Source organism: Pseudomonas sp. NFACC42-2, from assembly GCF_900116055.1.
Classification (GTDB): domain Bacteria; phylum Pseudomonadota; class Gammaproteobacteria; order Pseudomonadales; family Pseudomonadaceae; genus Aquipseudomonas; species Aquipseudomonas marginalis.
The window spans coordinates 57,112-114,782 of the sequence record NZ_FOZO01000005.1 but is presented as its reverse complement, the minus strand read 5'-3'; the positions used below and the strand labels follow the sequence as shown (position 1 = coordinate 114,782).

47 protein-coding genes and 1 pseudogene (2 of these 48 only partly in view) are annotated in these 57,671 nt (G+C 62.4%); 16 read left to right on the top strand and 32 right to left on the bottom strand.

Annotation, left to right across the window (positions count from 1 at the left end; translation table 11 throughout):
* The 3 genes in view from BM416_RS12935 to BM416_RS12925 are tightly spaced (at most 16 nt apart) and all read right to left on the bottom strand, a layout consistent with a single transcriptional unit that may run on beyond the window.
* A protein-coding gene (locus BM416_RS12935; protein WP_092488309.1) for a c-type cytochrome crosses the window boundary here: on the bottom strand, positions 1–128 show its beginning. 1,213 nt of this gene lie to the left of the window's left edge; the window shows 128 of its 1,341 coding nt (coding positions 1–128); the start codon lies at positions 126–128; the stop codon falls past the left edge of the window.
* 16 nt (positions 129–144) lie between these two features.
* On the bottom strand, positions 145–2,376 hold the full coding sequence (locus BM416_RS12930; RefSeq protein ID WP_092488308.1) for a xanthine dehydrogenase family protein molybdopterin-binding subunit: 2,232 nt from the start codon (positions 2,374–2,376) through the stop codon (positions 145–147).
* On the bottom strand, positions 2,376–2,834 hold the full coding sequence (locus tag BM416_RS12925; protein WP_092488307.1) for a (2Fe-2S)-binding protein: 459 nt from the start codon (positions 2,832–2,834) through the stop codon (positions 2,376–2,378). Before BM416_RS12925 ends, BM416_RS12930 begins: the two co-directional genes overlap by 1 nt.
* 357 nt (positions 2,835–3,191) lie before the next feature.
* On the opposite strand from BM416_RS12925, the gene BM416_RS12920 reads away from it, so the two are divergent.
* Positions 3,192–5,153 (top strand): methyl-accepting chemotaxis protein, encoded by a 1,962-nt coding sequence (locus tag BM416_RS12920; RefSeq protein WP_092488306.1) that lies wholly within the window; start codon positions 3,192–3,194, stop codon positions 5,151–5,153.
* 56 nt (positions 5,154–5,209) lie between these two features.
* On the opposite strand, the gene BM416_RS12915 is transcribed toward BM416_RS12920, so the two are convergent.
* The 4 genes from BM416_RS12915 to BM416_RS12900 all read right to left on the bottom strand — a co-directional run bounded on the left by BM416_RS12915 (position 5,210) and on the right by BM416_RS12900 (position 9,142).
* The gene (locus BM416_RS12915; RefSeq protein ID WP_092488305.1) at positions 5,210–6,166 is read right to left on the bottom strand and encodes a 2-hydroxyacid dehydrogenase; all 957 of its coding nucleotides are present in this window, start codon (positions 6,164–6,166) and stop codon (positions 5,210–5,212) included.
* Between the two features lie 34 nt (positions 6,167–6,200).
* Positions 6,201–6,959 (bottom strand): SDR family oxidoreductase, encoded by a 759-nt coding sequence (locus BM416_RS12910; protein ID WP_092488304.1) that lies wholly within the window; start codon positions 6,957–6,959, stop codon positions 6,201–6,203.
* A 42-nt stretch (positions 6,960–7,001) separates the two neighbouring features.
* On the bottom strand, positions 7,002–7,694 hold the full coding sequence (locus BM416_RS12905; RefSeq protein WP_092488303.1) for a fumarylacetoacetate hydrolase family protein: 693 nt from the start codon (positions 7,692–7,694) through the stop codon (positions 7,002–7,004).
* A 98-nt stretch (positions 7,695–7,792) separates the two neighbouring features.
* Entirely contained in the window at positions 7,793–9,142 is a 1,350-nt protein-coding gene (locus BM416_RS12900; protein WP_092488302.1) for an MFS transporter, read from the bottom strand.
* A 550-nt stretch (positions 9,143–9,692) separates the two neighbouring features.
* Between BM416_RS12900 and BM416_RS12895 the strand changes: the two genes are divergently transcribed.
* On the top strand, positions 9,693–10,625 hold the full coding sequence (locus BM416_RS12895; RefSeq protein ID WP_092488301.1) for a helix-turn-helix transcriptional regulator: 933 nt from the start codon (positions 9,693–9,695) through the stop codon (positions 10,623–10,625).
* A gap of 14 nt (positions 10,626–10,639) precedes the next feature.
* On the opposite strand, the gene BM416_RS12890 is transcribed toward BM416_RS12895, so the two are convergent.
* A complete protein-coding gene (locus BM416_RS12890) occupies positions 10,640–11,542 on the bottom strand; it encodes a LysR family transcriptional regulator (RefSeq protein WP_092488300.1) in 903 nt (300 codons plus the stop codon).
* A 107-nt stretch (positions 11,543–11,649) separates the two neighbouring features.
* Between BM416_RS12890 and BM416_RS12885 the strand changes: the two genes are divergently transcribed.
* Complete coding sequence (locus tag BM416_RS12885) at positions 11,650–13,014, top strand: MFS transporter (RefSeq protein WP_092488437.1); 1,365 nt, start codon at positions 11,650–11,652, stop codon at positions 13,012–13,014.
* Entirely contained in the window at positions 13,011–14,285 is a 1,275-nt protein-coding gene (locus BM416_RS12880; RefSeq protein WP_065939682.1) for a glucarate dehydratase family protein, read from the top strand. Before BM416_RS12885 ends, BM416_RS12880 begins: the two co-directional genes overlap by 4 nt.
* A gap of 54 nt (positions 14,286–14,339) precedes the next feature.
* Here the strand turns inward: BM416_RS12880 and BM416_RS12875 are convergent, their stop codons facing one another.
* Positions 14,340–16,022: an AMP-binding protein gene (locus BM416_RS12875; protein WP_092488299.1), complete on the bottom strand. Its 1,683-nt coding sequence runs from the start codon at positions 16,020–16,022 to the stop codon at positions 14,340–14,342.
* Between the two features lie 265 nt (positions 16,023–16,287).
* Between BM416_RS12875 and BM416_RS12870 the strand changes: the two genes are divergently transcribed.
* Positions 16,288–17,064, top strand: a complete 777-nt coding sequence (locus BM416_RS12870) for an ABC transporter substrate-binding protein (protein WP_092488298.1) — start codon at positions 16,288–16,290, stop codon at positions 17,062–17,064.
* A 54-nt stretch (positions 17,065–17,118) separates the two neighbouring features.
* Here the strand turns inward: BM416_RS12870 and BM416_RS12865 are convergent, their stop codons facing one another.
* The 4 genes from BM416_RS12865 to BM416_RS12850 all read right to left on the bottom strand — a co-directional run bounded on the left by BM416_RS12865 (position 17,119) and on the right by BM416_RS12850 (position 20,817).
* A complete protein-coding gene (locus BM416_RS12865) occupies positions 17,119–17,745 on the bottom strand; it encodes a helix-turn-helix transcriptional regulator (protein ID WP_027603534.1) in 627 nt (208 codons plus the stop codon).
* Complete coding sequence (locus BM416_RS12860) at positions 17,745–18,878, bottom strand: NAD(P)/FAD-dependent oxidoreductase (protein WP_092488297.1); 1,134 nt, start codon at positions 18,876–18,878, stop codon at positions 17,745–17,747. The genes BM416_RS12865 and BM416_RS12860 overlap by 1 nt, the downstream gene beginning before the upstream one ends.
* Positions 18,875–19,810 carry an ornithine cyclodeaminase family protein gene (locus BM416_RS12855; protein WP_092488296.1) on the bottom strand — a complete coding sequence of 312 codons (936 nt, stop codon included), beginning with the start codon at positions 19,808–19,810 and terminating at the stop codon, positions 18,875–18,877. The genes BM416_RS12860 and BM416_RS12855 overlap by 4 nt, the downstream gene beginning before the upstream one ends.
* A gap of 68 nt (positions 19,811–19,878) precedes the next feature.
* On the bottom strand, positions 19,879–20,817 hold the full coding sequence (locus BM416_RS12850; protein WP_092488295.1) for a LysR family transcriptional regulator: 939 nt from the start codon (positions 20,815–20,817) through the stop codon (positions 19,879–19,881).
* 109 nt (positions 20,818–20,926) lie between these two features.
* Here BM416_RS12850 and BM416_RS12845 point away from each other — a divergent pair, with 109 nt between their 5' ends.
* The 6 genes and pseudogenes from BM416_RS12845 (at position 20,927) to BM416_RS12825 (ending at position 28,470) form a co-directional block, all read left to right on the top strand.
* Positions 20,927–22,426: a CoA-acylating methylmalonate-semialdehyde dehydrogenase gene (locus tag BM416_RS12845; protein ID WP_092488294.1), complete on the top strand. Its 1,500-nt coding sequence runs from the start codon at positions 20,927–20,929 to the stop codon at positions 22,424–22,426.
* 467 nt (positions 22,427–22,893) lie between these two features.
* Positions 22,894–23,832, top strand: coding sequence for a pectate lyase family protein (locus tag BM416_RS12840; RefSeq protein ID WP_092488293.1), 939 nt, complete (start codon positions 22,894–22,896; stop codon positions 23,830–23,832).
* Between the two features lie 251 nt (positions 23,833–24,083).
* Positions 24,084–25,334 (top strand): glycoside hydrolase family 68 protein, encoded by a 1,251-nt coding sequence (locus tag BM416_RS12835; protein WP_065926252.1) that lies wholly within the window; start codon positions 24,084–24,086, stop codon positions 25,332–25,334.
* Between the two features lie 212 nt (positions 25,335–25,546).
* Positions 25,547–26,674: pseudogene (locus BM416_RS31165) on the top strand (HAMP domain-containing protein); the annotation flags it as partial.
* Positions 26,675–26,818: 144 nt separating this feature from the next.
* The gene (locus BM416_RS31160) at positions 26,819–27,532 is read left to right on the top strand and encodes a methyl-accepting chemotaxis protein (protein WP_370737670.1); all 714 of its coding nucleotides are present in this window, start codon (positions 26,819–26,821) and stop codon (positions 27,530–27,532) included.
* 17 nt (positions 27,533–27,549) lie between these two features.
* Complete coding sequence (locus BM416_RS12825; RefSeq protein ID WP_027603555.1) at positions 27,550–28,470, top strand: substrate-binding domain-containing protein; 921 nt, start codon at positions 27,550–27,552, stop codon at positions 28,468–28,470.
* A gap of 73 nt (positions 28,471–28,543) precedes the next feature.
* Here BM416_RS12825 and BM416_RS12820 read toward each other — a convergent pair whose 3' ends face one another.
* Positions 28,544–29,962, bottom strand: a complete 1,419-nt coding sequence (locus tag BM416_RS12820; protein WP_092488291.1) for an MFS transporter — start codon at positions 29,960–29,962, stop codon at positions 28,544–28,546.
* An 88-nt stretch (positions 29,963–30,050) separates the two neighbouring features.
* Between BM416_RS12820 and soxR the strand changes: the two genes are divergently transcribed.
* Positions 30,051–30,503: a redox-sensitive transcriptional activator SoxR gene (soxR, locus tag BM416_RS12815; RefSeq protein WP_092488290.1), complete on the top strand. Its 453-nt coding sequence runs from the start codon at positions 30,051–30,053 to the stop codon at positions 30,501–30,503.
* Between the two features lie 5 nt (positions 30,504–30,508).
* On the opposite strand, the gene BM416_RS12810 is transcribed toward soxR, so the two are convergent.
* The 4 genes from BM416_RS12810 to xylA all read right to left on the bottom strand — a co-directional run bounded on the left by BM416_RS12810 (position 30,509) and on the right by xylA (position 35,896).
* Positions 30,509–31,645, bottom strand: coding sequence for a sugar ABC transporter permease (locus BM416_RS12810; RefSeq protein ID WP_092488289.1), 1,137 nt, complete (start codon positions 31,643–31,645; stop codon positions 30,509–30,511).
* A complete protein-coding gene (gene xylG, locus BM416_RS12805) occupies positions 31,646–33,190 on the bottom strand; it encodes a D-xylose ABC transporter ATP-binding protein (RefSeq protein ID WP_175539058.1) in 1,545 nt (514 codons plus the stop codon).
* 5 nt (positions 33,191–33,195) lie between these two features.
* Positions 33,196–34,197 carry a D-xylose ABC transporter substrate-binding protein gene (xylF, locus tag BM416_RS12800; protein ID WP_092488287.1) on the bottom strand — a complete coding sequence of 334 codons (1,002 nt, stop codon included), beginning with the start codon at positions 34,195–34,197 and terminating at the stop codon, positions 33,196–33,198.
* A 382-nt stretch (positions 34,198–34,579) separates the two neighbouring features.
* Entirely contained in the window at positions 34,580–35,896 is a 1,317-nt protein-coding gene (xylA, locus tag BM416_RS12795; protein ID WP_092488286.1) for a xylose isomerase, read from the bottom strand.
* Between the two features lie 139 nt (positions 35,897–36,035).
* Here xylA and BM416_RS12790 point away from each other — a divergent pair, with 139 nt between their 5' ends.
* Positions 36,036–37,205 carry a XylR family transcriptional regulator gene (locus tag BM416_RS12790; RefSeq protein ID WP_092488285.1) on the top strand — a complete coding sequence of 390 codons (1,170 nt, stop codon included), beginning with the start codon at positions 36,036–36,038 and terminating at the stop codon, positions 37,203–37,205.
* Between the two features lie 75 nt (positions 37,206–37,280).
* On the opposite strand, the gene BM416_RS12785 is transcribed toward BM416_RS12790, so the two are convergent.
* The 5 genes from BM416_RS12785 to BM416_RS12765 form a co-directional block, all read right to left on the bottom strand.
* The gene (locus BM416_RS12785; protein WP_092488284.1) at positions 37,281–38,546 is read right to left on the bottom strand and encodes a carbohydrate porin; all 1,266 of its coding nucleotides are present in this window, start codon (positions 38,544–38,546) and stop codon (positions 37,281–37,283) included.
* Between the two features lie 54 nt (positions 38,547–38,600).
* The gene (locus tag BM416_RS12780; protein WP_092488283.1) at positions 38,601–41,009 is read right to left on the bottom strand and encodes a glucose/quinate/shikimate family membrane-bound PQQ-dependent dehydrogenase; all 2,409 of its coding nucleotides are present in this window, start codon (positions 41,007–41,009) and stop codon (positions 38,601–38,603) included.
* A 209-nt stretch (positions 41,010–41,218) separates the two neighbouring features.
* Positions 41,219–41,965 carry an IclR family transcriptional regulator gene (locus BM416_RS12775; protein ID WP_027603563.1) on the bottom strand — a complete coding sequence of 249 codons (747 nt, stop codon included), beginning with the start codon at positions 41,963–41,965 and terminating at the stop codon, positions 41,219–41,221.
* Between the two features lie 98 nt (positions 41,966–42,063).
* A complete protein-coding gene (locus tag BM416_RS12770) occupies positions 42,064–43,389 on the bottom strand; it encodes an MFS transporter (protein WP_027603564.1) in 1,326 nt (441 codons plus the stop codon).
* Between the two features lie 78 nt (positions 43,390–43,467).
* Positions 43,468–44,445, bottom strand: coding sequence for a hydroxyacid dehydrogenase (locus tag BM416_RS12765; RefSeq protein WP_027603565.1), 978 nt, complete (start codon positions 44,443–44,445; stop codon positions 43,468–43,470).
* A 313-nt stretch (positions 44,446–44,758) separates the two neighbouring features.
* Between BM416_RS12765 and BM416_RS12760 the strand changes: the two genes are divergently transcribed.
* Together BM416_RS12760 and BM416_RS12755 are read left to right on the top strand one after the other, a co-directional pair.
* Entirely contained in the window at positions 44,759–45,433 is a 675-nt protein-coding gene (locus BM416_RS12760; RefSeq protein ID WP_092488282.1) for an RraA family protein, read from the top strand.
* Entirely contained in the window at positions 45,430–46,650 is a 1,221-nt protein-coding gene (locus BM416_RS12755; protein ID WP_092488281.1) for an MFS transporter, read from the top strand. The genes BM416_RS12760 and BM416_RS12755 overlap by 4 nt, the downstream gene beginning before the upstream one ends.
* A gap of 28 nt (positions 46,651–46,678) precedes the next feature.
* On the opposite strand, the gene BM416_RS12750 is transcribed toward BM416_RS12755, so the two are convergent.
* Together BM416_RS12750 and BM416_RS12745 are read right to left on the bottom strand one after the other, a co-directional pair.
* On the bottom strand, positions 46,679–47,722 hold the full coding sequence (locus tag BM416_RS12750; protein ID WP_092488280.1) for an LLM class flavin-dependent oxidoreductase: 1,044 nt from the start codon (positions 47,720–47,722) through the stop codon (positions 46,679–46,681).
* 280 nt (positions 47,723–48,002) lie between these two features.
* Complete coding sequence (locus BM416_RS12745) at positions 48,003–48,488, bottom strand: flavin reductase family protein (protein ID WP_092359108.1); 486 nt, start codon at positions 48,486–48,488, stop codon at positions 48,003–48,005.
* A 322-nt stretch (positions 48,489–48,810) separates the two neighbouring features.
* On the opposite strand from BM416_RS12745, the gene BM416_RS12740 reads away from it, so the two are divergent.
* Complete coding sequence (locus tag BM416_RS12740) at positions 48,811–50,217, top strand: purine-cytosine permease family protein (RefSeq protein WP_092488279.1); 1,407 nt, start codon at positions 48,811–48,813, stop codon at positions 50,215–50,217.
* Here BM416_RS12740 and BM416_RS12735 read toward each other — a convergent pair.
* The 7 genes from BM416_RS12735 to BM416_RS12705 all read right to left on the bottom strand — a co-directional run.
* Positions 50,205–50,771: a sarcosine oxidase subunit gamma gene (locus BM416_RS12735; RefSeq protein WP_139237743.1), complete on the bottom strand. Its 567-nt coding sequence runs from the start codon at positions 50,769–50,771 to the stop codon at positions 50,205–50,207. The two genes, BM416_RS12740 and BM416_RS12735, sit on opposite strands and share 13 nt — an antisense overlap.
* 3 nt (positions 50,772–50,774) lie before the next feature.
* Complete coding sequence (locus BM416_RS12730) at positions 50,775–53,672, bottom strand: 2Fe-2S iron-sulfur cluster-binding protein (protein ID WP_092488278.1); 2,898 nt, start codon at positions 53,670–53,672, stop codon at positions 50,775–50,777.
* Positions 53,669–53,968, bottom strand: a complete 300-nt coding sequence (locus BM416_RS12725; protein ID WP_092488277.1) for a sarcosine oxidase subunit delta — start codon at positions 53,966–53,968, stop codon at positions 53,669–53,671. The genes BM416_RS12730 and BM416_RS12725 overlap by 4 nt, the downstream gene beginning before the upstream one ends.
* 13 nt (positions 53,969–53,981) lie before the next feature.
* On the bottom strand, positions 53,982–55,223 hold the full coding sequence (locus tag BM416_RS12720) for an FAD-dependent oxidoreductase (RefSeq protein WP_065925511.1): 1,242 nt from the start codon (positions 55,221–55,223) through the stop codon (positions 53,982–53,984).
* Entirely contained in the window at positions 55,205–56,110 is a 906-nt protein-coding gene (gene folD / locus BM416_RS12715) for a bifunctional methylenetetrahydrofolate dehydrogenase/methenyltetrahydrofolate cyclohydrolase FolD (protein ID WP_092488276.1), read from the bottom strand. Before folD ends, BM416_RS12720 begins: the two co-directional genes overlap by 19 nt.
* Complete coding sequence (gene purU / locus BM416_RS12710) at positions 56,107–56,973, bottom strand: formyltetrahydrofolate deformylase (protein WP_092488275.1); 867 nt, start codon at positions 56,971–56,973, stop codon at positions 56,107–56,109. The genes folD and purU overlap by 4 nt, the downstream gene beginning before the upstream one ends.
* 343 nt (positions 56,974–57,316) lie before the next feature.
* A protein-coding gene (locus BM416_RS12705) for a helix-turn-helix domain-containing protein (protein WP_027603577.1) crosses the window boundary here: on the bottom strand, positions 57,317–57,671 show its 3' portion. It continues 245 nt past the right edge of the window; 355 of the gene's 600 nt are visible here — the last part of the coding sequence; its start codon lies beyond the right edge, outside the window; the stop codon is at positions 57,317–57,319.

Sequence of the window (57,671 nt, the reverse complement as noted above, 5' to 3'; positions counted from 1 at the left end):
CGGGTGGCCTGTTCCTGTTCGAACGGTGACGCGGGCTGGCGGGTGACATACCAGGCCAGCAGGGCTGCCGCGAGCAGGCAGGGCAGCGCCAGCCAGCCTGCGGTTCTTACGAATCGACGGTTGTTCATGGGCGTTCCCTGTGAGTCAGCTGAAGGTGTATCGGCTTAGTGGCAGGCTGCGAATTCGCTGCCCCGTCAATTGCGCGACCGCATTGGCCACGGCCGGTGCCACGGCGGGCAGCGGCGGTTCGCCGATGCCGCCCATCTTCTCGCCACTCTCGACAATCTTCACGTGCACCTGCGCCATCCGTGAGGGCGGCAGGATCGGGTAGAGGTCGTAATTGCGCGCCCGTGGCTTGCCGTCCACGTACACCGCTTCTTCCAGCAAGGTTTGCGAGAGCCCCAGGGCCACCGCGCCATTGACCTGAGCTTGCACAATCGCCGGGTTGACGATGCTGCCGGGGTCGATGGCTTCCCAGATGTGGTGCACCTTGACCTGGCCGTTTTCAATCGACACTTCGGCGATCACTGCCGCGTGGGAGCCGAACGGCGAGGCCATGGCCACGCCGCGTGCGCGCCGGGTGCCGTCTTCGGCGGTGTAGGGGCCACGCTTCCAGCCACCGGACAACTCGCCCACGGCCTTGAGCAGGGTGGTCAGCCGTGGGTTGTCACGCAGCAGGTGCAGGCGCAGCTCATAGGGATCGCGACTGCCTTTGTCCGCCAGCTCATCAAGGAACGCTTCGTAGAAGAAGTCATTCAGCGAATTGCCCACCGAACGCCAGTAGCCGAGCATGGCCGGGCCCTTGACGTAGATCTGCGCGATGCGTTTGTTGGGGATGGCGTAGCTCTTGCCCGACAACCCTTCAAGGGCGGTGGGGTCGAGTTTTTCGCCCTGCTTGCCGGCGATGGCCTCGGTAGGGCCTTCGGTGGCGCTCACCGCTTCGATCGCCACCGGCAGGCCGTCGGCGTCCAGCGCGGCGCGGAACTTGACCACCGCCACCGGGCGCAACACGTCGCGCAGGAACTCTTCCTCACGGCTCCAGATCAGCTTGACCGGACGGCCCACCGCCTTGGCCAATGCAATCGCCTGGGGGTAGGGGCTGGCCGAGTCATACAGGAAGTGTCGGCCGAAAAAACCGCCCAGCAGCGGCGAATGCAGGGTCACCTGCGCAGGGTCGAGCCCGGCGCGCTTGGCGATGTCGGCGCGGAACAGATCGGGTGCCTGGTTGGGCAGCCAGATCTCCAGCGAACCGTCGGGGTTGAAGCGCGCCAGGGCTGACGGTGGCTCCAGTTGCCCATGGTTGAGGTACTGGTTGTGGTAGGTGGCTTCGACCTGGGTCTTGGCGTTCTTCAACGCGCCGGCCACATCGCCTTCGTTCTCGTCGTCACGCGCCGGGCCTTGTTGGGCCGCAAGGAAATCGCGAAAGCCGTCGCTGGAAAAATCAGCGGGCATGCCGCGCACCTTTGAGTCGGCCGTCGGTTCCTGCCAGTCGACCTGAATTGCCTCCACCGCACGCTTGGCATGCCACCAGCGTTCGGCCACCACGGCCACCGCGCCGGGCAGCACATGCACCGAGTGCACGCCTTTCATGGCTTCGACCTGGGATTGGTTGCGCAGGCTGCCCACGGTCATGCCCAGGCGCGGCGCGTGCTGCACGGCGGCGTGGAGCATGCCGTCGACCTTGATGTCGATGCTGTATTGCGCCTTGCCGGTGGATTTGTCGTAGGCATCCAGGCGCTTGACCGGTTTGCCGATCCAGCGGAACTGGCTCGGGTCGCGCAGGGTGATGCCGGCCGGGTCGGGCACCGGCATGTCCAGGGCACGGCCGGCCAACTCGCCGTAGCCCAGGGAGCGCCCGGAGGCGGCGTGCACCACGCGGCCGGGCTGGGTGGTCAGTTGGGCCACCGGCACACCAAGCTGCTCGGCACCGGCCTGCAACAGCATGGCGCGGGCGAGGGCGCCCAGGCGGCGCATGACCGGGTAGCTCATGCGCACAGACATGCTGCCGCCGGTGATGCGCATGCCGTTCTCCATCACCACGTAGGCCTCACCGGGTGGCGCGGCTTCGACGATAAAGGTGGCGGGGTCGGCATCCAGCTCTTCGCCGACGATCTGCGCCATGGCGGTGTGGGTACCTTGGCCGCCTTCCATAAAGGGGCTGAGCAGGCGCACCGTACCGTCCGGGCGAATCTCCAGGAATGCCGGTACCTGGGTGCCGCGTTCTGTGGCGGCAGCGGCCTGGACTCGGGCCGAGCCCAGCGGCAGGCCAAAACCGATGACCAGCGCACCCACGGCCGTGCTGGCCAGGAAGCGTCGACGCGACAGGTTGATCGGCTCGCCCAGGGAGAGGCCGGGGATGACGTCAGGCGTGTTCATCAGGCGCTCTCCTTCCCGGCGGCCAGGTCATGCATGGCGGCATGGATGGCGTTGTAGGTGCCGCAGCGGCACAGGTTGACCATGGCCGCGTCGATTTGCGCAGTGGTCGGCGCGGGGGTGTGCTTGAGCAGCGCGGTGGCTGCCACCACCTGCCCGGACTGGCAGTAACCGCATTGCGCCACCTGATGTTCGACCCAGGCACTGACCACCCGCTTGCCGACTGCATCGGCTTCGATGGCCTCGATGGTGGTGATCTCACGCCCGACCACCCCGGCCACCGGCGTGACGCACGAGCGCACGACATTGCCGTCCACCAGCACCGAGCAGGCGCCGCATTGGGCCAGGCCGCAGCCGTACTTGGTGCCGGTCAGCCCGAGGTCATCGCGGATCACCCACAGCAGCGGCGTGTCCGCGTCGGCGTCGACCTGATAGGTTTTTTGGTTGATGCGTAATTCCATGGCTGGCTCACCTGCTGATCATCGGTCGGGATGGCGTGTTTCTTATAAGAAAGGCGATGGGCGCCCATTGTCGAACTCTAGATCAGGGCACAAGGGCCATCTACGAAAAAACCGAATATTCGGAGGATCAGGCAAGTATTCGAGAGGATTGAGTCAGTCAATCAAGGTGGTTGATCAACACGGGGACCAGCAGCCGATTGGTTTGTGAGGGTTTATTGATCTGGGTCAGTACAACCCCCTATTGGCTCCAGATGGCCGTCCGAGAGCGGTAGCGCTGTTTTCATGGGTGATATTATGGCGCCACTATCTTGGCGTGACAGGCGCCAGTCTGACCCATGGACATGAGGCTTTAGGGAAATGCTTAAGAACGCTCCGCTGCGTCTGAAACTGTTGTTGATTCTGCTGCTGCCCATGCTCGGGTTCCTGACCCTGGCCGGCGTGTTTGTGGTGGACAATTACAAAACGCTGCGCGACATGAACACCACGGTGATGGCCAGCGCCACCGCCCAGAAGTTGAGCCAGTTGATTACCACCTTGCAGCGTGAGCGTGGTGCCAGTGGCGTGTTCCTCGGCAGTGGCGGCAAGTCCATGGGCGAGCGGATGGTGCAGATGCGCAGGGATTCCAGCGCGGCCGTCGAGGTGGTGCGCGGTTTGTCCACCTCCGGCGGTGCGAACCTGGACAACGTCCTGCGGGCCCTGGACCAGTTGCCGGCGATGCGTGGGCAGGTCGATAAACTGAGCATCAACAGCACCGAATCCGGCGCGCGTTATACCGAGATCATTCAAGTGCTGACCGGTTACACCCATTCCCTGGAAGCGAGCGTCAACAACGCGACCATCGTCTACGCCCTGGGCGCCTTGAATCAATTTATCGAAATGAAGGAGCGGGCCGGGCGCGAGCGCGTGGTGTTGGGCCTGGTCTTCGCCCAGGGGCATTTCGATGAAGCGCTGTTGTCGCGCTTCAGCCGTAACCTGGGCGAGTTCGGCGCCTATTACGATGCATTCCGGCGCAAGGCACCCGCGGCCTCGCTGGCGCAGTTCGATACGCAAATGCAGCAACCTGCCGCCGTCGAAGTCGCCAAGTTGCAGCGCCTGGCGTTTGAGGTGCCGATGGGGCAGGCGCTGGGGATCAAACCCGAAGCCTGGTTTGAAACCTCTACCCAACGCATTGACCTGATGAGCCAAGTGGAGGAAGCCCTGGGCCAAAGTGTCAGCAGCCTGGCGATGCACGAGCGGGATGACGCCCGCCGCGCCCTGTGGCTGACCGTTGGCGCGGTGATCGTGTCCCTGCTGGCGGTGGCGGTGTTGTCCTGGCTGATCATCCGCATGATCGATTCGGCGGTGCGCGACCTCAACCGCGTGCTCAATGACCTGGCACAGCGCGATCTCACCGCGCGGGCGACTTATGACAGCAAAGACGAATTCGGTCAGATCTCGCGCAACCTCAACCGCATGGCGCAAGAGATCAGTGGCGTGGTGCAGGAAATCGGCAACGCCACCGCACAGGTTGCAACGGCGGCGGAGGAGTCTTCCACGGTGACGATGCAGACCAGCCAGAGCGTCGAGCAACAGCGCCAAAGCACCGAGCTGGTGGCCACGGCGATCAACCAGATGAGCGCCACCGTGCGCGAGGTGGCCCACAGCACCAACGATGCGGCGCAGCTGTCGCAGCGGGTCAATACCAGCACCACCCAAGGGCGCACCGAGATCGAAGGCACCATCACCCTGATCCGCCAGCTCTCCGGGCAGGCCGAGGACACCGCGCTGATCATTGGCGAACTCAAGCAGGAAAGCGATGGGATCTCCTCCGTGCTCGACGTCATTCGCGGCATTGCCGAGCAAACCAACCTGCTGGCCTTGAACGCGGCCATCGAAGCGGCGCGGGCGGGGGATCATGGGCGCGGATTTGCCGTGGTGGCGTCCGAGGTGCGGGTACTTGCGCAAAAGACCCAGGAGTCCACGGGGAATATTCGGCAGATGATCAGCAACCTGCAAAGTGGTTCCGATCGGGCGAGTTCGTCCATGCAGGAGACCTTGGGCAAGGCCCAGGACGGTGCGCGCAAGGTCGAGCGTGCGGGTGAATTGTTGTTGGAGATCGCCGAAGGCGTGGCCAGTATCAGTGATCGCAACCTGCAGATCGCCTCGGCGGCCGAAGAGCAGAGTGCGGTTTCAGAAGACATCAACCGTAACGTCAACGAGATCAACGACCTGGTCATCCAGGTCAGTGCCGGCGCCGAGCAAACCGCAATCACCAGCCAGGAATTGGCGCGTCTGGCCGAGCACCAGCAGCAGTTGGTCAATCGTTTCAAGGTGGCGTGAGGCGGTGGTGAGGGGGCTTTGATCGTTCCCACGCGCAGGTGGGAACGATCAAACGCTCAATCCGTCACACAACCCTGGGGTTTTTTCCCGGCGAAACTGTCCAGCAGGCTCGCCACCACCATGTCCCCCATGCGCGTGCGGGTTTGCAGCGTCGCGCTGGCGCGGTGGGGTTGCAGCACCACTTGCTCATTGGCGAAGAGCGCCTCGGGAACATTCGGCTCGTCGACAAACACGTCCAGGGCCGCCCCCGCGATCTCACCGGCGGCCAGCGCGGCTACCAGGTCCGCCTCGTTGACCAGCTTGCCGCGCGCCACGTTGATCAAGTAGCCGTCCTTGCCCAATGCCTGCAACACCTGAGCGTTGATAATGGCTTCAGCCTGGTCGGCGGCAGCGGCCAGGATCAGCGCGTCGCTTTGGCTGGCCAACTGTTTCAGGTCGGCGATGAAGGTATGGCTCACATCGCTCATAGGCTGCAGGTCGGTGTAGCTGATCGGGCAACCGAAGGCCGCCGCTCGGGTGGCGACTGCCCGCCCGACCCGACCCATGCCGACGATGCCGATGCGCATGCCGGACACTTGGCGCGCCAACGGCAAGGGCGCCAGCGGTGTCGGACTCTGTGGCCACTGGCCCGAACGCACATAGCGATCACTGCTGCACAGCCCGCGGCACACGGCGATCAGCAAGCCGATGGCCAGGTCGGCGACGTCCTCGGTCAGCGCGCCGATCGTTGCGGTCACGCGGATCCCGCGATCCCGGGCATACGCCAGGTCCACCGCATCGGTGCCCACGCCATTGACCGCCACCACTTCCAATCTCGGCAGTTGCGCCATCAGCGCCTGGCTGATGCCGGTATGCCCGCCGGTGATCACCCCGCGAATGTTCGCCCCGTGCTCCTGTAAATAAGCCTGCTTGTCGGCCTGCTGGAAGTAACGTCTGACGGTAAACAGCTCATCGAGCCGCGCGTTGATTTCAGGGATCAGGATCGGGCTGAGCTGCAAGATTTCTGGTTTCATTGGGAACCTCGTGTCACGGAATAAAAAGGCCGGTTTAACCGCGACCGGCAAACGGCATGGCGCTGGCCATGACGGTCATGTTCAGGACGTTCGCTTCCAGGGGCAGCGCGGCGATGTAGCGCACGGCATCGGCCACGTGCTTGACGTCGACCATCGGCTCCACGGCGATGGTGCCGTTGGCCTGGCGTACGCCTTTGGTCATGCGCACCGACATGTCGGTCAAGGCGTTACCGATGTCGATCTGGCTGCAGGCAATGTTGAATTCGCGCCCGTCCAGGGCCAGGGATTTGGTCAGCCCCAACACCGCATGTTTGCTGGCGGTGTAGGCGCTGCTGAAAGGCCGTGGGGTATGCGCCGAAATCGAGCCGTTATTGATGATGCGTCCACCCTGAGGCTGTTGACGGCGCATCTGCCCGAAGGCACCACGGGCGCAGAGGAAAACCCCGTTGAGGTTGGTATCGATCACGTTGCGCCACTGCTCGAACGTCAGTTCATCCAACGGCACGGCAGGGGCGTTGACCCCGGCGTTGTTGAACACCACATCGAGACGTCCGTACACCTCGGCAATGGTTGCAAACAGCGCGTCGACACTGGCCGGGTCGCGCACATCAGTGGGGACGGCCAAGGCTTCGTGGCCCTCGCTGGCCGCCAACTCGGCCAAGGCCTGCAACGGCTCCGGCCGGCGCCCGGCCAGTACCAGGGTGAAACCGTCCGCCATCAAGCCCAGGGCCACGGCGCGGCCGATTCCGCTGCCGGCGCCGGTGACCAGGGCCACCTTCAAAAGATTCGACATGGTGTTATCTCCTTTTTCCATTCACGGGTAGGTGTGCCGGGTTCAAGCGCGCTGGCCAACGCGCATTTCGAGTTGGCCGATGCCGTCGATCCCGGCGTTGATGAGATCGCCCGGTTGCAGCACATCCACGCCCGCCGGGCTGCCGGTCATGATCAGGTCACCGGCCCGCAGCGATACCGACTGGGAGATCCGGCTGATGATCTCGCTGACCGACCAGATCTGGCTGTCGAGGCTGTCACGCTGGCGCTCCTGGCCATTGACGTTGAGCCACAACTCGCCGCTCGGGTGCCCGGCGTGAGTTACCGGCACAATGGCGGTCATGGGCGCGGCGCCGTCGAACACCTTGGCGCCTTCCCAGGGCAGGCCCTGGCTTTTGGCTGCGCGCTGCACATCGCGGCGGGTCAGGTCCAGGCCGGCGGCATAGCCCCACACATAGGCCAGCGCCTGGCTCTCAGGAATATGAGCGCCACCCTCACCGATGGCCACGACCAATTCGATTTCGTGGGCAAACTCTTCGGTCAACGGCGGGAACGTCACTTCACCGGTCGCGTCCACCACGCTGCTCGCGGGCTTCATGAAGAACACCGGCGGCTGGCGGGACTGGCCTTGGGAATCCGGCCACGGGTAGTTGCGGCCGACGCAAAATACCCGGCCGACGGGAAAGCGCTGCAGGCTGCCGGCAACCGGCAAGGTCACGGGCAGATCGGGGGTAAACACATACTCGGTCATGGTCATTTTTATCAGTGTCCTGTTGGAAGCCGCAGCCTACGGCGGCATTCATGGGTGAAGTTGGACGATTGCGGCCTGGTGTTGGAGAAAAACATGTTGTTGACTCAGCGCGCCTTGAGTTCGATGCGGTACAAGCGGCCGAGCAACAACGAGTAAGACAAGGTGCCAATCAGCGCGACACCGCCGATAAACCAGAACGCGTAGGCAAACGAGCCTGTCGCGTGAACGATGCCGCCGATCACGATCGGGGTGACGATCCCGCCGATATTGGCGGCCAGGCTGGTGATCCCACCGGTCAGGCCGATCAGCTCTTTCGGTGCCACTTCCGATACGGCGGCCCACGACGACGACGCGATGCCCTGGGCAAAGAAGGCAATGGTCAGTACCGCGATGCAGATCACGTTCGAGTCGGTGAAATTGACCAGCACAATCGACATGCCCAGCATCGAGCCGACCACCAGGGGCAACTTGCGCGCGAAGGACATTGAGTAACCACGGCGTATCAGCAAGTCGGAGACGATGCCGGCCAATAGAATGCCGACGGTAGCGCCCACGAACGGCAGCACCGCGAAGATCCCGGCCTTGATCATGGTCAGCTTGCGCTCTTCGATCAGGTACGTCGGGAACCAGGTCAGGAAGAAGTACAGCGCCGAGGTACTGGCGAACTTGCCGATGCAAATGGCCCATATCTGCCGGTAGCCGAACAGCTCGGTGATCTGCCGCCAATTGAAGCGGGTGCGCTCCTGGCTGCTCTTGACCAGTCCACCGCCGCCTTCGATGTACTTCAATTCTTCCTGGCTGACGCGCTTGCAGCTCAACGGGTCGCGGTACAGGTACAGCCAGGCCACGCCGAACACGATGCCGAGCAACCCTGTGCTGTAGAACACATGGCGCCAGTCATAAGTGGTGGCCAGCCATAGCAGCACGCCGGTAAACAGGGCCGTGCCCAGGTACTGGCCGCACACATAGATGCTGCTGGCCATGCCGCGTTCGCGGGCCGGGAACCACACCGTCACTGCGCGGCTGTTGGCCGGAAACGCCGGTGCTTCCATGGCACCGACGGCCAGGCGCAAGCCGAATAACGATGCAAACCCTGTGGCGAAGCCCTGGCATACGGTCACGGTTGACCAACTGATCAGCGACACGCCGTAGGTGAGCCGGGAGCCGAAGCGGTCGGCCACAAAGCCTGCAGGCACCAGGGCGAGGGCATAAGTCCAGGCAAACGCGGAGAAAATCAGGCCCATTTCGATCTTGTCCAGGCCCAGGTCCTTGGCCATGAAGGGTGCCGCAATCGAGATGTTCACGCGGTCGATGTAATTGATGATGGTTGCAATCAGCAGCAACGACAGCATGAACCAGCGACGCCGGGTCGGCAGCCGCTGGGGCAGGACGGCGTCCCGTACGCCGGCACTCACCGACGGCGCGGTGGACGGGGAGAGGTGCGAGTTCGACATGGGTAGACCTTTTTATTGTCAGGTGAATCGTGAAGTTCGCGCGCAGCCGAAGCCGATGCCCCCAGTACCGGGGCAGAGCAATCGCTGCATTAATGGGAGGCGCGGACAGCCGCTGTCAGGCGCTCAGAGATGCCTTCGCACGGGCCGGATCGGGGGAGGGGGGATATGGCAAAAAAGCAGGTTCATGGGGTGCGCACCTTTTGATTGTTTTTGGAAGGTTCGGGCTGCATGGGTGATTACAGTGGTCGTACAACATCCCAAAATCAACGCGTGCGTTAGATCGTTTTTTCTTTATGAAAAGGCCTTGAATGCAGGAGTCCAAGAAAAAACGCATCAACCGGTTCCGCTAAAAACTCTGTATTTTTTCGATAATTCATTGTTTTTTAAGGATTAATTATTTTATGGTGCGCACGGTTTTTTTGGACAGAGAAAATCGCCAACGCAGGTGAAAATAATGCGTCACACCCGGCTGTCATCAGATGACATGTTGAAGCCGCGCCGGTCCGCCTGCACAATCACCCCGATCCTGTACCTGTCGAGGAGCCTGGCAATGTCATCACCCAGTCGAGTCCCCACTTACGTCATGCAGCAACGCAGCGAGTTGACCGACTTTTACATCCGCGACAAAAAAGGTCGTCGCGCAGAAACCAGCCCCCACCGCCATGAGTATTTCCAGATCCAGGTCAACCTGGGTGGCGACACTGTGCAGCACATCGGCAATGCCGAACGGCCGTTTCCGCGCAATGCGCTGGCTTTCATCCTGCCGCATCGGGTGCATGTGATTCCCCATCCGGCAGACAGCAACTTCATTGTGATCAATTTCTCCCAGACCTTCCTGCTGCCGCATTTGCAGTGCGACCCGATGGATCTGGAAGAGGTCTCGATCCTGCTGGCGCCCGAGTTGTCACCGTTCCGCTTCCAGGAACATCTGGATTTCATCCTCGGCGATGAGGACTTCGGCATCGTCTGTGGCTTGATCGAACAGATGCGCGCCCTGGATGAAAACCGCCAGTTTGGTACTCGCGAGATGCTTAAGGGATTGTTGCTGCAATTGGTAGGACGCGTGTGCGCGTTGTATGCCGAACCGCTCAAGCACTTGGCCGAAGAGAATGCCGCCGAACTCAGTCGGCGCGATGCACTGGGCAGAATGTCTGAATACCTGCGCAAGAATATTGCAGACCCCGATCTGAACCTGATCAAGGTGGCGGCGGCGACTTACCTGTCACCGACCTACCTGACGCATTGGTTGCGCAAGGAAATCGGCAAGACCTTTACGGAGTTGGTGCTTGAGCGCCGGATGCACGCGGCGCGCAATTATTTGCTCAATGGCACACGACCGGTGGGTGAGGTGGCCAGGTTGTGCGGTTTCGCCGACGAGGCGTATTTCTCCCGACGTTTTCGCCAGATACACGGCCAGCCACCCGGGCAATTCAGGCGCCAGCAGCTCAACCCCGACACGCCGCAATCACCCGCGGGCACCTGAGTCGGCATGCGTCGTCAGTCCGCCCACCCGTCACGCACCGCACTGCGAATCCCCTCCAGCAACATCGCGAACGCCGGGTTGTCATTGTTCTCGCGCCAGATCAGGTGCAGTTCACTCTGGGCGCCTTCGCCCAGGTCGATATCGCGAAACACCACGTTCTTGAACACCACGCTGCTGGCGCAACGCGGTACCAGCGCCAGCCCCATGCCGGCGTTGACCAGGGCCAGGATGGTCAGGGACGAGCCCAGCCACTGCACATATTCGGGGGCGACACGGGCCGAGCGCAGCAGCCCGGTGAGCAGTTCGTTGAACGGCGGGTAGGCCGAATGGGCGTACATCAGGAAGGGCTGGGCGTCGAGGTCGTGGACGCTGACGCTGTCGGCGCTGGCCAGTCGATGGCTGCTCGGCACCGCCAGCACAAAGGGCTCGCGCACCAGGCATTCGGTGGCATAACCGGGTTCCAGCAGGGGCGCGCGGACGATGCCCAGGTCGATGCGGCGCGCACGCAGGGCTTCATATTGCTGGTAGGTGTTCATCTCCGAGAGGTCGATCCTGACCTGGGGCTGCTTGAGCCGTGCCTCGGCAATGACCCTGGGCAAGAACTCATACACCGCGCTGCCGACGAAGCTGATATTCACCGTGCCGATATCGCCCTCGGCAAAGCGCCGTGCGGTCACGGCTGCCTGCTGGGCGCGCTCCAGCAGGTTCTGCGCCTCGATGAAAAACGCGCGCCCGGCGGCGGTGAGGGCGACGCTGCGGGTGGTGCGGGTAAACAGCTCCACGCCGAGGTGATGCTCCAGTAATTGGATCTGCCGGCTGAGGGGCGGCTGGGTCATGTTCAGGCGTTCGGCGGCGCGGCGAAAATTCAGCTCGGTGGCCACGGTGGTGAAGCAGCGCAGTTGCGTCAGTTCGAACATTGATCTAATCCAGGTATCAATCGAATGCCAAGTTAGATTAGACGGGAACAATCCCCGGCGTCCATCATCGGTGCGTCCCTAAAAAAAACAATGAGTGGGAGTTGCCCTTGGATACCGTCCAGAATCCGCCCGACCCGAGCGTGCTCGCCCGCGCAGCCGCCAAGGTCAAGCGCCATGTACTGCCGTTGTTCGTGGTGATGTTCATCGTCAATTACATCGACCGGGTCAATATCGGCTTTGTGCGCAGCCATATGGAGACCGACCTGGGCATTGGCGCCGCCGCCTATGGTTTGGGCGCCGGGCTGTTCTTCATCGGTTACGCGATCTTCGAAGTGCCGTCCAACCTGCTGCTGCAGCGTTACGGCGCACGGGCCTGGTTGACGCGCATCATGTTCACCTGGGGCGCGGCCGCGATGGCCATGGCCTTTGTCAAAGGCGAAACCAGTTTCTATATCCTGCGCTTCGTGCTCGGCGCGGCCGAAGCCGGTTTTTTCCCCGGCATCATCTACTACTTCACCCAATGGCTGCCGGCCGCCGAGCGCGGCAAGGCGATGGCGATTTTTCTCAGCGGTTCGGCCATCGCCTCGGTGATTTCCGGGCCGGTGTCGGGGGCGTTGCTCAATGTCAGCGGCTTGAGCCTGCATGGCTGGCAGTGGATGTTCCTGATCGAGGGTTTTGCCTCCATCCTGTTGTGCGGGTTTGTGTGGTTCTGGTTGCAGTCCCACCCCCATCAAGCCAGGTGGCTCAGCGACGAAGAAAAATACGCGCTGGTGACCGCCATCGCGCTTGAGCAAACGGCCCGCGAAGCTACCCGGAGCGTGCGGCCGTCGATGTTCAAGCTGCTGGCCGACAAGCAGATCGCGCTGTTCTGCTTTATCTACTTTTCCATCGCCCTGACCATCTACGGCGCCACGTTCTGGCTGCCGAGCATGATCAAGAAAATGGGCAACCTGGGCGACTTCCAGGTGGGGTTGTTCAACTCGATTCCGTGGTTGATTTCCATCGTCGCCATGTATGGGTTCGCCGCCTTGGCCAGCAAGTGGAAACACCAGCAGGCGTGGGTGGCGCTGATGCTGGTGATCGCCGCCGTCGGCATGTTCATGTCCACCACTGGCGGGCCGGTGTTTGCATTTGTCGCCATCTGTTTTGCCGCGATTGGCTTCAAGGCCGCCTCGGCGCTGTTCTGGCCGATCCCCCAGGGTTACCTGGATGCGCGCATCGCCGCGGCGGTGATCGCCTTGATCAATTCGGTCGGCAACCTCGGCGGTTTTGTTGCACCCACCACCTTCGGCCTGCTGGAGCAGACCACCGGTTCGATTGAAGGCGGCCTCTACGGCCTTGCCGCGACCTCGCTGGTGGCCGCGGTGGTGGTGTTCTTTGCGCGCACCGCACCACGGCCCGGTGTGCCGCCCACCTCCAAACCGACTCATCATCACGCCTTGCGTCCAGGCCCACAGGGAGCCGCCTCTTGAAAATCGTCCGCGTCACCGTCACCCCCATCGCGTTTCGCGACCCGCCGCTGCTCAACGCCAGCGGTATCCACGAAGCCTTTGCGCTGCGCTCGATCATCGAAATCGAGAGCGACACCGGCTACATCGGCCTTGGCGAGAGCTACGGCGATGCCCCGGCGCTGGCGATCCAGCAACAGGTCAAGGATCAACTGATCGGCCTCGATCCGTTCAACCTCAACCACCTGCGCGCCATCGTGCAGGCCACCGTGGCGGCGCACAAACCCGCGAGCATTGCCGGCGCCGAACTGGCCCCCGGTTCCCATGCGAGCAAGGCAGTGAGCAATGCCTATTCGGCGTTTGAGGTGGCGTTTCTCGACCTGCAGGCGCACTCATTGAATGTGCCGCTGGTGGACCTGCTGGGCGGCGCGATCCGCGACCGGATCCCGTTCAGCGCCTACCTGTTCTTCAAGTACGCCGAGCATATCGACTCGCCCTATAAACCCGACAGCTGGGGCGAAGCCCTCAACGAAGTACAGATCGTCGCCCAGGCGCGGCGGATGATCGACACCTATGGCTTCAAAAGCATCAAGCTCAAGGCCGGTGCGCTGGACCCTGAGCATGAAGTGGCGTGCATCAAGGCCTTGAAAAAGGCTTTCCCCGGCGTGCCGCTGCGCATTGACCCGAATGGCAACTGGTCCCTGGAAACCTCGATCCGCATGGCCGAACTGCTCGGCGATGACCTGCAGTACTACGAAGACCCGACCCCCGGCCTGGAAGGCATGGCCGAGTTGCACACACGCACCGGCTTGCCCCTGGCGACCAACATGGTGGTCACCGATTTCGACGAGTTCCGCCGCAGCGTGGCCCTGAACAGCGTGCAGATCGTGCTCGCCGACCATCATTACTGGGGCGGCCTGCGCGACACCCAGGTATTGGCGAAGATGTGCCAGACCTTTGGCCTGGGCGTGTCGATGCACTCCAACTCACACCTGGGCATCAGCCTGATGGCCATGGCCCACGTGGCCGCGTCGGTGCCCAACCTCGACTATGCCTGCGACACCCACTACCCCTGGCAAGAACCGGACGAAGAGGTGATCAAGGGCGGCAAACTGCCGATTGTCGACGGCTGCGTGAAGATCACCCGCGCACCGGGGCTGGGCCTGGAACTGGACCCTGACCAACTGGGCAAGCTGCATGACCAATACCTCAGCTGCGGCATTCGCCAGCGCGACGACGTGAAGCAGATGCAGCGCTATCAACCGGATTGGAAGACTGTCAAACCGCGTTTCTGAAGCTGGTCGCTTCGTTTTGCCCGGTGGAGCCTTTAGCGGCCCCCGGGCTTTTTTTCAGCTGAAATCTTCCTCGAAGTGTTCCTGTTCACCCCGTGTATCACTCTGGCGTCGCACCACCTCCATCTGCCGCAACTCCACGCGGCGGATTTTGCCGGAAATGGTCTTGGGCAATTCGCTGACAAACTCGATCCGCCGCACCCGCTTGTAGGGCGCCAGATGCTCGCGGGCGAACTCAAGGATGTGGCGTGCCAGCTCGGCACTGCCCGGGGCGTCATGGGCCAGGATCAGGAACGCCTTGGGCACCGCCAGGCGCAACGGATCGGGGCTGGGCACCACGGCCACTTCCATCACTGCCGGGTGTTCGATCAGCGCGCTTTCCAGCTCGAAGGGGCTGATGCGGTAGTCGGAGGCCTTGAACACATCGTCGGCGCGCCCGACAAAGGTGATGTAGCCGTCGGCGTCGATCTGCGCGGTGTCGCCGGTGCGGTAGTAACCGTCGCGCATCACCTCGGCGGTTTTCTCCGGGCTGTCTTCGTAGCAGAGCATCAGGCCCAGTGGGCGTATATCCAGGGGCAGGGCGACTTCACCCTCGGTGCCCGGCACACCGTCGGCGTCCAGCAGGGCCACCTGGTAGCCCGGCAACGGGCGGCCCATGGAGCCTGGCTTGAGCACCTGGCCCGGCGTATTGCCCACCAGCGCGGTGGTTTCCGACTGGCCGAAGCCGTCGCGCAGCGGCAGGCCCCAGGCCTGTTGGATCTGCTCGATGATCTCCGGGTTCAGCGGTTCACCCGCACCCACCAGTTCGCGCAGGTTCAGGCGCGATTTGTAGCTCGCCAGGTCTTCCTGGATCAGCATGCGCCACACCGTGGGCGGGGCGCACAGGCTGGTCACCCGGTACTTCTCCAGCGTGCCGAGCAATGCCTGGGCACTGAACCGCGCGACGTTATGGATAAAGATGCAGGCGCCGGCATTCCACGGCGCGAACAGGCAGCTCCAGGCATGCTTGGCCCAGCCCGGCGAGGAGATGTTCAGGTGCAGGTCGCCGGGTTGCAGGCCGATCCAGTACATGGTCGACAGATGGCCGACCGGGTAGCTCTGGTGGCTGTGCAGCACCATCTTCGGTTTTGAAGTGGTGCCGGAGGTGAAATACAGCAGCATTGGGTCGGTGGCCAAGGTACGACCCTCTACCTCGAATCGCTCGGGGTATTCGAAGGCGGCGCTGTGCGCGAACCAGCCAGTCGGCGCCGCCCCCACACAGATGCGGCTGCAACCCTCGCCCAGGCCCTCGAACTTGCCGACATGCGCCGCGCCGACCACCAGGTGGCGTACCTGGCCCCGCTCGATGCGGTCGTGCAGGTCAACCGGATTGAGCAGGGCGGTGGCGGGGATCACCACGGCGCCGAGCTTGAAGGCCGCCAGCATGGTTTCCCACAGTGCCACATCGTTGCCGAGCATCAGCAGCACGCGCTCGCCACGCCGCACACCGAGGGCGCGCAGGTGGTTGGCGACTTGGTTGGAACGCGCGGCCAGTTGCTGGAAGCTGTAGCGCTGCTCGCTGCCGTCCTCTTCGACGATCCACAGCGCGTCGGCGGCATTGCCCTCGGCCATGGCATCGAAGTAGTCCAGAGCCCAATTGAATTCGCTCAGCTGTGGCCAACGAAAATCCCGGGCGGCGGTGGCGTAGTCGGTGCGGTGCGCGAGCAGGAAATCCCGGGCAGCCAGGAAGGACTGGGTCATGGTCGGTGTCCTTAATTATTGTTGTGGGGACTGACCCCCTCGGGTGCACCGAGAGGCTGGACCGAGTATAGGCACGCATAAATAAGAGCAAAACGCTCAAAAACACCGGAGCGTTGTGCAAAAAAGTCATGGGCGATAAGGGCTGGCGAGTGGTGATTGACGGGTGATACGTAAAAGTCCAGTATGGAATTATAAGTACAAAAAATCCCGTTCCAGCTTTTTCTTCACGCTTGCCAAAACCAATAACAACTCGCGAGACACGACCATGAGGAAACTCCCTCTCATCACCGCCCTGGCCTTGGGCCTGATCGCCTCCAGCCCCCTGCTGGCCGCCGAGAAAACCCTGCGCATCGGCATCGAAGCGGCTTACCCACCGTTTGCGTCCAAGACCGAAGAGGGCAAGATCGTCGGCTTCGACTACGACATCGGCAATGCGCTGTGTGCGCAGATGAAGGTCAAGTGTGTGTGGGTCGAAGGTGAATTCGACGGCCTGATTCCTTCCCTCAAGGTGAAGAAAATCGACATGGCGTTGTCGTCCATGACCATCAATGACGATCGCAGGAAGTCGGTGGATTTCTCCCACAAGTACTACTTCACCTCGTCGCGCCTGGTGATGAAGGACGGTGCCGTGGTGGATGACCAGTACGCCAGCCTCAAGGGCAAGACCGTGGGTGTGCAGCGCGCCACCACCACCGACCGTTACGCCACCGAGGTGTTCGAACCCAAGGGCATCAACGTCAAGCGCTACAGCAATAACGAAGAGATCTACATGGACCTGGCGGCAGGCCGGCTGGACGCGATCTTTGCCGACACCATTCCCTTGAATGACTTTTTGCAGATGCCTCGGGGCAAGGGCTACGGGTTTGTCGGCCCGGAACTCAAGGACCCGAAATACGTGGGCGAGGGTGCCGGGATCGCGGTGCGCAAGGGCGATACCGCGCTGGTCAGCGAACTGAACAGCGCTATCGACGGCATTCGTGCCAGTGGGGAATACCAGAAGATTTCACAGCAGTACTTCAAGGCCGATATCTACGGCGATTGAGCGTCCTGCGCGGGCAAAATGTGGTGGGAGAGGGCAAGCCCCTCCCACATTTGATCAGCCCTTGAGCTCCTTCAAATGCTTGTAGACCGTGGCCCGCCCCATGCCCAGCACATTGGCCACATAGTTCGAGGCGCTCTTGCCCTTGAACGCGCCTTCGGCATGCAGCGCCAGTACCAGCTCACGCTTGTGGTCACGGGTGAGCAGGTTCAGGCTCAGCTGGCGCTCGCGCATCCAGGCATGCAGGAACGTGTTGATGCGCTCCTGCCAGTCATCGCGAAACAGCGAGTCCGGTTGCGGGATCAGCTTGCTCGGCGACAGGAACAGGTCCAGGGCGGCCTTGGCGTTTTCGAACAGTGAGATATTCAGGTTGATGCACAGCACCGCCAGCCGGCGACCTGTGTGGTCATGCAACACGGTGCTCAGGCTGCGGATTTTCTGGCCATCCCAATTGAGCTTTTCGTAGGGGCCGATATTCACGTCGCTGACGTCGGCGCTGAGCATGTCCTCCAGCGCCGAGTCGTCGCCAATGCCCCGTTTGGACAGGTTATTGGCAATGTAATCGACTTTTTGCGTGCGCAGGTCATGCAGCACCACTTCGGCGTGGGGGAAGAACAGCGTGGCGATTGCATCGGCAATCGCGCGGAAATTCTGCAGGACTTTTTCGTGTTCGGCGCTGTTCATCAATGGGGCTCCAGGCGGGCGAGGGAGAGCATACCAGCGTCCAGGCCGAACCGCGTCAGTGGCTCCGGCAAGGCTTCACCGCGCACCAGCGCCGCACTGGCCTGGCCCATGGCGGGGGAGGTCTGGATCCCATAACCGCCTTGCGCCGCGACCCAGAACAGGCCGGGCACCTGCGGGTCGAAGCCGCTGAGCAAATCACCATCATGTACAAAGCTGCGCAGGCCGGCCCAGGTGCGCGTCGGGCGGCGGATAGTCAGGGTGGTGGCTTCTTCGATCTGGTAGATGCCCATGGCGATGTCCAGCTCTTCGGGCTGTATATCCTGGGGCTCCACCGGGTCGGCATTCGCCGGCGAGCCGAGGAACATGCCGGCGTCGGGCTTCATGTAGAAGGCTTCGTCGAGGGCCACCAGCATCGGCCAGGCATGGCTGTCCACGCCTTCGGGGCCGGCGAAGATAAATGCCGAGCGCCGCTTGGGTTGCAGGCCGATGGACGCGGCGCCCGCCAGCCCGCCGATATGATCGGCCCAGGCGCCGGCGGCGTTGATAATGATCGGCGCGGTGTAGGTCCCGTCCTGGGTGTTTACGTGCCAGAGGCCCGCGCTGTCACGGCTCAAGCCCAGTACATGGCTGTCGGTACGCACTTCGCCCTGATTGCGCCGGATACCGCGCAGGTAGCCCTGGTGCAGGGCGTCGGTGTCGATGTCGCTGGCGGTCGGGTCATACAGCGCGCCATGGACTTTTTCCCGGCGCAGGATCGGCAGGCGCGCGCAGGCTTCATCCGCCGTGAGCCGTTCGACCTGGGGCACCGTGGCCTTGGCACTCTGGTACTGGGCCTGCAATTCGGCAGCGTCGCCGTTGAAGTCCACGGTCATTTCGCCGCGCGGCGTCAGCAGCGGGTGCTCGCAGAAACCTGGCGGCGGGTTATCGAAAAACGCGCGGCTGGCCTGGGTCAACGCCCGCACCTGCGGGGTGCCATACGCCGCCGTGTAGAGCGCCGCCGAGCGTCCGGTGGAGTGATAGGCCGGGTGGGATTCACGCTCCAGCACCAGCACCTTGCCATGGGGCGACAACCAGAAACCCGTGGACGCGCCGGCAATGCCGCCGCCGATGATGATGAAGTCGGCATGGCTCATAACAGTCTCCAGAGGGCATTGGCCAGGGCGATGTCTTCCAGGCCCAGGCCGATGGAACGGAAAAATACGTGGCGGTCATAGGCCGGGCGCTGTACCTGCTCACTGAGCAGTTCGGGCAGGTCGCCGACGATGGCGTTTTTGTCCCAGCCGTGCTGTTCAGCGGCGATCAGCATCTCGCCGGCCGAGCCGGGGGTGGTCTGGCGATAGTCGCAGAACACCTGCATGGCGTTGAGGCTCTGGGGCGGCACTTCATGGGCACGCGGGGCGTTGGTGCTGATCGAGGTGATCAGCGCCGGCTTGCTCAAGCGCGACGGGTCGATCACCGGGCCGGCCGATGAGGTGCACAGCAGGATCACATCGGCGTCGGCCACCGCCGCATCGCAGCTGTCGGCGACGCTCAAGCGTGGATCCAGGCGTTTGATGGCGTCGGTATTGGCAGTGGCCAGGCTGGGCGAAAACACACTGATGCTCTGCCAGTCCCGCAGGTTTTTCACGTAGTGCAGATGCGCCTGGGCCACCTTGCCGCTGCCGATGATCGCCAGGCGCCGCGCCGTTTGCGGGGCCAATGCCTCCACCGCCAGCGCAGTGGTCGCGGCGGTACGCGCGGTGGTCAGTTCGGCGGCATCGCACAGCAACAGGGGCTCCCCGGTTTGCATCGACATCAACAGCGTCCAGGCCGTTACCAGCGGCCCTTGCTCGCGCACGATATACGGCGAGGTCTTGACCCCGTACACCCCCTCTTCAGCCAGCACGCCCAGGTAATTGATGAAGTCCCCGGCGCCGTGGGGGAACGCCACTAACTGCTGCGCCGGTTGCACCGCGTGCCCGGCGGCCAGGGCGCGGAACAGCGTGCGCAGGATCTGTGGCACATCGACTTGGGCGAGCAATTCACGGGCCTGGGCTTGGTTGATCACTTGGGGGGTGATGGACATATGCGCCTCTGGGTAAGAACTATTTTGTCTATTATGGACTTTTAGTTCTGTTGTTCAAGCGCTAAACCTCAGCCGTTGAACCGAAACCCACCCGACAACTTGCCCTTCAAATACCCCACCAACGCACTCACCGACTTCGGCACATGGGGCGAATATGGCCGAATCAGGTAGATCTCATCGGCAAACGCGCCCTTGAGTGTCCAGCCCTTGAGCACCTGTACCAGCTTGCCGCTGGCCAGCGCAGCGTGGGCGCTGAAGTCCGGGAGCAGGGCGATGCCCAAGTGGTTGAGCGCCGAATCACGCAGGGCTTCGCTGTTGTTGGTGGCGAAGCTGCCGGCGATGGGCACGGTGAGGCGTTCGACCTTTTTGCCGCCGCGTTCGAAGGTCCATGCGGGCTGGTCGGTGCCGCGCGGGTAGAACAGGCAGTTGTGCGCCGACAGGTCGCCGGGTTCGCGGGGTTCGCCGTGGCGTTGCAGGTAATCGCGGCTGGCGACCAGCGCCGAACCGGTGTCGCACAGTTTCCACGCCACATGGGTTTCCGGCACCTGGAAGCCGTGGCGCACAGCGAGGTCGTAGCCTTCGGCCGCCAGCGAACTCAGGGCATCCGACACATCCAGCTGGATACGCACCTGCGGGTACTGCTGCAGGAATTCCGCCAAGTGCGGCACCAGCTGTTGTCGGGCGAATGCCACGGGAGCGGTCAAGCGCACCAGGCCACGAATCTCCCCGGCGGAATCGCGCACCGACGAGAAGCTGCGCGCGATTTGCTCATAGGCACCGCGCACTTCACGGGTCAGCGACAACCCGGCATCGGTCAAGCGCACGCTGCGCGTGGTGCGGGTCACCAGCCGTGTGCCGGTGGCTTTCTCGAGGTCGGAAATGCGCTGGCTGACCGCGGATTTACTCACCCCCAGGCGCGCGGCGGCGGCGGTGTAGGTGCCGTGTTCCTCCAGCACTGAGAGCCAGTGAATGTGGGTCCACAGCCCTTCGATCTCGGATTTTTCCATGGGTTTATTGTTCGCTTGTGAGGACAATCAGTTCTTGATTCTGCTCTGGTTTGGAACAAACCGAAAGCCTATCGTGTGTCCCAACGCAACCCACCTGGGATCTACTGCCATGACTGCAACCATCGAGCACTACATCAACGACCAGCGCGTCAGCCGCGATGATCGCTATCAGGACGTCTACAACCCGGCCACCGGCGAAATCACCGGCCGCGTTGCCCTGGCCAGCAGCCAGACCGTGTCGGAAGCCGTCGCCGCTGCCCAGGCCGCTTTTGCCGGTTGGGCCGACACCCCGCCTATCCGTCGCGCCCGCGTGCTGTTCGAATACCTGCACCTGCTGCGTGAGCGCAAGGACGACCTGGCGCGCATCATTGTCGCCGAACACGGCAAGGTCTTCACCGATGCCCAGGGGGAAGTCGACCGTGGCATCGATATCCTCGAATTCGCCTGCGGCATCCCCAACCTGCTCAAGGGCGAGCATTCCGACCAGGTCTCCCGTGGCATGGACAACTGGACGATGCGCCAACCCCTGGGCGTCGTCGCCGGCATCACGCCGTTCAACTTCCCGGTGATGGTGCCGATGTGGATGTACCCGATCGCCATCGCGGCGGGCAACACCTTCATCCTCAAGCCAAGCCCGACCGATCCAAGTGCTTCGCTGTTCATGGCTGAACTGCTGCGTGAAGCCGGCCTGCCCAAAGGCGTGTTCAACGTGGTGCAGGGCGACAAGGAATCGGTGGACGCGCTGATCGCGCACCCGGACGTCAAGGCTGTGAGCTTTGTCGGCTCCACGCCGATTGCCCAGTACATCTACGAAACCGGTGCGCGCAACGGCAAGCGTGTGCAAGGCCTGGGCGGCGCGAAGAACCATATGGTGGTGATGCCCGACGCGGATATCGAAAAAACCGTCGATGCCTTGATGGGCGCCGCCTACGGCAGTGCCGGCGAACGCTGCATGGCCATTTCCGTAGCGGTGCTGGTCGGCGATGTCGGTGACAAGGTCATCGCCGCCCTGACCGAACGCGCCAGGCATCTGCGCATCACCGACGGCCGCGACCTCAAGGCCGAGATGGGTCCGATTGTGTCCCGCGCCGCACTGGAGCGCATCAGCGGCTACATCGAGCAAGGCGTGCAGGCCGGCGCGCAACTGCTGCTCGACGGACGTGACTATGTACCCACCGAGGCTGGCCTGGAAAACGGCTTCTGGCTCGGCGCGACCCTGTTCGACCACGTGACCCAGGAGATGAGCATCTACCGTGAAGAAATCTTCGGCCCGGTACTGGCCTGCGTGCGCGTGAATGACTTCGCCGAGGCGGTGAAGCTGGTCAACGACCACGAATTCGGCAACGGCGTCAGCTGCTTTACCCGCGACGGCAACATTGCCCGCGAGTTTGCCCGGCGTATCGAAGTGGGCATGGTCGGCATCAACGTGCCGATCCCGGTGCCGATGGCCTGGCACGGGTTTGGTGGCTGGAAGAAGAGCCTGTTCGGCGACATGCATGCCTACGGCACTGAGGGTGTGCGCTTCTACACCAAGCAGAAATCGATCATGCAGCGCTGGTCGGAGAGCATCGAGCAGGGCGCGGAGTTTGCGATGCCGGTGTCCAAATAACGGCCAAAAGAACACAGCGGAACCCTATGGGAGGGGACTTGCCAGTCAGTTAAGGGAAAACACTGTAACTGTGGTGAGCGGGCTTGCCCCGCGTTGGGCTGCGCAGCAGCCCCAAAACACAGCCCCGGACCTGCCTGGCACACAGCAGCGCTCTTATTGGGGCTGCTACGCAGCCCAACGCGGGCGGTGCGACGATTCGACAAGCCCGCTCACCACAGGTTACTGTTTGCCCGTTCTATCTCTTAACGGATAGGCATTAGGGCAAGCCTCCTCCCACTTTTGGTTGTTTTCCACTTGAGGGTTGACGGCCAGGCGAATGACGAATACTGTACATAAACACAGTGTTTAAGCGCTGATCAACCAGGATGGCAACATCAGCCACGCCAAACACTGTGTGCAAGTTAATGGATTAACTTAATGCACAGGCTCGTTATACCGAGCCGTTTTTATTGATAGAGAGGGAACTCATGTCCTATCCAGAAAGCAAACTCACCGGCTTGACCGGTTTCGCCCTCGCGGCAAAAGTCACTGGCGGCTGGTCCGGTCCTGTGGTCAGTATCACCAGCCTGGATCAACTCAAGGCCAATATCGGTGACACCACGCCTCGGGTATTGGTGATCAACAGTAATATCTCGGCGTCGAGCCTCACCAAAGTCAACTTGGGCGCCAACAAAACGTTGATTGGTTCGTTCCAGAACCGCACGTTGGAGAATATTCACCTGCGTGCAACCGCGCAGTCGCAGAACATCATTCTGCAGAATATTATCTTCAAGCATTCGGCGAGCATTAAGGCCAATGACGATATTCAGGTCTACCTGAACTACGGCAGCAAGTACTGGATTGATCATTGCTCGTTTGTCGGTCACAGCTGGTCAACCACTGACGGCAGTGAAGATAAACTGCTGTATATCGGTGAAAAAGCCGATTATGCCACCATCAGCAACTGCTTCTTTGGCAGCCACAAGTACGGGCTGATCTTCGGCCACCCGGCGGATGATAATAAAACAGAGTTCAACGGTTATCCGCGCCTGACGTTGTGCCATAACCGCTTCGACAATATGGAAGTGCGCGCGCCCGGCTTGATGCGCTATGGTTATTTTCATGTGTACAACAACTACATCAATAACTTCCACCTCGGTTTTACCCTGGCTCAGAACGCCAATATCCTGTCTGAAAGTAACTACTTTGGCGAAGGCAGCCAGAATAAAGGCATGTTGGATGACAAAGGCACCGGGACGTTCACGGATATAAACAGTGTGCCACCGATCACCAACCAGAAGTCGCCCAAAGCACAATGGACGGCCAGTTCCAACTACGCCTATACCTTGAAGACCGCGGCGCAAGCCAAGGACTTCACCCAGAAGAATGCCGGTGCCCAGGCTGCGGCGCTGGTATTTGGTAGTTGATTAGCTAGCTTTCTACTGAGCTGTCATTTATTGCAAGTGCCACTGTATTTATATCAAGGATATAAACACAGTGATGGCCTTTGTAATATAAATAATTCTTCATGTTGCGATAAGCAAGTGCCCATGTTAAACCTTGGTGCGCACTTGCAGAGCCAACTATCTCTTGCTCTTTCAGTCAGTATTAAGTTGCTGGCTGTCAGGTGCTATTTAATCTTCGCTTGTCATTTAAGCGTCAGCAAAAGGACATCATCATGAAACATGCGAATCACGCACCCACTCGCTGGACACGGGCCGATGCGCTGAAAGTTAATGAAAATGACCCGACGACGACACAGCCGTTAGTGAGTCCTGACTTTCCTGTCATGAGTGACACGGTCTTTATCTGGGACACCATGCCCTTGCGTGAACTCGATGGCACGGTGGTATCGGTGGATGGCTGGTCGGTGATCTTCACCCTGACCGCCGACCGTCGCCCCCATGATCCACAATTCATCAATGCCGATGGCCGTTACGACATCAAGCGCGATTGGGAAGACCGCCATGGTCATGCGCGGATCTGCTACTGGTATTCGCGTACCGGCAAGGACTGGATCTTCGGCGGCCGGGTCATGGCCGAAGGGGTTTCGCCGACCACCCGTGAATGGGCGGGCACGCCGATCCTGCTGAACAACAACGGCGATATCGACCTGTACTACACCTGTGTCACGCCGGGCGCCACGATTGCCAAAGTCCGGGGCCAGGTCATTACGTCCGACACCGGTGTCACCCTCCAGGGCTTTGATCAGGTCAAGTCGTTGTTCGATGCCGACGGCACCTACTACCAGACCGAAGCGCAGAATGCGACCTGGAACTTTCGCGATCCCAGCCCCTTTATCGATCCCGTCGATGGCAAGTTGTACATGGTGTTCGAAGGCAATGTGGCCGGCGAGCGCGGGACTCACGAAGTGGGCCCGAACGAGCTGGGCCTGGTGCCGCCGGGGCACGAGGACGTGGGCGGTGCCCGCTACCAGGTGGGTTGCATCGGCATCGCCGTGGCCAAGGACCTCAACGGTGACGAATGGGAAATCCTGCCGCCCCTGGTCACGGCCGTTGGCGTGAACGACCAGACCGAACGGCCGCACTATGTGTTCCAGGACAACAAATACTACCTGTTCACCATCAGCCACAAGTTCACCTATGCCGATGGCGTGACGGGGCCGGATGGCGTCTATGGGTTTGTCAGCGATCATCTGTTCGGACCCTATACGCCGATGAACGCGTCCGGGCTGGTCCTCGGCAATCCGCCTTCGCAGCCGTTCCAGACGTATTCCCACTGCGTGATGCCCAACGGCCTGGTGACGTCGTTTATCGACAGCGTGCCCACCACCGGCGATGACTACCGCATCGGCGGCACCGAAGCGCCGACGGTCAGGATCGTGTTGAAGGGCGATCGTTCGTTTGTGCAGGAGGCATACGACTACGGTTACATTCCGGCGATGCGGGATGTGGTGTTGAGCCAGTGACCGCCGTGCAAAACCCAGCCTGATTTCATCAGGTAAGTGGGAGGGGGCTTGCCCCCTCCCACTTTTTTTTGACCGCATTTCAGCCTGCCTTCAAGGCTCAAGTCCTCGCCCACCTGGCCGATACAGGCACTAGCAGCACGAGTGATCCCGAACTCGTAGGTGCACGCCTGGTCGTCGCTCAGGTCAACGAATAAAAATCAAAAGGGGTGGCCATGACCATATTGCAGCGTGTGATCGGCGGGTTTGCGGTGTTGGTGCTGTTACTGCTAGTCATGGCGGGGATCAGTTATCAGAACACGCAGTCCATCAGCAGTCGCTTGAACATTATCACCGGCGAGTCGGCACCCTTGAGCCGGGCCGCCAGTGAGCTATACGTGCACATCCTGCGCGCCAACCAGGCGTTGCTGGCCCTTCAGATCAGCACCGACCCCAAGCAGATCGAGGACGGCAAGCGACCGTTCACCGAGAGCATCGCCCAGTTCAATCAATTGCTCGACAGCACCGTTGCCTATACGGGCGAGCATGAGGCGCTGCGCGCGAACCTGGCGCAGCAGCGCCAACAGGTCGCGGCCTACGCCGAGCAGGCGCAGGCGCTGATGGCGTCCCACGTGCAACACGTGCAGCAATTGGCGCTGACGCGGCAACTGCAAGGCTACAGCAGTGCACAGGCGATACAGCTGACCAGCTATCTGCGCGATTACATTGCCCATGCACGCAGTGTCGGCGAACCGCAACAGGTGGCCGCAGCGGAAAAGCTGCTGTTGGAAGTCAACAAATCCTACGATGGCTTCGCGGCTCATACCGTCACGCCGGCCATTGATAAATTACAGCGTGTGCTCAATCTCCAGGACGAAGTGATCAGCACCCGGGCCCAGGCCCTGGCGGCGATTGACCCCAGGGTCGGGCGGATTGCCGGCGTCATGGTCAATCGCCTGCTGACTGACCTGACCGCCCCTGACGGCCTGTTCCAGGCTTATCAGGTGGAGGCAAAACTGGCCGCGCAGGTGCAGCAGCAACGCAGTGCGGTTGACGCGGCGCTGAAAGCCACCCTGGACAGGATCGGCGAGTTCGGCAGCCAGTCCCTGGAGGTCGCCAACCAGGCCAGCCAGTCGGCCAATGCCACCATCGGCACCAGCCGCAGCTTGCTGTTGATCGCGTGTGTGCTGGCGGTGCTGGCGGCGGTGGCGATTGGTACCTGGGTCGCCTTCAGCCTGCGGCGTCCACTGGCGGCGTTTCGTGAAGTCCTCAAGACGCTCACGGCGGGAGACATGCGGGTCAGTTTCGATGTCAGCCGTAAAGACGAGTTCGGTGAGTTGGGCGGTTACCTGAACGAACTGACCACGGCCCTGCGCAAAACCTTCCGTGAATTGATCGGCTCTGCCGATGCGCTGGCCGTTACCGCGGGCAGCAACGCCCTGAACAGCGAGCAGACCACCCGTGTGGTGGATGAACAGAAGGACCGCCTGCAATCGGCTGCTTCGGCCATGACGCAGATGGAAAGCACGGTCGAAGAGGTGGCCCGGCGTGCGCAGGACACCCGCCAGGCCGTGGACGACACGAGTGAGCTCACGCACAAGGTGCAGGCGCGTGTGGCCGAGACCATCGTCAATATCCGCCAGCAGGCCGACCAGGTGAACAAGGCCACGCAGGTGACCGATGAGTTGCAGAAGTACGGACAGAATATCGAGGGCATTGTTGTCGCCATTCGCACCATTGCCGAACAGACCAACCTGCTCGCCCTGAATGCGGCGATCGAAGCGGCCCGTGCCGGCGAGCAGGGACGCGGTTTTGCGGTGGTGGCCGATGAAGTGCGCTCCCTGGCCAGCCGTACCCAGACCTCGACCAGCGAAATCCAGGACATGATCGGGCTCATGCAGGAAAAGATTCACTCGGTGGTGCACGTGATGAACGAAAGCCAGGCGCAGTCCACCCAATGCGTGTCCCTGGCCTCGGGCGCGGGTGACTTGCTGCTGTCGATGAGCGACTCGGTCGACAGTATCCGCGACATGAATATCCAGATCGCCGCCGCCACCGAGGAGCAGAGCGCCACGGTGCAGGAAACCAGTCGGATGGTCATCCAGATCAACGATTCGGCCCAGCAGACGGCAGACGGCGCCGAGCAGTCCGCCATCAGCAGCCACGAGCTGTCGGACATGGCCAAGGTGCAGCGCGAGCTGCTCCATCATTTCAGCGTTTGAGCCGCGGGAGTCAGAACATGAAAGCATGGTTAATCCTCGCCTTGGGGGCGACGCTGTTCATTCCGGGCCCGGCCCAGGCCGCCACGCCCTTGCTGGGTGTGGGCATGGCAAAGTACGACGATAACTTCCAGACCCTGCTGCGCAACGGGGTGCAGCAACAGGCCAGCGTCATGAACGCCGACATCTTTATGGAGAACGGGCAGGACAGCGTCGATCTGCAGATGCGCCAATTCCGCAACCTGGTCAATTCCAAGGTGGATGCGATCATCGTCGCGATGGTCGACGGCAAAAGTGCGGCGCAGATGATGCAGTTGGCCTCGGATGCAAAGATCCCGCTGGTGTTCGTCAACCGCAATCCGAACCCGCAAACGTGGCCGGCGCAGACCGCGTTTGTCGGCTCCAACGAGCTGGAGTCGGGTACGTTGCAGATGGAAGAGCTGGCGCGCCGCGCCGGTTACAAGGGCAACGTGGTGATTCTGGTGGGCGACCCCGCCAACGCGTCCTCCTTGATGCGCACCGAGGACGTGGAGAAAGTCGTCGCCAAATATCCCGGTATGAAAGTCGTACAGAAAAAAGTCGGCAACTGGGAGCGTAGCCAGGCCGCCACGATTGTCATTGACTGGGTCAAGCAGGGCGTCGATTTCTCGATCATTGCGGCCAATAACGATGAAATGGCGATCGGCGCGATCATGGGCCTGGAAAAGGCCGGCAAGCAGGCCAAGGACTATTGGGTCGGCGGCATCGACGGCACACCGGACGGCTTGAAGTTGATGGCTGAGGGCAAGATGGCGGTCAGCGTGTTCCAGGATGCCGCCGGCCAGGCCGGCGGCGCAGTGGACACCGCACTGCGCCTGGTACGCGGCGAGGTGCTGGAGTCGGCGGTGGTCTGGGTGCCGTTCAAGTTGATCACGCCTGAGAATCGCCAGGCGTTTGAATAGCACTGAGCACCTCGATCCAACCTTGGAATGCAGTCAAATGTGCTCAGGCAGGGGGATTGGTGAGCTTGGCATGCTACTGACCGATCATGCGAACCACCCGCCTGGCAATCAGAACACCCACCACGGGCGCCAGCGCAAACACCCCAAACAACCACACCGCCGCGCTCGCGGTGCCTTCGACACCGCCGGGCTCAGTGAGGCCGGCGACGTTGGCGACCATTCCCGCCAGTGCCGCGCCAAACGCGGTGGCGAACAGTTGCACGGTAGTAATCGAGGCGCTGGCAAGGTCCTGCTCACCGGCCGGCGCCACCTGGAACACCCGCGTCAGCAAGTGCGGCCAAGCCAGCCCCACGCCCAACCCAATCAGGATAAGCGCCAGGCAGATCGGTATGAGTGTCTGCCCGCTGCCGTTGCTTTCGACGGGCATCAAGATGGCCAGCGCCACCATGCCCACCACGCCCAGGATCGGCCCGGCCAGGATCGCCCGTCGAATGTTGCTGCCCGTCACACCCGCGCTGGCGATTGACCCCAGCGTCCAGCCAGCCGCCATCAATGCCGCCAGATAACCGGCCACCAGCGGCGACTGGTGGTGCAGGACTTGAAGAAACAACGGCACGAAGATTTCGCCACTGGTCACGGCCACCGCCAGCAATGACATCGTCGCGTACAGCGCGCCGAGTGCCGTGGTGATCCGAAAAGCGCCGGCGGGCAACAGTCGATGGCGGGCGCGGCTTTCCGTGACGATCAGCAGCGCGGTGAACACCGCAGCCACGGCCAGCCCCAGCAGGTTCAGGGGCAGGGTGGACGAGACACTGCCGGCCGACACCGCCAGTACCGCCGCCGTCAGCAGCACCAGTTGGGCGAGTGGCAACGCGGTCGGCGCAGCGCTCTCGGTGCTGCGCCTGGGCAGGACCGCCGCCGCCAGCACCGCGAATAACCCGGCCACCGGAATCAACGACCAGAACGCCGCGCGCCATATGCCCAGCTCGGCAAACACTCCGCCCACCGCTGGCCCGACCAGCGTCGCCACGCCCCACATCCCCGACACCAACGCCATCGCGCGCGGCCACAGGCTTTGATCGAACACCAAGCGGATCATCGCGTAGGACAGCGCGAACAAGAACCCACCGCCCAGTCCCTGCACCAACCGCCCCACGAGCATCACCGGCATGGACGGCGCAAACGCACAGGCCAAGGCCCCGCCGGCGAACACCAGGCTGGCGACCAGGTACGCCGCACGCGGCCCGAGGCTGCCAAGCAGGCGCGCCGACAATGCCGAGCCGAGGATCGAGGCGGCGACAAATAACGTGGTGTTCCATGCGTAGTAGTCGATGCCGCCGATGTCCTGGACCACTGACGGCAGAATCGTGGTGGCGATGTACACGTTGATCGCATGCAGCACCACGCCGCCGGCCAGTGCGAGCGAACGTACGCCGTTGGCACCGGACAACAGCGCGGCCCAGTTGGAGGGGGAGGGTTGAGGTGTGTCCATGCAGGCTCCGATTCAAAGGGCTGAAGGCTTGCCAAGGCAAGCCGACACCCTTTATAAAACCTCATGTTTAGATGAGGTCAAGAGCCGGATGGACGCTAAAATCGATGTGCGCATCCCCCTCGGCGTGGGCGAACTGGCCCGGCGCAGCGGCGTGACCGTGGCCACGGTGCATTTCTACGAGTCCAAGGGGCTGATCCACGGCCAACGCAGCGCCGGCAATCAGCGTCGCTATCAGCGTGACGTACTGCGCCGGATCGCGGTGATCAAGGTCGCACAGCGCGCGGGCATTCCCTTGGCGGCCATCAAGGACGCATTGGACGAACTGCCTTCAGGACGGCCGTTGACGGCCAAGGACTGGACCCAACTCTCCACACACTGGCGCGACCTGTTGAGTGAGCGCATCAACAGCCTCACTCAACTGCGCGACCAACTCGATGGCTGTATCGGCTGTGGATGCCTGTCCCTGGATGATTGCCCGTTGCGCAATCCGGGGGATCAGTTGGGACGGCTGGGGGATGGGGCCGTGTTGCTCGGAAAGTGAGACAGTCAGCGCCGACCCGTGCGCGTACTCACATCCACCCACACCGCCAATACCAGGATGCTGCCCTTCACAATCATCTGCCAGTAACTGTCCACGTCCAGCATCGACATGCCGTTATCCAGGCTGGTAATCACCAATGCCCCGAGCAAAGCGCCATACACCGTGCCCGAGCCGCCGCGCATCGACGTACCACCAATAAAGCACGCAGCGATGGCATCCAACTCGCCCATATTGCCCGCTGACGGTGAGCCCGCCGCGAGACGCGCAGTATTGACCAGGCCGGCGAGGGCGCACATCACGCCCATGATGCCGAAGATCCACAGTTTCACCGCCTGCACGTTGATGCCCGACAGGCGCGTGGCTTCCATATTGCTGCCCACCGCGTACACGCGGCGGCCGAACACGGTCTGGCTGGTGACGTAGCTGAACACGCCGAGCAGCACCAGCAACAGCAGCACCGGCACGGGGATGCCGTCGTAGCTGTTGAGGGTGGTGACGAACCCGGCGAGCACCGCGCCGATCACCCCCACGCGCAGCACATCGCGCATCATGGCGTGCGGCGCCAAGCCATGCAGCGCGCGGTTGCGCCGTTGTTTCCAGGTCAAAAACAGAGTCAGGGCAAACAGCAAGACCCCAAGGCCAACCCCCACCGAATGCGGCAAATACCCCTGGCCTACATACACCAGCGACGGCGACACCGGCGCGATGGTGGTGCCGCCGGTGATCCCCAGCAGGATCCCGCGAAACGCGAGCATGCCGCCGAGGCCAACGATAAACGACGGAATGCGCAGGTAAGCGGTCATGTAGCCGTTGGCCAAACCGATCATCAGGCCGCACAACGCTACCACGCTGAGGTTGGCCAGCAGCGGAATGTGATAGACCACATCCAGGATCGCTGCGAGCCCGCCCAACAGTCCCAGCAACGAACCCACCGATAAATCGATCTCACCGCTGATGATCACCAGCACCATGCCGCACGCCAGGATGCCGGTGATCGACATCTGCCGCAGCAGGTTGGACAGGTTGCGCGGGGTGAGGAAGCCGCCCTCGGTCTGCCAGCTGAAAAACAGCCAGATAAACGCCACGGCGATCACCAGGGCGAGCATTTTGTAGCGAGTGAACAGCTGTTTGACCTGATTCATCTACGCGGTTTTCCGATTGTTATTGTTTTGGCTGAGCGCGGCGGCGAGCACCTGTTCCTGGGTGAGTCCTTCATTGATGAAATCGCCGCGCAACTGGCCGTCGCCGATCACCAGTACACGGTTGGATACGCCGAGCACTTCGGCCAATTCCGAGGAAACCATGATGATCGACACGCCTTCTGCCGCCAGCGCGCCCATCAGTTTGTAGATCTCATACTTGGCGCCCACATCCACCCCGCGCGTGGGCTCGTCGAGGATCAGCACCTTGGGCTTGGTCATCAGCATTTTCGCCAGCACAGCCTTTTGCTGATTGCCACCGGACAGGCTGGTGATCGGCAGGAACGGGCTGGCAGTCTTGAGGTGCATGCGCGCGATCTGCTGGTCGATGCTGCCCAGTTCTGCCTCGGCATCGATGCGGGTCAGGTGGGCATAGGTATCGAGCACCGCCAGAGTGATGTTCTGGCCCACGCCCAGGTCAGGGATGATGCCCTGGCGCTTGCGGTCTTCGGGCACCATGCACAGTCCGGCGCGGATCGATTTGAGCGGCGTGCGCGTGTCGATCACCTGGCCGTCGAGCCACACCTCGGCGCTGTAGCGGCCGGGGTAGGCGCCGAACAACGCCGACACCAACTCCGTGCGCCCGGCGCCCACCAGCCCGGCAATCCCGAGGATTTCGCCGCGCTTGAGCACGAAGGAAACATCGTCGACGCGCTTGCGCCTGGGGTTGTCGACGTCATAGCAGGTGACATTGCGCGCTTCGAAAATCACCTCGCCGATGGCATGGGGCTCGGTGGGGTAGAGGTTGCTCATTTCGCGGCCGACCATCTGCGTGATGATCTGCGGGATGTCCATGTCGGCCATGGCCGTGGTCGCGATGTGCTTGCCATCGCGAATCACCGTGATGGTGTCGCACACGGCCGCCACTTCATCGAGCTTGTGGGAGATGTACACGCAGGCCACGCCCTTGGCCTTGAGGCCGCGGATGATGTCCAGCAGTACTTCGATTTCCGAGCGGGTCAGGGCCGAGGAGGGTTCGTCGAGGATCAGCAGGCGCGCCTGTTTGTTCAGGGCCTTGGCGATTTCCACCAGTTGCTGGTAGCCGCCGCCGTACTGTGACACCGGCAGCGCCACGTTCATGTCCGGCACCTTGAGCTCGCGCATCAACGCTTCGGCGCGGTGCAGCATCGCCGGGTAGTTCATGCGCCCGCCGGGCAGGGTCAGCTCGTGGCCCATGAAGATGTTCTCGGCCACCGACAGGTCGGGCACCAGGGTCAGTTCCTGGTGAATGATGACGATGCCGGCGGCCTCGGTCTCGCTGATGGACTGGGCCCTGAGCGGCTGCCCATCCCAGAGGATTTCGCCCTCCCAGGTGCCATGGGGGTAGACCGCCGACAGCACCTTCATCAGGGTGGATTTACCGGCGCCGTTCTCGCCGCACAGGCCGACGCATTCCCCCGGCCGCACCTTGATGTCGATGCCGTTCAGCGCGTGGACCCCGCCAAAGGTTTTGACGATGCCGTTCATTTGCAGCAGGTAGTCGGCCATGGCGGTCACTGCCCGCCGATCTGCTCTTTGGTATAGAACCCGTCCTTCTCCAACAGGTCGATATTGGCCTTGGTCAGCGGGGTCGGGGTGAGCAGGATGGTGTCGACTTTCTTGCTGCCATTGTCGTACTGCGAGCTGTAGGTGGGCTTCTCGTTACGCGCCAGTTGCACCGAGAGCTTGGCGGCTTCGGTGGCGATCAGCTTGAGCGGCTTGTATACGGTCATGGTCTGGGTACCGTCGATCACGCGCTTGACGGCGGCGAGGTCGGCGTCCTGGCCGGAGATCGGTACCTTGCCCGCCAGCTTCTGGGCGGCCAGGGCCTGGATCGCACCGCCGGCGGTGGCGTCATTGGAGGCGACGATGGCGTCGATCTTGTTGCTGTTACGGGTCAGGGCGTTCTCGACGATGCTCAGGGCTTCGGTGGGGTTCCATTCCTTGACCCACTGCTGGCCGACAATCTTGATGTCGCCCTTGTCGATGGCCGGTTGCAGCACCTTCATCTGGCCTTCGCGCAGTACCTTGGCGTTGTTGTCGGTGGGCGCGCCGCCGAGCAGGAAGTAGTTGCCCTTGGGCGCCGCCTGCAGCACGCCGTTGGCCTGCATCTCACCGACTTTTTCGTTATCGAAGGAGATGTAGGCATCGATGTCCGCGTTGAGAATCAGGCGGTCATAGGACACCACCTTGATCCCGGCTTTCTTGGCTTCGGCGACCGCGTTGGTCAGCACGGTGGCGTTGAACGGCACGATCACGATCACATCGACGCCCCGGGAGATCAGGTTTTCGATCTGCGAAATCTGCTTCTGCTCGTTGGCATCGGCGGACTGCACAAAGACCTTGGCATCGAGTTTTTCTGCGGCGGCGACGAAGTAGTCACGGTCACGGGACCAGCGTTCCAGGCGCAGGTCGTCGATGGAAAAACCGATTTTCGGGTGGGCGGAATCGGCCATCACCGGCAGTGCGAACAGGGCCAGGGCGGTGGCGAGCAGGGTACGTTTGAATGACTTCATGGTGGTGCGTCCTTTTATTGTTGTTGGAAAGACACTGGGTGAAGACTCTAGGCGAACACTGTAGGTGTGGCTAACCGGCGTGTTGTGGCAAGCCGGGCTTTTGTGGTGAACAGGACTTTTGTGGTGAATGGGCTTGTCTTGGTGAATGGGTTTAGTGTGGTGAGCGGGCTTATTGTGGTGAGCGGGCTTGCCCCGCGCTGGGCTGCGAAGCAGCCCCAAACCCAGGCACCTCGGTGTGTCAGCTAAAAACACATCGCCTGCAATGGGGCCGCTTCGCGCCCCAGCGCGGGGCAAGCCCGCTCACCACAACAAGCCCCCTCACCACAATAAGCCTCTCACCACACCAACCCCGCTCATCACAACAAACCCGCTCACCACACTGTCACCGATAAATAAACCGGTTGACCACCCCCTCCAGCATCTCCTGCCGACCACTCACGGCCTGCGGGTTCAGTTCGTGGGCAAACGCGTGTTCGGCCAGGGACTCCAGGCTGAACTCACCCGCCAGCACGGCCTGGCCCAGCGGCTGCTGCCAGCCGGCATAGCGCTGGTCCTTGAACTGCTGCAACTGGTCGTTCTGCACCATGGCCGCCGCACGTTCCAACGCCAGGGCGAGTACATCCATGGCGGCGACATGGCCGTGGAACAGGTCGACCTCGTCCAGGCTCTGGCGGCGTACCTTGGAGTCGAAATTGTAGCCGCCATTCTTGAAACCACCGGCCTTGAGGATTTCATAGGTGGCGAGGGTCATCTCCTCGACGCTGTTGGGGAATTGGTCGGTGTCCCAGCCGTTCTGCGGGTCGCCCCGGTTGGCGTCGATGCTGCCGAAAATGCCCAGGGACACGGCCGTGGCAATCTCGTGATGGAAACTGTGCCCGGCCAGGGTGGCGTGGTTGGCCTCGATATTCACCTTGATCTCATGCTCCAGGCCGTACTCATGCAAAAAGCCGAACACCGTGGCGCTGTCGTAATCGTACTGATGCTTGGTCGGCTCCTGGGGCTTGGGCTCGATCAGCAGGTCGCCCTTGAAGCCGATCTTGTGCTTGTGCTCCACCACCATGCGCATAAAACGCCCGAGCTGTTCGCGCTCGCGCTTGAGATCGGTGTTGAGCAGGGTTTCATAACCTTCACGGCCGCCCCACAGCACGTAATTGGCGCCCTTGAGTCGCAGCGTGGCGTTCATCGCGCTGAACACCTGGGCAGCGGCGTAGGCAAACACCTCCGGGTCCGGGTTACTGGCGGCACCGGCGGCAAAACGCGGGTTGCTGAAGCAGTTGGCGGTGCCCCACAGCAACTTGATGCCGGTCTGTTCCTGATGGCGCTCCAGGTGGTCGACCATCTGCGCAAAGTGGTTGCGGTACTCCTTGAGCGAACTGCCTTCCGGCGCCACATCGGTGTCGTGAAAACTGTAGTAGTCGATGCCCAGCTTGGAAAAAAACTCGAAGGCCGCCTCTGCCTTACCGATGGCCACGTCCATCGGCTCGCCACTGCGCTGCCACGGCCGCTTGAAGGTGCCCATACCGAACATATCGGCGCCGGGCCACACGAAGGTGTGCCAATAACACGCGGCCATGCGCAGGTGCTCGCGCATCGGTTTGCCGAGGATCAGCTTGTTGGCGTCGTAATGGCGAAAGGCGAGGGGGGCATCGCTGCTGGGGCCTTCGAAGCGAACCTTCTCGACACCGGGGAAGTACAGCATGGCGTTTTCCTTATTGTTCTTGGCGGTGTCTGGATACTAGCAACGGCACTCGGCCCGCTGATTATGAAAATCACCAAGGTGTAGTGCGATTTTGACCGGCGAGGGCTAGTCTGTTGCCACAGGCCCGAGGACAAAAACAATGAAAACCCTACCGCCCGTCCACCGTATTGCCCTGTTGTTCAACGGCAGCAAAATCTACGACCGCGGCATCATCGCCGGCATCGGCAATTACCTGAGCAGCACCCGCGTGTCCTGGGATCTGTTCCTCGAGGAGGATTTTCTCTGTCGCCTGCGCGGTATCGAGCGCTGGCAGGGCGACGGCATCATTGCCGACTTCGACGACCCGCTGATCGGCGAAGCGTTGGCCGACAGCACGTTGCCGGTGGTGGCGGTGGGGGGCTCCTATGAAGACGCGCGCGCCTATCCCAAGGGCATTCCCTATGTGGCGACCGATAACCACGCATTGATGAAGTTGGCTTACGAACACTTGATCGAAGCTGGCCTGACTCGGTTCGCCTGTTTCAGCCTGCCCGAGGCCCAGGCCAATCGCTGGGCCCAGGAGCGTGAAAAAGCCTTTCGCCGCCTGCTGCAACGAGATGGTCTGCACGTCGAGGTGTATCGCGGCCTGGGCACCAGCGCGCCGTTGTGGGACAGCGCGGTGGAGCAACAGATTGCCTGGCTGCACAGCCTGCCCAAGCCCATCGGCATCATCGCCGTCACCGACGCCCGCGCCCGGCAATTGCTGCAAGCCTGCCTGACTGCCGGCATCGCCGTGCCGGAGCAAGTGGCGTTGATCGGCATCGACAACGACCCCCTGACCCGCACCCTCACGCGGGTGCCGCTGAGTTCGGTGATCCAGGGCACGGAAACCATGGGACGCACGGCCGCCGCCTTGCTGCACCAGATGCTGCACGGCAAACCGTGCGTGGGCACGCAGGTCCTGGTGCCGCCGGAGGCCATCAACGTTCAGGCCTCCAGCCTGCATCAACCCTTGGGTAATCCGTACGTGATGCAGGCGCTGCTGTTTATCCGCCAGTACGCCTGTCAGGGCATCAAGACGGCGCAGGTGGCGGCCTATGTCGGCGTGTCGCGTTCATCCCTGGAAGCGCATTTTCGCAAGGTGCGCGGCTGCAGCGTGCATGACGAGATCCTGCGTTTCAAACTCGCCGCCGCCGCCAAGGGCCTGGAAAGCCACGAACTGGCGATAGCCGATATTGCCGCCAAGTGCGGGTTCAAGTCGGCGCAGTACCTGCATACGGTGTTTCGCCGCGAGTTTGGTTGCACGCCCCGCGAGTATCAGCAGGGCTAAAAGAGTCATCCCAGCAAGGAGGCTTTGACGGCAGCTTGGGTTTTGTTGTTGGCCTGGCGTTTGCGCACGGGCAAGTCAGAACGTCGCCTTAACCTGCAATCCCAGCACCAGCGCATTGTCGATGTTATCCCCCGAAAACGCCCCCGGCTCGATGATGTATTGCACATCCGGGCGTAGGTTCAGCCACGGCGTGGCCTGGTAGCCGTAGCTGAGTTCGATCAGTTGTTCGGCGTTGTCGAGGTTGGGGTAGGTCGAGCCGGCGTTGAAGGCGGCCAGTTCCTGCACGTCACGGCTGCGCGGGTTGGGCACGGCGCGCCCGTACCCCAGGGATAGGGTGTCGCGCGGCCGGCCTTCGAAGGGTTTGTACAACACCACGCCTGCGCCGTACCACTTGCTGAACGGCGAGGCCGCTTCGCTGGCAGCGGAGTATTGGCCGAAGGCATGCAGGCTGCGACCGGCGGATGCGTCGGAAGCCCATACGGCCTGGTCGATCAGCAGGTAGTGGCCGCCGCGACCGCTGACCTTGTCATCGCTGCCGATGCGCTTGACGTCGGAGCTGTCGTAGTAATAGCCCAGTTTGTATTCACCCGGCAGGGGGCCTGCGTGTTTGTATACCAACTCGATCGGCACTACGGTGCCGGTGGTGTGCTTGGGGCTCAGCTTCCAGGCGCGGCTGGAATCGCCATTGCTGTCGGGGTCGACATTGAAGGCGGCCACGCGCAGTTGCCATGCAGGTGACAAGTCGTATTTCACCCGGGCGCCCAGGCGTGCGTTCGGGTAGTTGGTCCAGCCGCTGCCGCCGGACATGTTCAGCGGATGCCCGCAGAACCCGGCGTTCATGAAGGTGCACAGGATGCCGCTGTCCAGTCCGCCGAGATCGTTGCCCATGGCCATATAGCCAAGTTTGAGGTTCAGCGCCGGGGTGAACAACGTACGCTCGTAGCTCAGCTCGGTGAGACGGGTGTAGAGGCCGCCGTAGTTTTCCTGGATCGGCAGGCGGTTGCCCACCAGGTCTTCGGAGGCGCTGTTGCCGCGGCGGTCGTTGAGGGTCAGTTGGATGCGGTCGCCATTGTTGAAACCGTAGAGTTTGCCCAGGTCGAACTGCACGCCCAGCTTGAGGTTTTGCGAGTAACGCGCCGAACGGTGCTGGCCGCCGTGGGCGTTATAGGCGGTCTCGCCGCTGTAGTCGCCGGTAAAGCGGATGCCTTGCTCGTCGAGCTCACGGCGCAGGCCGCCCCAGTCGCCGGTCAGGGTGGTGTCGTCGGCTTGAGCGGGCAGGGCGGCGCCCAGGGCCAGGCCGAGCAACAGACGCCCAAGGGAAAGATGAGAAGAGGGGGTCATGCGGAGTCTTCCAAAGCAGAAGGCGCGGTGCAGGGGCACCGCGCCAGGAGGGGGTTATGGCAGGGCGTAGGCGATCACGTAGTCGCCACGGTCGGTGGACTGGCGCGCACCGCCGGCGGTGATCACGATGTACTGCTTGCCGGTTTTCGGCGACACGTAGGTCATCGGGCCGCCCTGGCTGCCGACGGGCAGGCGGGCCTTCCAGATTTCATCACCGTTGCCGCTGTTGAAAGCGCGCAGGTAGAAGTCCTGGGTGCCGGCGATAAAGATCAGGCCGCCCTGGGTCGACAGCGTGCCGCCGAGGGTCGGCAGGCCGATCTTGATCGGCAGGTGCATGCGGATGCCCAGGGGGCCGGTGTCTTCAACGGTGCCCACCGGCACTTGCCACGCGACTTTCTGGGTCTTCATGTCGATGGCGGTGAGGGTGCCGAACGGCGGCGCCTGGCACGGAATGCCGGCCACCGACAGGAAGCGGTTTTTGTTCACCGCATACGGCGTGCCCTTGAGCGGGACTGCGCCCATGCCGGTGTTCAGCGCTTCGCCACCGGAAGCGGCCTGGGCCTTGTTCTGCGACGGCAGCATCTGGATCCACAGGCCCAGGCGCATGTCGTTGACGAAGATAAAGCCATGCACCGGGTCGGTGGAAATACTGCCCCAGTTCATGCCGCCCAGGGAGCCGGGGAAACTCAGGGATTTATCCGTGCCCGGCGCGGTGTACAGGCCGTCGTAGCGCATGCCCTTGAAGTCTATGCGGCACAGCAACTGGTCGTACGGGGTGGCGCCCCACATGTCCGACTCGCTCAGGGTCTGTGCGCCGATCTGCGGCATGCCCACGGATTTCGGCTGGGTCGGCGAGTAGGGTTCGTTGGGGATGTTCGCGGCCTTGACCGGGACTTCCTTGACCTCGGTCAGCGGCTGGCCGGTGGCGCGGTCGAGTACATAGATCTGCCCGGCCTTGGTGCCGATCACCACCGCCGGTACCGCCTTGTCGCTGCCCGGTGGGGTGAAGTCGATCAGGCTCGGCTGCATCGGCAGGTCGAAGTCCCACAGGTCATTGTGGACGGTCTGGTACACCCACTTTTCAGCACCGGTGGAGGCATCCAGCGCCAATACCGAAGCGCCGTATTTGTGGTTGAGCTGGGTGCGTTCCACGCCGTAGATATCGGTGGACGAGCTGCCCATCGGCAGGAAGACCGTGTTCATCAACGGGTCGTAGGACATCGGCGCCCAGCTGTTGGGCGTGCTGCGCACGTAGGTCTTGTCGCCGGTCGGGGCCTGTTTGTCTTCCGGGTTGCCCGGGTCGAACGCCCAGCGCATTTGCCCGCTGATCACGTCAAAGCCACGGATCACGCCGCCGGGCATGTCGGTTTGGACGTTATCCGCAACGCGGCCGCCCACCACTACGGTAGTCCCGGCGATCAACGGCGCGGACGACAGCTGGTAGTAGCTGTCCGGCACATTGCCCAGGCCGGCTTTCAGGTCCACCTGGCCGTGGGTGCCGAAGTCTTCGCAGAATTTGCCGGTGTCGGCATCCACGGCGATCAGGCGCGCATCGATGGTGTTGGTCAGCAAGCGGCGCTGGCACTGCGCACCGGCGGGAACGCTGGCGGCGATGATCGGCGAGCTGTTGGGCTGGGTCGGCTGGGCAATCGGCGCGGTGGCGTCGAAATACGCCATGCCCCGGCAACGCTGCCACACCGCCGACTTGGCGTTGACTTCGTTCTTCCACAGCTCTTTGCCGGTGTCGGCATCGAGGGCGATCAGGTTGTTGTGGGGCGTGCAGATAAACACCTTGTTGCCGATCTGCAGGGGCGTGAGCTGGTCTTCGGCGCCGTTGCCGTCGCTGAGGGCCACGTCACCGGTGTGATACGTCCAGGCCACCTTGAGCTTATCGACAGTGTCGCGGTTGATCTGGTCCAGCGCGGCGAAGCGGCTGCCCCCTTCGGTGTTGCCATAGTGGGCCCAGTCTTTCTGCGCGTCGGCCGCGGCCACGGGCGTGATGCCTGGGCCTGCACCGGTCGGCGCGACGCTGGGATGGGCGACGAACATATTGCCCGCCGCCACCGCCACGCCCACCGCCAACACGGCGGCAACGCCATAAGCGCCGCGCGCAGGTCGGCCGGCCAGCAGCGGATACACCAGCGCCACCACCAGGCCGATGGCCGCAAACATGAACAGCCGCGAGAACAGCGGCCAGAACACCAGGCCCACATCCGCCACCGCCCAGATGGCCGTGCCGATCAGGAACGCCGCGAACAGCCATGCACCTGCGGTTTTTTGCCGGGCAATCAACAGGCCGGAAACCGCCATGGCCATGCCCCCGACCAGGAAGTACCAGGAACCGCCGAGGCTGACCAGTTTGGCGCCGCCAACGGCCAGCGCCAAGCCGAGCAGGGCGATGATTACGCCCAGGCCCAGGAGTAGGAATCTAGAGACGCCAGTGGCGCGCGATGCTCGTTTCATGTCGAAAGGACTCGAGTGAGAGAGGGCAAAGACGCGATTTTAGCAAGATAATTAACTGGTTAGTACATTAGAGTCCTGCAATAGACTATTACAGGTGCAGCGATGATGGGCTGGGGCTAAATGTCGCGCGTGTCGGCTAAGTGTAGGCACCCCTTGGGCAACAGGTGGCAGCACGCAAGCCCGTTGCCACATACGGGGTGGGTTTGGTTTTACGCCTCGGCTGGTTTTTTGCCGCGAGGTTTTTTCTGCGCGGTTTCCCCGTCCTCCAGCGCGTCGCCCCCCAGGCTGCGAGTCAACTCGACGGCGGCCTGCTGGAACAGGGGGTGCAATGTCTGCGCCTGCTCGGCGGTCAGGCGACTGGCCGGGCCGGACAGCACCAGGGCACCGATCAGGTTTTCCCCTGGGCCGAAGATCGGCAATGCCATCGACGCGGCGTGGGGGTCGGTGGCGCCATGGGAAAACAACGGCTTGATCATCTTCGCCGCCAGCGAATACGGCGTGCGTAACGCTTCGGCACCGGCTGCACCGTCCATGGGGCGGGTGTCGCCCGGTTGCAGGTGCAAGCGCAGGTGATGCGGGGAGTTGACCCGGTAGAGGCACATTCGGTAGGCGCCGTGGCGCACATAGAATGAAGCTGTTTCGCCGGTTTCCTGGGTCAGGCGATGCAGCAGCGGGGTGATATGGCGCTCAAGGTCGAGACCGTCCTGGTACACCGTGTTCAAGCGCATGATCTCGGTCGCCAGCTGGTAGCGACCGTCCGCCAGGCGAGTGATCAGGCCGTGGTCTTCCAGTGACACCATCAGGCGCATGATGGTGCTCTTGATCAGCCCGGTGCGTGCGGCCAGTTCGGCCAGTTCCAGGGCCGTGTCCCCCATCTTGAAGGCGGTGAGCACGGTCAGCACCCGATCAGCCGAAGCAACTCCGGTGACGGCGGGGCGTGGGCGTGTTTTTACCATAGGGGGCTCCTTGAAGGGGGGGCGGGTACGCTGCAAAATACTGGCATTGCCCCCAGGGAGCAATGCCAAGCGATTGAGCGTACAGCGATTTCAGCGCGTTACCGGGCGATCAGTTCGCCTGTGCCGCTCAAATCCCGCATCTGCCTGCGCCCCATCAGCAGCACCATCACGGCACCGGCGGCACACAGCGCCGCCAGCGGCAACAGGGCCAGGGCGTAACTGCCGGTGGCGTGGTGAATGGTGCCGTACACATTCACCATGATGCCGCCACCAATCAGATTGGCCATCGCGCCCACGGCGGCCAGACCGGCGGCGGCAGTGGAGGACGAGAGCCAGGTCGAAACCAGCGCCCAGAACGGCCCCTTCATTGAGTACGCCCCGATCAACACCATGGACAGCATGAACACCGTCGCCACCAGCGAGGAGGTGACCAGTGCGAGCAGCAAACCGGCGGTGATCAGCAGCAAGGTCATCGCGGTGTGCCAGCGGCGTTCACCGCTCTTGTCGGAGCTGCGTCCCCACAGAATCATCAGCACCGAAGCCAGTCCGTAGGGAATGGCATTGACCAGGCCGATTTCCAGGTTGTTCAGGTCAAACGTCTTGAGCAATTGCGGCGCCCACACGCTCATGGTGCTGCCGGCCGCCGACGCCCCGGAGTAGATCAGTGCCAGTACCCAAATGTGCTTGTGGCGCAGCAGTTTCCACAGCGAGATATGCCCGATGGCGGTCTTGCGGCTGCGCTCTTCGTCCAGGCGGCCGGTGAGCCAGCTGCGTTGTTCGTTGCTCAGCCACTTGGCCTGTTCGGGGCGGTCGGTGAGTACGAACAGGCAGGCGATGCCCAGCAGTACGGCGGGGATGCCCTCGATGATGAACAGCCAGTGCCAGCCGCGCATGCCGAACCAGCCGTCCAGGCTCAGCAACAGGCCGGACAGCGGCGAACCAATGAAGTTGGCCCCGGGAATGGCGACCATGAAGATAGCGACCATGCGTCCACGGTATGCCGCTGGCAGCCAGTAGGTGAGGTACAGCAGCACGCCCGGGAAGAAGCCGGCTTCGGCCGCACCCAGCAAAAAGCGCATCACGTACAGCGAATTGGCTCCGGTCACAAACGCGGTGCCGGCGGAAATCAGTCCCCAGGTGATCATGATCCGCGCAATCCACACCCGTGCGCCGAAACGTTGCAGCGCCAGGTTGCTTGGCACTTCCACCAGGAAATACGACACGAAGAACAGGCTGCTGGCAAAGCCGAAGATCGCCGGTGTAAGACCCAGGTCCTGGTTCATCTGCAGGGATGCCATGCCGATATTGCCGCGATCAATGATCGCCAGCAGGTAGCAAAGGATCAGGAACGGCAGGAGTCGCCACGCCACCTTGCGCATGGTTGAGCGCTCGATCGCGCTGATGTCGGTAGAACTGATAGGCATGACTCTCTCCCATTTTGTTTTTTTTGGAGAAGCGTAATGAGCTCGACCTTCCTTGAAGGCCGGGCGATGGGCGTTCAATCAGTGTGCGAACAGGTGGCGGTTGACCACCGAACGCGGCTCCGGTGCGCAGCCGTCCCAGAAGTCGATGATCTGTTGCACGGCCAGCAGGCCCACGCGATCGCGCGCCTCGGCAGTGTTGGCGCCTACGTGGGGGGTGGCGACCAGGGTCGGCAGGCCCCACAGCGCTGAGTCGGTGGGTGGCGGTTCGGGGTTGAAGGTGTCGAGGCCGGCGCCGGCAATCTGGCCGGTGCTCAGCGCTTGCACCAGCGCTTCGGTATCGATCAGCTCGCCGCGTGCGGTGTTGATCAACAGGCTGCCTGGGCGCATGCGCTTGAACTGCGCCGCGCCGAAAAGGTTGCGGTTCTGCTCGGTCAGCGGGCAATGCAGGCTGATGATATCGCAGCTCGCCAGCAAGGCATCGAAGTCCTCGGCGCGCTCGACATTCGGCAGGTCGGGCAGGTTGCTCAAGTAGGGATCAAATACCTTGATGGTCATGCGCAGCGGCGTTACCAGTTCCATCAGGATTCGCCCGATAGCGCCCAGGCCCACCAGGCCCAGGGTCTTGCCGGACAGTTCGATGCCCACGGCGGTAGCTTTGTCCCAATGGCCGTCACGCATGCGCGCATCGAGCAGGGCAGTCTGGCGCGCGACGCTGAACATCAGCGCCAGCGCATGCTCAGCCACCGATTGCGCATTGGCGCCCAGGGCGATGGTGACGGGGATGCCGCGTTCAGCGGCGGCGGCGATGTCGATGGTGTCGTAGCCCACGCCGTGCTTGGCGATGATCTTCAGCGCGGGCGATGCATTGATCATGTCCCGGGTCAGTTTGCCCTGGCGCACGATGATTGCGTCCGGCTGTTCGCGGGCAATGATCGCGGTGAGTTCGTCGGCCGGGGCATACGGGGTGGTAGGGATTACGCGCACGCCATGGGCGGCGGCGTGGGCCATGGCTTCGGCGGTTAATTGCGGGCCGGTCAGCAGGAGGGTTCGGGTCATTTGGCGCACCTTGGTTTTCTTATCTGTGTGCAGTTGGCGGTTCGTGATGTCGCTCAACAGTGCTCGAAACCTAACATAATGAAATGGCGTTGCAATAAATAATTTTTGTTGATTTGCGCGAAACGGTTGAGTGCGCGCGTGCAACCCCGTGTTATTCAACGAATTAAGGGTTTTATTCAGCGTTAAAGCGTTTTTCATGTGCCGAAGCCGCTGTGGGTGAGTCTTGTCAGTTTTAAATTGAAATGTTAATTTCGAAATGCCATTTCATTTTATGAATTTTCACCCTTAATAAAAACCACAAGAGGAATGCCCCATGTCCATCGGATTCAGAGTGCTCACGCAGCAACGTAAAGTCGCGGCCGAGTGGGTCGAGCGGTACCGGACAATGCCCGTCGCCAATATCAGCGATTCGATGAACCGCATGACCGCCGGTGGCGCCGCCCTGCAACCGATGCACCACCGGGGCGTGCTGGTGGGGCCGGCGCTGACCGTCAAAGCGCGGCCTGGGGACAACCTGATGCTGCATTACGCCCTGGATATCGCCCAGCCTGGCGACGTGATTGTGGTCGACGCCGGCGGCGACCTGAGCAACGCACTGATCGGCGAAATGATGGTGGCGTACGCGATCAAGAAAGGCGTGGCCGGCATTGTGATCAATGGCGCCATTCGCGATGCGGCGAGTATCGGTGCCGGTGACTTCCCGGTGTTTGCCGCCGGCATCACCCATCGCGGCCCGTACAAGGACGGCCCGGGCGAGGTGAACGTACCGATTGCCTTGGCGGGCATGGTGATCGAACCGGGCGATCTGGTGATGGGTGACGAAGATGGCTTGATCTGCGTGCCCTTCGATCAGGTCGGCGAGGTGTATGATCGCGCCTACGCCAAGCATGCCGCTGAACAGAAGCAGCTTGAACAGATCGCGCTGGGCGAGAACGACCGCACCTGGGTCCTGAAATCGCTCACACAAAAGGGCTGCGAGTTTATTTGAATCCTGCTTCCCCCTCCCGCTGGCCGGCGCCTGTGCGCGCGCTGCGGCATCGAAATTTCCAGATCTACTTTGTCGGCCAGGGCCTTTCCACCCTGGGCAAGTGGGTGCAACAGGTCGCGCTGTCCTGGCTCGCCTATCACTTGACGGGCTCGGCCGTGCTGCTGGGGGCGATTGCGTTTCTGACGTTGTTGCCTCAGCTGCTGGTGGGGCCGCTGGCGGGCGCCTGGTCCGACCGCCATGACAAGCGCCGCCTGTTGATGGCGGTGCAGGCCGCCCTGGCCCTGCAATCGTTGGCCCTGGCCGTGCTGACCTGGCAGCAGTGGATGGGCCGTGAAGTGATCATCGCCATGGCGATTCTGCTGGGTTTGCTCAACGCCCTGGAAACGCCGCTGCGCCAAGCCTTGATCGCGAGCTTTGTCGATGAGCCCAAAGACCTGCCCAACGCCCTTGTGCTCAACGCGATGCTGATCAATGCCGCACGCTTTATCGGCCCGCCGTTGGCCGGCTTGCTGATCAACTGGAGCGGCGAGGCCGGTTGCTTTGTGCTCACTTCCATCGCGTTCGGTATGTTGCTGATCGGCCTGGGCAGGGTGCAAAGCCGAGCGCAGGCCAGGGCCCAAGGGTCTACCGGGGAGATTTTCCGCGAAGGTCTGCGCTACCTGTGGACCACCCTGGCGATTCGGCGGCTACTGGTCAGTGTGGTGATGGTCAACCTGTTGGCGTCCTGCTACACCGTACTGCTGCCGATCCTGGCCAAGCATGCGTTCAGCGGCGATGCGCAAACCCTCGGCTGGCTGTGGGGCGCAGCCGGTGCCGGCGCGTTTGTAGCCACGATCTTCCTGGCTTTTGCCGGCAGCGCTTCGAACCTGGGCCGCTTTATCGTGCTCGGCACGCTGGCCTGTGCGGTGTCGCTGTGCGCGGTGGCGGCCAACCCGCCGCTGTGGTTCACCCTGGCGGCGCTTGCCGGGCTGGGCTTCGGCATCACGGTGAGCAATGTCAGCAGCAATATGACCCTGCAAAGCGCGGCGCCGGAAGCGTTGCGCGGCCGGGTGATTGCGTTCTATATCGCCATGCGTTTCGGCTTTGAAGCCATTGGCGGATTGTTGGCCGGCCTGCTGGCGGCGGCGCTGAGCGTGCAATGGACATTGCTGCTGGCGGGGCTGTTGCTGGGGGTTTATCAGGGTGTCAGTGGGTACATCAGTCGCAGGCGTGGTTGACAGCAACCACGCCTGCGCGGCGTGTCTCTCAACGAAACGCCGGCACCACCTGCTCGATAAACAACGCCAACGACTTCTTCTTCTCGGCATGGGGCAGGCTGTTGTCGCACCAGAAGCTGAACTCATCCACCCCCAGTTCCTGGTAGTAGCGGATGCGCGGGATGATTTCTTCGGCGGTGCCGATCATCGCGGTCTTGTGCAGGCTGTCCAGTTCGAACTCCGGGCGGGCGGCGAATTTTTCTTCCGGGCTCGGTGCCAGGAAGCCATTCACCGGCACCTCTTTATTACCGAACCAGGCATCGAAGGTGCGATAGAACTTCGAGATCGCCTTGGCCCCGACTTTCCAGCCGTCCGGATCATCGGCGGCATGCACGTGGGTGTGGCGCAGCACCATCAGTTGCGGGCGTGGTACGCCGGGGTTGTTGTCGAGGGCGGCCTGGAATTTGTTTTTCAGGTCGAGGACTTCCTCGTCGCCCTTCATCAGCGGCGTGACCATCACGTTGCAGCCGTTGGCCACTGCGAAGTTGTGCGAATCCGGGTCGCGGGCGGCGATCCACATCGGCGGGTTGGGCTGCTGGATCGGCTTGGGCACGCTGGTGGAGGTGGGGAATTTCCAGATGTCGCCGTCGTGGGCGTAGTCGCCTTTCCACAACGCACGCACCACCGGCACCATCTCGCGCAGCGCCTGGCCGCCGCTGGAGGCGGGCATGCCGCCGGCCATGCGGTCGAATTCGACCTGGTAAGCGCCACGGGCCAGGCCGACTTCCATGCGCCCGTTGCTGATTACGTCGAGCAAGGCGCATTCGCCCGCCACCCGCAGTGGGTGCCAGAACGGCGCGATGATGGTGCCGGCGCCCAGGCGAATGGTGGTGGTCTTGGCCGCGAGGTAAGCCAGCAGCGGCATCGGGCTTGGCGAGATGGTGTATTCCATGGCGTGGTGTTCGCCAATCCATACGGTGCTGAAACCGCCGGCCTCGGCCATCAGGGTCAGTTCGGTCAAGTCTTCGAACAACTGACGGTGGCTGACACTTTCGTCCCAACGTTCCATGTGTACGAACAGGGAAAACTTCATGACGCTTACCTCGGATCTATTGTGATCGGCCTGTCGACTGCGGGCCCTTAAGTACTCTCGCCAATGTGAAGCCTGCCAGTGATGGTGGCTGTTCGGCGGATTGATTGTTGGTATACCATAATACGAAGTATCCGCAAACTTTTCTCTGCAGCGGTTGCAGGGTGACCTCGCGAGGAAAGCGAGCGAGATGAACATAAAACAAAAAATGGACCCTGGCCTTCGCGGTGATCGCCAGCCTGCCGGTCATTTTGGTGGCTGTGCTGATCATCCTCCCTGAGGCTCAGGCCGGCAGCGGCAGGGCGCCCATCTTGCCGTGGCAATACACCAGTGGCCCGGCGTTCTGCCGGGGCACGATCAGGTTCTTCACTGCGCCGACCATGATCGCGTGATCGCCGCCTTCGTATTCGCGCCACAACTCGCACTCGATCACCGCCGTGGCATTGGCCAGGATCGGGTTGCCCAACTCACTGAGCGTCCATTCGATGCCCTGGGCCTTGTCCTTGCCCTTGCGCGCAAAGGCATAGGCTTCGGTTTGCTGCCCCCCGGAAAGCACATGAATGGCAAAGCGTTTGTTCTTGATCAACACCGGGTACGAGTCGGAGCTGTAGTTGGGGCAGAACAGCACCAGGGCCGGGTCCATGGACAACGAGCTGAAGGCACTGGCGGTCAGCCCGACGATTTGTCCGTCGTCATCGAGCGTGGTGATCACGGTGACCCCGGACGGAAACGAACCCATCACTTGTTTATAGATAGCGGCATCGATCATGGGGTGGTCCTCTGTGGGTAAAGCGATTTTTATGGGTTTGTAGGTCTGATGGTATACCGTAATACGGTCGATGCAACCGCTTTTTCAGTCGCCCGATGAACGTCAAGGCTGGGTCTAATAGCCAATAAATACGGGCGCCATGGCAGGAAATAACGGGGTGCCCTGTGGCACACTTGCGGATCAGATGCGTGCTGAAACTACGCATCAGTCTTGTGAAAATGTTGGAATACCATAATATGGTGTTCATCTGTGGGGCAGCCAGAGAGCTCCCCCGGTGTGGCGTCAAACAACTATAAGATCAGACAAACGCGAGTTCATTTCCATGCCCCAGATGTCCCGGCAAGACCCCCTGATCGAGCATCACACGGTCGATTACGTCCCCCTCGCAGAGCGCCATGGAAAGGCCCGCGACCTGTTCACCTTATGGTTCAGCACCAACATCGCACCGCTGCCGATCGTCACCGGTGCCATGGTGGCCCAGGTGTTCCATCTCAATCTGGCGTGGGGGCTGCTGGCGATTGCCCTCGGGCATCTGCTCGGCGGCATCGTGATTGCCCTCGCATCGGCCCAGGGCCCGCGCATGGGCATCCCGCAGATGGTGCAGAGCCGTGGCCAGTTCGGCCGTTACGGTGCGCTGCTGATCGTGTTCTTTGCCGCGCTGATCTACATCGGCTTTTTCATCTCCAATATCGTCCTGGCCGGCAAGTCCATCGTCGGCATCGTGCCGTCGGTGCCGGTGCCGGCGAGCATCCTGATCGGCGCCCTCAGCGCCACCGCCATCGGCGTGATCGGCTACCGCTTTATCCATAGCCTCAACCGCATCGGCACCTGGGTGATGGGCAGCGCGTTGCTGGCCGGTTTTATCTACATCTTCGCCCATGACCTGCCGGCAGATTTCCTGACCCGTGGCGGCTTCAACGCCGCTGGCTGGTTGGCCACCGTGTCGCTGGGGGTGATCTGGCAGATCAGCTTTTCGCCCTACACCAGCGACTACTCGCGCTACCTGCCGGCGGATATCGGCATCACCCGGCCGTTCATTGCGACCTACCTGGGCGCCACCCTTGGCACCATCCTGTCCTTCGCCTTTGGCCTGGTAGCCGCACTGGCCACGCCCGAAGGCACCGAAGCCATGGTCGCGGTCAAGCAAGCCACCGGCTGGCTGGGGCCGATCCTGATGGTGCTGTTCCTGCTCAATATCATCAGCCACAACGCCCTGAATCTGTACGGCGCGGTGCTGTCGATCATCACCTCGGTGCAAACCTTCGCCAGCCACTGGACCCCGAGCATCAAGGTGCGCGTGCTGCTGTCGGGCGTGGTCCTGGCCGGTTGCTGCGTGGTGGCGTTGGGTGCCTCGGCGGACTTCATCTCGCAATTTATCGGCCTGATCCTCGCGCTGTTGCTGGTGCTGGTGCCGTGGGCGTCGATCAACCTGATCGACTTCTACATCATCAAGCGCGGGGTCTATGACATTGCCTCGATCTTCCGGGCCGATGGCGGGGTGTATGGGCGTTTCAACCTGCATGCGATCGTGGCGTACTTCATCGGCATCATCGTGCAACTGCCGTTTGCCAATACGTCGCTGTATGTGGGGCCGTGGGCCAACCTGGTGGAAGGTGCGGACCTGTCGTGGCTGGTGGGATTGGTGGTGACGTGCCCGTTGTATTACTGCCTGGCGACACGTCAACACACCCGGAAGATCAGGGCGGCGCGGTTGGGCTACACCGACTGAGCCACCCCGCCGAACTCCTCCAGCGCATCCCGCAACGCGCCCTCGAAGTATTCCTTCGAGGCGCGATCCCAGAGGATATGAAACGCCGGCAGTTCCACACTCCCTGTGTGGATGACAATCGCATTGACCCGCGCCACTGACGTCTGCGCCACCATCCCGGGCTTGAACGCCGGGTCGCTCAAGTCAACCCCGCACAGCTTGGCCATCACCTGCGCAATCACGCCCCCGCTGAGTCGCACACAGGCATGGCTGTCCTGGCGCGGCAGCAGGTAATTGGCGCGGTGGTCCAGTTCCCAACGCGCTTCTTCATCGGCGATGCGCAGCCCCTGATCCTGCGGACTGCCCAGCACCAGGTATTCGTTCTGCGACAGGCGCGCCACCCAACTGCCGTCCGCTTGCGCGCTGGCTTGGTTGGGCGCGCCCGGCAACGTGAAGCCGCGCGCCGTGAGGTACTCGGCGCTTTGTGCGCCGCGAAAGCCGACCCGGGGCAGGTCGGTCTGGTCCTGCAGCTGGCAGGGCGGCGTGAACAATTCGTGGGCTTTCAGACTGGTCATGGCTTAACCCTCCTGGCGTTGGTTGGTGGGGTCGAAGAACGGCAGTTGCACCACCTCGGCCTGGACGACGATGCCGCCTTCGACGCGAATCGGAATGCGCTGCCCCGGTGTGCTCTGGTCGATCCCGGCGTAGGCCAGGCCGATGATGCGGCCCAGGCTGGCGGAATATTCACAGGAGGTGACGTTGCCGCTGATGTCCGCGCCGTTGAGCACCAGATGGCCTTCCAGCGGTTGCACGCTGCCCTTGGGCAGACTGAAGCCCACCAGTTTGCGTTTCAGCGGCTGGGCTTCGAGGATGTCCACCGAGCGGCGGCCGACGAAGAACGGCTTGTTGCGGCTGACCGCCCAGCCCATGTCGATTTCTGCCGGGTGAGTCATGCCGTCGGTGTCCTGGCTGATGATCACATGGCCTTTTTCCAGGCGCAGCAGGCGTTGGGTTTCGACGCCGAAGGGGCGAATGTCAAAGGCCTTGCCGGCCGTCATCAACGCGTCCCACAACGCCAGGCCGTGGCGTGCCGGTACGTGGATTTCATAGCCCAGTTCGCCGACAAACCCGACCCGCAGCAAGCGCGCCTTGATCCCGGCCACCGTGCCCTGGCGCACGCCCAGGTAGGGGAAGCCTTCGGCACTGAGGTCGAGGTCGTTGCACACCTGCTCCAGCACCTTGCGCGAATCCGGCCCGGCCACGTTCACCGCACAGATCGCGGCCGTGACGTTGGTCACGTCCACGTCCAGGCGCCACTGTGCGTTCCACTTTAGCATCTGCTGGTAGATGCGGTCGACGCCGCTGGTGGTGGCGGTGACGTAGAAATGCTTGTCGGCCAGCCGTGCGCACACGCCGTCGTCGATAACCACGCCGTGTTCGTTGGTCATCAGCGCATAACGCGAACGGCCCACCGGCTGTTTGAGGAACGCGAAGGTGTACATACGGTTGAGCAATTCGGCGGCGTCCGGGCCGCGCACGTCCAGGCCACCGAGTGTGGACACATCGATCAGCCCGACCTTGTTGCGCACATGCAGCGCTTCGGCCTGCATGCACGCTTCGCGGTCCTGGGGCTTGCCGTAATAGGCCGGGCGCTGCCAGATACCGGCGGGCATCATCTTCGCCCCGGCTTGCACATGGCGCGCGTGCATCGGCGTTTGGCGGTAGGGGTCGAAGGCCCGTCCGGCGACATGCGCAAGTTTCTCCGCCACGAACGGCGGGCGTGCGGTGGTGACCCCGGTTTCGCTGATCGTGCGCTGGGTCGCCCAGGCCACCAGCCGTGCGGTCGGCAGCGCCGAGTGACGTCCCTGGGACGGACCCATGCCGACCGTGGAGTAACGCTTGACCAACTGCACATCGCGGTAGCCGATGCGGGTGGCGTTGACGATATCCGCCACTTGCAGGTCTTCGTCGAAGTCGATGAAATCCTTGCCCTTGGGGTGCGGGAAGATCGGCCAGTGGAAGTTGACCTGGGCTTCGCTGCGCAGCGCAGCCGGCGGGCTGGCGTTGTTCAAACCGAGGGCGCGCAGGCTATCGGCGGCGGCGTTGGTCCCATCCGCCAGCACATTGTCCAGTTGATGCCGACCGTGTACGGAACCGGCCACGCCCAGGTTGCGCGGCAGGCCACTGAGGCTGAACTCCGCCCGCGAGTCGTCATAGGCCAGCTTGCCACCGGCCTGGCATAGCAGCTGATAGACCGGCATATAACCGGCCGACATGCACAGCAGGTCGCAGTCGATCACTTGCCCGCTGGCGCTGACCTGGCCCTGGCCGGTGATCTGGCGCACGTCGACGCCCTTCACATGGCGCAGGCCTTTTTCATGCAGGGCCTCGAACACGGTGCTGTTGCTCAGGCACGGGATCTTGCGCTGGGCCAGCGCGCCCGGCAGGGCTTTGTCCGCCGGGGCGTGACGCAGGTCGATCACGGCGGCCACCTCCACGCCCTGGTCATGCAGGTCGAGGGCGGCGAGGTAGCCGTCATCGTTGCCGGTGAGCACTACCGCGCGCTTGCCGGGCTTGACCGCATAGAGCTTCATCAGGCGTTGCGCGGCGCTGGTGAGCACCACCCCCGGCAGGTCGTTGTTGCGGAAGACCACCGGTTGGTCGAACGAACCGCTGCACACCAGGCACTGCTGCGCGCGCACTTTGTACAGGCGCTTGCCCTGGATCACCGGCAGGTAGTTGTCGGTGAACCAGGCATTGCAGGTGGCGTCGGTGAGCACCTGGATATTCGCGTGTTGCTGCACCGCGCCGAGCAACTCGCGGCGCAAGGTGTCGGCACGGGTGCCGGCAATATCGAAGCGCGCGTAGGTCAGCGACCCGCCGAGAATCGGCTGCTGCTCGATCAGCAGCACCTTGGCCCCGGCATTTGCAGCGGTCAGCGCGGCCTGCAAGCCAGCGGGGCCGGCGCCGATCACCGCGAGATCGGTAAACAGGTAGGCCTTGTCGTAGTACTCGGGCTGGAAGGTCAGGTCGAGCACGCCCAGGCCGGCCTTTTTGCGGATGATCGGCTCCCAGACTTTCCACATGCCCTTGGGCTTGTAGAACGAACGGTAGTAGAAACCCACCGGCATGAACCTGGAGAACTTGCCCAGGTAGGCGTCCTTGTCGTTGTCCAGCGAGCCGTTGACGTTCTGCGCCGTCACCGCCAGGCCGGCGGACAGCGCGTGGGCATCGGCCAATACGTTGGGTTCGCGGGGCAGTTGCACCAGGCTGTTGGCGTCATGGCCGGCCATGGTCAATGGGCCGCGTGGGCGGTGGTACTTGAACGAACGCGACATCAGGAAGCGCCCGTTGGCGAGCAGCGCGCTGGCGATGCTGTCGCCCTGCAAACCTTGGTAGGGCAGGCCGTCGAAACTGAAATCGAGTGGTTGGTCACGCTGGATCAGCAGGCCCATGGGGGCGGGGAGGCGGTTCATCCGGCGATCTCCTTGGCGGTGGTGAATTCGACGCGGGTAGTGAACACTTCGCGCGGATCGAAGGTGCGCAGGACCTCGTCGGTGACCGTGTGGCGCTCGACGAGGAACCAGTAACTGGACGGCGTGTGCATCCACCATTCGCGCACCACACCGGCGAGGTTGTCGGTGTTGAATACGTAGTCGGCCCATTCGGCATCGCTGCAGGTCACCGGATCGGGCATCGGTTTGAATTCACCGCCGTAGGTGAACTCGCTGATATTGCGCGGCCCGTTGAGCGGGCAAATCATGATTTTCATCGTCTGCTCTCCGTCAGTGGCTGGCCGCTGTGGCGCCCATTTCGTTGACTTGCTGGAAGGTCGAAAAGCGCTCGAGGCCGAAGGGCTTGATCAAGTCCGGCACCTTGCCGCCGCTGGCGACCAGCTCGGCCATGGTCTTGCCGCAGATCGGCGTGGCCTTGAAGCCCCAGGTGCCCCAGCCGGCGTCGAGGTAGTAATTCTTCAGCGGCGACAGGCCCATGATCGGGCTGTAGTCGGGGGTCATGTCGGTGATCCCGGCCCATTGGCGCATCAACTTGGCGTTGGCCAGGAACGGAAACATCTCGATGGCATGGGCCAACAGGCTTTCCTTGAGGTCCAGGGTCGAGCGCGTGTTGAACAGCGGATACGGGTCGGAACCGCCACCGAACACCACTTCGCCCCGGCTGGTTTGCTGCACGTAGCAGTGCAGGGCCGAGGAACTCACCAACGGGTCGAGGAACGGCTTGAACGGCTGGGTGACCATGGCCTGCAACGGGAAGGTCTGGATCGGCGAACGGATACCGGCCTTGGCCATCAGCAGCGAGCTGTGCCCGGCAATCGCCTGCACCGCGCAGCCGCACCGGATGGTGCCGCGATTGGTCTTCACCGCGGTGATGGCACCGTTCTCGATCACCAGGTCCTGCACTTCAGTGAGCTGATGGATTTCCACGCCGCGCTTGGCCGCCTGCTTGGCGTAGCCCCAGGCCACGGCATCGTGACGCGCGGTCGCGCCGTCGATATGCCAGAGCCCGGCAATCACCGGCAAGTGGCCAGGGTCGAGGTTGAGGCTGGGCACCAGCTCGCGGATCTGCTGGCGGTCGATCATCTCGGTACGCCCGCCGAAGTGCTTGTTGACCTCGGCGCGCTGGCGGAACGAACGCACGGTGGCGTCGGTATGGGCCAGGGTCAGTTGGCCGCGCTCGGAGTACATGATGTTGAAATCGAATTCGTTGGACAGCGACTGGAACATCTTCACCGACTCGGCGTAGAAACGAACGCCTTCGCTGGTGAGGTAGTTGGAGCGGATCACCGCCGTATTGCGCGCGGTATTGCCGCCGCCCAGGTAGGCCTTTTCCAGCACCGCTATGTTGGTGATGCCGTGGTACTTGGCCAGGTAGTAGGCCGTCGCCAGGCCATGGCCACCGGCGCCGATGATCACCACGTCATAACTCGACTTGAGTTCCTTGGGCGGTGGCAGGTCCACCTCCACCGGGTACTCCGAACTCAGCCCGTATTTCAATAGATTGAATGGCATACGGCCTCCGATTGGCTGCGTAGGGCGTGGTGTTGCGCCAGGGCGGCGGCCACGGTGTTTTTCATCAGGAAGGCAATGGTCATCGGCCCGACACCGCCGGGCACCGGGGTGATGGCGGCGACATGGGGCAGGGCGCTGTCGAAGTCGACATCACCCACCAGGCGGCTGCGGCCGTCGTCGTCGATGCGGTTGATGCCGACATCGATCACCACCGCGCCGGGCTTCAACCAGCTCGCGTCAATCAAGCGGGCGCGGCCCACGGCGGCGATCACGATATCGGCCTGGCGACACAGGGCCTGGGCGTCGTGGCTGCGCGAATGCAGCACGGTCACCGAGCAATCCGCCTTGAGCAGCAGCGCGGCCATGGGCTTGCCGACGATGTTCGAACGGCCGATCACCACCGCGTGTTTGCCACGCAGGTCGCCGCAGGTTTGCTCCAACAGATACAGGCAACCGCTCGGGGTGCATGGTGTGAGCACTGCGCGGCCCTGGCTGAGGCCGCCGACGTTCTGGCTGTGAAACCCGTCGACGTCCTTCTCCGGCGCGATGGCCTCCAGGGCGCGCAGTTCGTCCATCTGCGCCGGCAACGGCAATTGCAGGAGGATGCCGTGGATCGCCGGGTCGGCATTCAATTGGCCGATCAGGATCAACAAGTGTTCGGTGCTGGTATCGCCGGGCAGGCGATGCTCCACGGAGCGGATGCCCACCTCTTCGGCGCGCAGGATCTTGTTGCGCACATAGACCTGGCTGGCCGGGTCGCTGCCCACCAGGATCACCGCCAGCGCCGGTTGAATAGCCTGCCCATGCAGCCGCGCCACGTCCTCGCGCACTTGCAGCAGCACGCGCGCCGCGGCGGCTTTGCCGTCGATCAGTTTATGCGCGCTCACCGGAACACCACCGTTCTGTCCTGATTGAGGAAGACCCGGTGCTCCAGGTGGTACTTGACCGCCTTGGACAGGGCCACGGTTTCGGTGTCGCGGCCGATGGCGACGAGGTCGTCAGGCTTGTACACGTGGTCGACGCGCTGCACTTCCTGCTCGATGATCGGGCCCTCATCCAGGTCGCTGGTCACATAGTGCGCGGTGGCACCGATCAACTTCACGCCGCGTTGATACGCCTGGTGATAGGGCTTGGCACCCTTGAAACCGGGCAGGAACGAATGGTGGATATTGATCGCCCGTCCCGACAGTTGCCGGCACAGGTCGTCAGAGAGGATCTGCATGTAGCGCGCCAACACCACCAGCTCGGTGCGGGTGTCGTCGACGATCTTCATCAGCTCGGCTTCCTGCGCGGCCTTGTTGTCCCTGGACACCGGCAGGTAGATAAAGCGAATGCCCTCGCGCTCGGCCATCGGCCGCAGGTCGAGGTGGTTGGAGACGATGGCGGTGATGGTCATGTCCATCTCGCCCTTGTGGTAGCGGTAGAGCAGGTCGGTGAGGCAGTGGTCGAACTTGCTCACCATCAGCATCACGCGCATCGGCTCGCGGGTGTCGTACAGCTCCCACTGCATGTCGAAGGCCTGGGCGACATCGGCGAAACCGTCTTTGATCGCTTGCAGGTCACCTGTGTGGCCATCGTTGAAACGGAACACGGCGCGCATGAAGAAGCGACCGCTGAAGTCATCGTCGAACTGCGCCATTTCCCCGATGTAGCACGCCTTGTCCGCCAGGTAAGTGGTGACGGCAGCGACGATGCCGGACACGGCGGGGCACGTCACCTTGATGATGAAATGGTTTTTTTCGTGTTGCATGACACGTCCTCGGGATGATGGCGGCAGCTCATCGCATAGCGAAAAAATGTCTGAGGACAGCAGGCTCATTCCTTGAGCGCGTTTTCTTGTGGGGAATAAAATATTCCTGAAGTGGCTTTATAGGGGAATGGGGGCGGGGCGTCCAGGGGTTTTGGGAAAGTTTTTTAACTGAGGGGAATTTTTACACAGGCCCAACGGCATCGAACGCTGTTAAAAATGTGGGAGGGGGCTTGCCCCCGATGAGGGGGGGGGCAGTGAAAGATGCATTCACTGACACTCCCTCATCGGGGGCAAGCCCCCTCCCACAATTGGATCTCTGTGCTTCAGGTGTATCGAGTCCGGATTACTCTTTGTCGTTGCCGTAATTCATGATCGACAGCAGGCGAATCGGCACCCGCACCAACTCTTCCGGCCCATGGGGAATCTCGCCTTCAAACGTCAAGCTGTCCCCGGCCTCCATCCGATACAGCTGGTTGCCATGCCGGTAAATCAACTCCCCCTCCAGCAAATGCAGAAACTCCGTCCCCGGATGGGCAAAGGTCGGGAACTCCTCACTGGCGTCATCCATGCTGACCATGTACGCCTCGAAGCTCTTCTTCGGCCCGCGTGTGTGGTTGAGCAGGTGATAGGTATGCCCTTTCTCGGTCCCACGGCGCACCACTTCCATGCCCTGGTCGGCCTTGACCAGCAAGGCGCTG

Excerpts from the sequence above, each read along its gene's own strand:
- BM416_RS12930 (WP_092488308.1), bottom strand. The coding sequence starts at position 2,376 with ATGAACACGCCTGACGTCATCCCCGGCCTCTCCCTGGGCGAGCCGATC.
- BM416_RS12925 (WP_092488307.1), bottom strand. The coding sequence starts at position 2,834 with ATGGAATTACGCATCAACCAAAAAACCTATCAGGTCGACGCCGACGCG.
- BM416_RS12920 (WP_092488306.1), top strand. The coding sequence starts at position 3,192 with ATGCTTAAGAACGCTCCGCTGCGTCTGAAACTGTTGTTGATTCTGCTG.
- BM416_RS12915 (WP_092488305.1), bottom strand. The coding sequence starts at position 6,166 with ATGAAACCAGAAATCTTGCAGCTCAGCCCGATCCTGATCCCTGAAATC.
- BM416_RS12910 (WP_092488304.1), bottom strand. The coding sequence starts at position 6,959 with ATGTCGAATCTTTTGAAGGTGGCCCTGGTCACCGGCGCCGGCAGCGGA.
- BM416_RS12905 (WP_092488303.1), bottom strand. The coding sequence starts at position 7,694 with ATGACCATGACCGAGTATGTGTTTACCCCCGATCTGCCCGTGACCTTG.
- BM416_RS12900 (WP_092488302.1), bottom strand. The coding sequence starts at position 9,142 with ATGTCGAACTCGCACCTCTCCCCGTCCACCGCGCCGTCGGTGAGTGCC.
- BM416_RS12895 (WP_092488301.1), top strand. The coding sequence starts at position 9,693 with ATGTCATCACCCAGTCGAGTCCCCACTTACGTCATGCAGCAACGCAGC.
- BM416_RS12890 (WP_092488300.1), bottom strand. The coding sequence starts at position 11,542 with ATGTTCGAACTGACGCAACTGCGCTGCTTCACCACCGTGGCCACCGAG.
- BM416_RS12875 (WP_092488299.1), bottom strand. The coding sequence starts at position 16,022 with ATGACCCAGTCCTTCCTGGCTGCCCGGGATTTCCTGCTCGCGCACCGC.
- BM416_RS12870 (WP_092488298.1), top strand. The coding sequence starts at position 16,288 with ATGAGGAAACTCCCTCTCATCACCGCCCTGGCCTTGGGCCTGATCGCC.
- BM416_RS12865 (WP_027603534.1), bottom strand. The coding sequence starts at position 17,745 with ATGAACAGCGCCGAACACGAAAAAGTCCTGCAGAATTTCCGCGCGATT.
- BM416_RS12860 (WP_092488297.1), bottom strand. The coding sequence starts at position 18,878 with ATGAGCCATGCCGACTTCATCATCATCGGCGGCGGCATTGCCGGCGCG.
- BM416_RS12855 (WP_092488296.1), bottom strand. The coding sequence starts at position 19,810 with ATGTCCATCACCCCCCAAGTGATCAACCAAGCCCAGGCCCGTGAATTG.
- BM416_RS12850 (WP_092488295.1), bottom strand. The coding sequence starts at position 20,817 with ATGGAAAAATCCGAGATCGAAGGGCTGTGGACCCACATTCACTGGCTC.
- BM416_RS12845 (WP_092488294.1), top strand. The coding sequence starts at position 20,927 with ATGACTGCAACCATCGAGCACTACATCAACGACCAGCGCGTCAGCCGC.
- BM416_RS12840 (WP_092488293.1), top strand. The coding sequence starts at position 22,894 with ATGTCCTATCCAGAAAGCAAACTCACCGGCTTGACCGGTTTCGCCCTC.
- BM416_RS12835 (WP_065926252.1), top strand. The coding sequence starts at position 24,084 with ATGAAACATGCGAATCACGCACCCACTCGCTGGACACGGGCCGATGCG.
- BM416_RS31160 (WP_370737670.1), top strand. The coding sequence starts at position 26,819 with ATGACGCAGATGGAAAGCACGGTCGAAGAGGTGGCCCGGCGTGCGCAG.
- BM416_RS12825 (WP_027603555.1), top strand. The coding sequence starts at position 27,550 with ATGAAAGCATGGTTAATCCTCGCCTTGGGGGCGACGCTGTTCATTCCG.
- BM416_RS12820 (WP_092488291.1), bottom strand. The coding sequence starts at position 29,962 with ATGGACACACCTCAACCCTCCCCCTCCAACTGGGCCGCGCTGTTGTCC.
- soxR (WP_092488290.1), top strand. The coding sequence starts at position 30,051 with ATGGACGCTAAAATCGATGTGCGCATCCCCCTCGGCGTGGGCGAACTG.
- BM416_RS12810 (WP_092488289.1), bottom strand. The coding sequence starts at position 31,645 with ATGAATCAGGTCAAACAGCTGTTCACTCGCTACAAAATGCTCGCCCTG.
- xylG (WP_175539058.1), bottom strand. The coding sequence starts at position 33,190 with ATGGCCGACTACCTGCTGCAAATGAACGGCATCGTCAAAACCTTTGGC.
- xylF (WP_092488287.1), bottom strand. The coding sequence starts at position 34,197 with ATGAAGTCATTCAAACGTACCCTGCTCGCCACCGCCCTGGCCCTGTTC.
- xylA (WP_092488286.1), bottom strand. The coding sequence starts at position 35,896 with ATGCTGTACTTCCCCGGTGTCGAGAAGGTTCGCTTCGAAGGCCCCAGC.
- BM416_RS12790 (WP_092488285.1), top strand. The coding sequence starts at position 36,036 with ATGAAAACCCTACCGCCCGTCCACCGTATTGCCCTGTTGTTCAACGGC.
- BM416_RS12785 (WP_092488284.1), bottom strand. The coding sequence starts at position 38,546 with ATGACCCCCTCTTCTCATCTTTCCCTTGGGCGTCTGTTGCTCGGCCTG.
- BM416_RS12780 (WP_092488283.1), bottom strand. The coding sequence starts at position 41,009 with ATGAAACGAGCATCGCGCGCCACTGGCGTCTCTAGATTCCTACTCCTG.
- BM416_RS12775 (WP_027603563.1), bottom strand. The coding sequence starts at position 41,965 with ATGGTAAAAACACGCCCACGCCCCGCCGTCACCGGAGTTGCTTCGGCT.
- BM416_RS12770 (WP_027603564.1), bottom strand. The coding sequence starts at position 43,389 with ATGCCTATCAGTTCTACCGACATCAGCGCGATCGAGCGCTCAACCATG.
- BM416_RS12765 (WP_027603565.1), bottom strand. The coding sequence starts at position 44,445 with ATGACCCGAACCCTCCTGCTGACCGGCCCGCAATTAACCGCCGAAGCC.
- BM416_RS12760 (WP_092488282.1), top strand. The coding sequence starts at position 44,759 with ATGTCCATCGGATTCAGAGTGCTCACGCAGCAACGTAAAGTCGCGGCC.
- BM416_RS12750 (WP_092488280.1), bottom strand. The coding sequence starts at position 47,722 with ATGAAGTTTTCCCTGTTCGTACACATGGAACGTTGGGACGAAAGTGTC.
- BM416_RS12745 (WP_092359108.1), bottom strand. The coding sequence starts at position 48,488 with ATGATCGATGCCGCTATCTATAAACAAGTGATGGGTTCGTTTCCGTCC.
- BM416_RS12740 (WP_092488279.1), top strand. The coding sequence starts at position 48,811 with ATGCCCCAGATGTCCCGGCAAGACCCCCTGATCGAGCATCACACGGTC.
- BM416_RS12735 (WP_139237743.1), bottom strand. The coding sequence starts at position 50,771 with ATGACCAGTCTGAAAGCCCACGAATTGTTCACGCCGCCCTGCCAGCTG.
- BM416_RS12730 (WP_092488278.1), bottom strand. The coding sequence starts at position 53,672 with ATGAACCGCCTCCCCGCCCCCATGGGCCTGCTGATCCAGCGTGACCAA.
- BM416_RS12725 (WP_092488277.1), bottom strand. The coding sequence starts at position 53,968 with ATGAAAATCATGATTTGCCCGCTCAACGGGCCGCGCAATATCAGCGAG.
- BM416_RS12720 (WP_065925511.1), bottom strand. The coding sequence starts at position 55,223 with ATGCCATTCAATCTATTGAAATACGGGCTGAGTTCGGAGTACCCGGTG.
- purU (WP_092488275.1), bottom strand. The coding sequence starts at position 56,973 with ATGCAACACGAAAAAAACCATTTCATCATCAAGGTGACGTGCCCCGCC.